Source organism: Haemophilus sp. HMSC068C11 (assembly GCF_001815355.1).
Taxonomy (GTDB): Bacteria; Pseudomonadota; Gammaproteobacteria; order Enterobacterales; family Pasteurellaceae; genus Haemophilus_D.
Genome location: NZ_KV820361.1, coordinates 1 through 57671, shown reverse-complemented (window position 1 = coordinate 57671; position 57671 = coordinate 1). Strand labels below are relative to the sequence as shown.

Here is a 57671-nt window from a genome sequence, read left to right as displayed (position 1 = left end):
CGCCCCGTAATAGTTTGATAACGGCGATTTTGCCAAGATAACCGTAAGCGAGGCCAAAGCAATTTAGGAATATTAAAATATTGTAATAACTTATCGTCTTTTAAGACTTTATCTGTGGCATGCAAATACATTAAATGCAATTCATTGGTTGCACGAATTAACTCATGTTGTGCTGTTTCAGATATCGTAAAATAGCGATATTGATCCGAATGGCTGACTTTATGCCCACCCATTGCTTTCACATATGCCGCTTCAAATTCGTTTTGCTCATTCAGCCATTTATGCTCAAACTGACCATTGTTTTCTATATGTTCAGCATGAATCTCAAGTTTCTCTTTTTCTGGTGTTGGCCGCGGCAGACTGTATTCGGTATCTTCTGTTTGGATCATCCAACCTAAAATTTCTGTATCATCAAAGGTATCATGCAGAAAATAACCACTTTCGGAAACCGTCATCGGTAATTCGCGAGTCCATTGCTGCCCACTTGGTAAGCGAGAGTGAATCACGTTTTGCTCGGCAATGCGAATTTTATCTTCTAATACCTCGGTAATGATCGCCACATGCCCCGTATGCTTAAATTCACCGCCCTCCTGCCAAATTAACAATGCACCTGCTTCAGGCTTACGTTTACAACCATTTGCAAAGGCTTGTAAAGGTAATAAGGCATCATTCACCACTTGACGTAAAAATCGTAAAGAAAAGATCTCGTAAGCCATTCCTACATCAGTAAATACCATGCCATGGTTGAGATAGAGATAGCGACGTGCAAACTCCACACACTGCCATTTATATCCCATATACTCTCGCCCTAAATAACTGCGAAAGGCGGCATCATCGGGATACTCTTTCTCATCTGCTGTATGATAATCGGATGAATAAATTGCAATGCCACCCGGCGCATAGCCTAATAAGCTCCCGAAAGGATCGTGTGTACTGATGTTTGCTGAACGTTCAGGCATAAAAACTCCCTATTAAATAACAACTAGAAGTAGTATAGATCTTTTGTCTGATTCCCCCCAAAGGCTTTTACAAGAAATATCAAAATTTGAAGCTCACACAATTTTGAAAAAGAAAAAGGGCTGATAGATGTCAGCCCCCAAAACAAACCTCAAAATAACCGCACTTAAGGTTATTTCACATACCAATGTGCTAATAAAATCCCTGTGTTTACTGCAATATTTAATCCGGTTTTTAATGGATTGCTTAAAGAAAGACGCACATTTACATCTTGTTTCTCACGAATATCATCCGTACTACCTTCGCTCAATACCAATGCGACTTTCTCTGCAAATTTGAGTTGTTCCAACGCCACACCTTGTTTATTGGTTGATACATGAATAATCTGATAGCCAGCTTTGCGTAAGGCCTCTAAAGCGATTTCAGTACTTTCTGTTTCTAAAATACGAATATGCTCCATTCCGCCTTCAGCCACACGCATAGCAGCGGGCGCATAAAGCTGTTCAACTTGATTTGTCACCACATTTTTAATGCCGTAGAAAGCGCAAGTACGCACAACGCCACCTAGGTTTTGCGCATTATTGACTTGATCAAGCACGACTAAGCAGTCTTCTTGACGCGGCACATCTAAATAACCTTGCAAAGAAAAAGTTCGTTGTTTTTTCACTAACATACAAATGCCGCCATGATGCTCGGTACCACTCACTAAGCTCAACTCATCGTTATCTACCACGTGATACACTTTTTTATTTGCGGCTAAATAACTGAAAATCTCGCCAATTCGATGTGCCATTTGCACCGTTGCCCATACGCGAACAATGCTCTCCGGACGCTCAGCAAACAATTCTAAACACGCATTTTCACCATACACTTTCATTTCTTCAGCGCGGTTCTTTTTAATTTTCTCAGGTGCTCGTGGTGATAATGCGCCCGTTTTCTTTTCTTTCGGTTTATAACTCACGCCCGTACTTTTCACCGTTACTTTTACCGAGCCACTTTCTCCATTCGCTTTATTTAATGAAAGTTCAGCAATTTTCGGTTCTCTCACTTCTTGCTGTTGGAAGCCACGAGAAGGTTTACGATCATCCCGTTTTTTATCAAAGTGCGGTCGATTTCCCTCACGTTTTTCATTATTACGACGATCATCAAAGCGACGCTCTTTATCATTAAATGTTCGTTTTGGGCTACGCTCTTGAAAAGATTTGGTGGGGTTTGTTTGGAATGATGGTTTGCGTGAATTGCTCATAATTTGCTTCTCGAAGGAAAAATTGGATAATAATTCGCCAAAAAATGCGAAAATTTGTGAGCATTATAACGAAAAAAAACCTTTTTTCTATCAATCCACAAAGGAAATATTGTAAACTAGAGCATTAATTTTTAGTGTAGAGATAGATTATGTTAATCAATAAAGCTAAACGAGCAGAACAAAATTTAAAAAATTTACCTTTTCTTCCTTTACAGGCAGAGCAGGTTGAGTTTCTGTTTAGTCCGCTTGAATTCAAAGCACAAATTATAGAATTAATTCGCCAAGCTAAAAAACGTATTTACGTGACCGCGCTTTATTGGCAAAAAGATGAAGCAGGACAAGAAATTCTCAATGAGATTTATCGCGTAAAACAAGATCATCCAGAATTGGATGTGAAAATTTTAGTAGATTGGCATCGCGGACAACGCAATTTACTCGGTGCAGAAAAATCTGCCACTAACGCTGATTGGTATTGTGAACAACGCCAAACCTATCAACTTCCCGATGAACCCAATATGTTCTTCGGTGTGCCAATTAATACTCGCGAAGTCTTTGGTGTATTACATATTAAAGGCTTTGTGTTTGATGATACCGTGCTTTATAGCGGCGCAAGTATCAATAACGTGTATTTACAACAACAAGATAAATACCGCTACGACCGCTATCAAAAAATCCATAATGCTGCACTGGCAGACTCTATGGTTAATTTTATTAATGATTATTTATTGGATTTCAGTGCGGTACATCCATTAGATGTGGCTAATCGCCCTCGCACCAAAGAAATTCGTAGTGCAATAAAAGCTTATCGTAAAAACTTATCTGCCCATGCGGAATATCAATTGGAAAGTGCGGTTGGTTTTTCAGATGTTTTAACCATTTCACCTCTTTTTGGTTTAGGTGCATCAGGCAATGAATTAAACCAAGTTATTGAAGATTTATTCTTACAAGTTCAGGAAAAATTGGTGATTTGCACGCCTTATTTCAACTTCCCTCGCACGCTAAGAAGTAAACTTGCCCGCTTATTAGAACAAGGAAAACGTGTCGAAATTATCGTAGGTGATAAAGTTGCGAACGATTTCTATATCCCACCAGAGCAGCCATTTAAAATGGCAGGCGCATTGCCTTATTTATATGAAAGTAATCTTCGTCGTTTCTGCGAGAAATTTGATGCTTACATTAAAAACGGTCATTTAACGGTGCGTTTATGGAAAGATGGAGATAACACCTATCACCTCAAAGGTGTTTGGGTGGACAATCAGTATATTCTTTTAACAGGGAACAACCTAAATCCTCGCGCATGGCGTTTAGATGCGGAAAATGGATTATTAATCCACGATCCAAAACAAGAACTTCTGCCACAAGCGGAAAAAGAATTGTCGCACATCCGCCAACATACCAAAGTATTGCAAGATTATTCTGAATTAGAAGAATTAACGCAATATCCTGAACCGGTGCAAAAACTGTTGAAAAAATTTGCACGAATTCAAGCAGACAAATTAGTCAAAATGATTTTATAAACGTAAAAGAGGCCGACAAATGTCGGCTTCTTGCTTGTATCTTACGCAAAAACATCGACTAACATTGCACAAGTGAAATAAGTTGTTATAATCGCCCAACTTTTTAATCTTATCGGAGAAATCAATGAACCCAATTTCTTATTGGCAACGCCTAAAAGTTGCATTTCAATATGTGATGCCGCAAATCTATATGACACAAGCAGCAGGTTGGTTAGCTAAACAAAAATGGGGCGCCGTGACACATTTTGTGATTAAAGCGTTTGCAAAAAAATACAACATTGATATGAGCATTGCTGAAAAAGAAAAATTCAGTGATTACGCCAGTTTTAATGAATTCTTTATCCGTCCATTAAAGGAAAATGCACGACCAATTAACCAAAATCCAACCGCACTTTGTTGCCCTGCGGATGGCCGTGTAAGTGAATGTGGACACATTGAAGATGACTGCCTATTACAAGCAAAAGGTCACTTCTTCAGCTTAAATGATTTATTAGCGGAAGATAAAGATTTAACCGAGACCTTTAAAAATGGGGAATTCGTCACCACTTATTTATCACCACGTGATTATCACCGTGTACATATGCCATGTGATGGTACACTTCGCAAAATGATTTACGTGCCGGGTGATTTATTCTCCGTCAATCCGTTTTTAGCGAAACATGTGCCGAACCTCTTTGCACGTAATGAGCGTGTGATTTGTGTCTTTGATACTGAATTCGGTACTATGGTACAAATCTTAGTAGGTGCGACAATCACCGCAAGTATTGGCACTGTTTGGGCTGGCGTTATTAACCCACCACGTCATAACGAAGTGAAAGTCTGGACTTATGAAGGCGAAAGTGCGGTTAAATTAAGCAAAGGTCAAGAAATGGGTTGGTTCCAACTTGGTTCTACCGTGATTAATCTATTCCAAGCCGGCCAAGTGAAAATTGCCGATCATTTAAGTGTTGATGAACCTGTTCGCATGGGTGAAATCTTGGCATTGAAAAAATAGTTTTACAACAAAGGAAAAAACATGACAGCTCAAATTTTTGAACAAGTAAAATTAGAAAGTATTTCTGAAAAAGGCAGCTACGGTATCGGTTTACAAATCGGTCAGCAATTAGCTGATAGCCAAATGGATATTTCTGTTGAAGCGGTAGCAAAAGGTATTTTCGATGCGTTAAACCGTAATCAACCTGCATTAGAAATTAATGATTTAATGCATTCTGTTCAAGCACTTCAACAACAAGCGGCTGAAGCACAACAAGCGCAATTCAAAGCGATTGAAGAAGAAGGTAAAAAATTCTTAGAAGAAAACGCGAAAAAAGCAGGTGTAAACGTGACTGACAGCGGTTTACAATACGAAATTTTAACCGAAGGTAACGGAAACAAACCATCTGCAACTGATAAAGTACGTGTTCACTACACTGGTACATTACCAGATGGTACTGTATTCGATAGCTCTGTTGCTCGTGGTGCACCAGCTGAATTCCCAGTAAATGGCGTAATTCGTGGTTGGGTTGAAGCATTACAAATGATGCCTGTTGGTTCTAAATGGAAACTCACTATTCCACACGAACTTGCTTACGGTGAACGTGGTGCAGGTGCATCTATCCCACCATTCTCAACCTTAGTATTTGAAGTTGAATTACTCGATATCCTTTAAAAAGAAAAAGTGCGGTTAATTTTAACCGCACTTTTTTTATTCTTCTTCGTCTTCGCTATAACGATCATCATCGTCATAATCATAGGTTAAGAGAGCATCCTCATCATAACCCTCTATATCAATCTGAACGCCATTTGAGCCTGCATCAAAACCATTAAACCATGCGGTTCTCAGCTCTTCAGGTACACGTCGGCCACAATAATTAATTCGTTTATTCAATTGAGATTGGCTTTGCGCTTGGAAATCTTTTCCTACACGATAACCATCTAAATACCAGTCATCTTTATCATGACAAACCGTCGTATTTAAACGTTTTACGTGTTTGCTCACTGAAATTGGGCTACGATGTTTTACATAATAGCCCTGCGTACAAGCACTTAATAGCCCAACAGCTAAAACGGTCGCTATTAATCTCATGTTGTCTCCTTTTACTACTTAATATCGGGTTATTGCCCTTTTTATGGTTTTATAGACCAACAAAATAAAAGGAAGGTTCAGAAAATATAAGAGATCCGATTTCTATTTTAAGCTATAGCACAATCATGTCATCACGATGTAACGCAACTGCACCATACTCATAGCCAAGAATTTGTTCAATTTCTTGGGATTTTTTCCCTTTGATTAATTCCAACGCATCGCTGTTATAACGCGGCATACCGAGTGCAATCACTTTACCTGAGGTATTCTTAATTTTGACGACTTCACCACGTGAGAAACGCCCTTCCACAGCCGTAATCCCTGCAGGCAACAACGATTTATTCTGTACTAACATGGCATTTTCAGCACCCTCATCAATCGTCAGCATACCCGCTGATGGAGCTGCAAATAACCACTGTTTACGACTTTCGAGACGATCTGAATGATGTGCAATAAATTTCGTACCAATTGGTTTATCGTAGGCTAAATCCACAATCACATCAGGTCGGCTACCTGGTGCAATTATCGTTTCAATACCTGAACGCGTTGCCACATCTGCTGCAATAATTTTTGTACTCATCCCGCCAGTACCAAGGTTTGTACCACTACCGCCTGCAATCGAACGAATATGATCAGTAATTTGCTCAACCACTGGAATCAATTTCGCATCTGGATTTTTACGAGGATCGCTTTCGTATAAGCCTTGTTGATCCGTTAATAAGTAAAGTTGTTCTGCTTGCACTAAAATCGCAACTAACGCCGATAAGTTATCGTTATCCCCTACTTTAATCTCAGCCGTTGCTACCGCATCATTCTCGTTAATCACAGGAATAATCTGATTGTCTAACAGAGCATGTAATGTATCGCGCGCATTTAAAAAACGTTCACGATCTTCAATATCGGCACGAGTTAATAAAATTTGTCCAATATGAATATCATAAATCGCAAATAATTTTTCCCAGGCTTGAATCAGTTGACTCTGCCCTACTGCAGCTAAAAGCTGCTTTGAGGCAATAGTTGGAGGAAGTTGAGGATGATTTAAATAATGTCGTCCAGCGGCAATCGCACCTGATGTCACAATCACGACACGAAAACCCGCTTGATGAAGCTGGGCAATCTGGCGAACAATATCGACCATGTGAGGCGCATTCAATTTTGGAGAACCATGTGTTAATGTGCTAGTACCAAATTTTACGACGATTGTTTTGCGATTTGCCGACATAGTTTGTCCTCAATAAAAAAATAGTAAATTGGCGTTAAATTAGCACTAAAATAAATAAAAATCACGAAAAATCCCATCTCGAATTCAGATTTTGTGAATACCTATGATATAGTGCAAAAAAAGAAAAATGGGATAGAAAATATGACATTAAGTTTGATCGTTGCGACAACAAAAAATAACGTCATCGGAAAAGATAATCAAATGCCTTGGCACTTACCTGCCGATTTAGCCTGGTTTCGTAAAAATACTACGGGCAAACCGGTAATTATGGGCCGTAAAACCTTTGAAAGCATTGGTCGTCCACTGCCGAAACGTACCAATATTGTCCTTTCACGTACACCTTACGAACATGAAGGTGTCATCTGGAAAGAGAATTTTGAAAGTGCGGTCGATTTTGTTAAAGAATTTGATGAAATTATGCTGATTGGCGGGGGGGAGTTATTTAAACAATATTTACCTAAAGCTGATAAATTGTATCTCACGCAAATTCAAGCTGACATTGACGGCGATACGTTCTTTCCTGAAATTAATTGGGCAGAATGGAACATCGAGTTTGAAGAATATCGTCAAGCGGATGCAGATAATCCCTATGATTGTCGTTTTTTAATTTTACAGCGTAAAGCATAAAACATATCAAAACCATCCTAAAAAAAAGTGCGGTCAAAACCCTAAAATGTTGACCGCACTTTTTTCCATCATAATCAAATCAACGATTCATCAAGCCATTTTTTCCTATAAATTCCCTATTTTTTGATCTGAGTCCCCTTTTGAAAACCGGCTTTGTAATATACTGGAATGAATTATTATCATTAGAGGAGAAATATTATGGGTATCTTCAGTGTACCACCGGATCTACCGGTTACTAAAAGCAAAGAGGAGATCGACAAAACTTATCGTTACTGGCGATTACATTTGATGATTACCAGTTATATCGGCTATGCCGTATTCTATTTTACTCGTAAAAGTTTTAACTTCGTTATGCCAGCCATGCTAACGGACTTAGGGCTACAAAAAGCCGATATCGGTATCATGGGTACTGCGTTTTATCTCACCTACGGTGTATCCAAGTTCTTATCAGGTGTCCTTGGTGACCGTTCTAACCCTCGTTACTTTATGGGGATTGGTTTAATGATGACGGGTATCGTCAACATTCTATTCGGCATGAGTTCATCTGTCTTTATGTTTATCACCCTTTGGATGATCAACGCCTTTTTCCAAGGTTGGGGTTGGCCTCCATGTTCAAAAATCCTGAATACTTGGTACTCACGTAATGAACGTGGTTTATGGTGGGCTATTTGGAATACCTCACATAACTTAGGTGGTGCACTCATTCCAATTTTATCTGGTGCCGTTGCCCTTTATTGGGGATGGCGTTACGGTATGATCGTGCCAGGGATTATTGCCTGTGTCATCGGTTTTGCCCTTTGTTTCTTATTACGCGATCGCCCAACATCTATGGGACTTCCAACAGTCGGTGAATGGCGTAATGATATTGCTGAAAAAGAACATGAAAGTGAAGGTTTAGGTTTATCTAACTGGGAAATTCTTAAAATTTATGTGTTTAAAAACAGCATTATCTGGGCATTAGCATTTTCTTGGTGTTTTATTTATATCATCCGTACCGGTATCAATGACTGGGGTAACTTATATTTAACAGAAACCCACGGTTATGACTTACTTAAAGCGAACTCTGCGGTCTCTTTCTTTGAAATCGGTGGATTCTTAGGCGCACTTTTTGCGGGATGGGGTTCTGATAAATTCTTCAACGGAAACCGTACCCAAATGAACATCATTTATGTGTTAGGTATTATTTCAACATCCTTAGCATTATGGTTCATCCCAAGCGATAACTATTTTGTGATGTGTGGCTTATTCTTCCTGATGGGATTCTTTATCTTTGGTCCGCAATTCCTTATCGCAATGGCTGCGGCTGAAAACTCTCATAAACATGCTTCAGGTTCTTCTACCGGTTTCGTTAGTCTCTTCGCCTATATTGGTGCGGCAGCGGCAGGTGCCCCATTAGCGTGGATTATTCAATCTCTCCACTGGAATGGATTCTTTGGTAGCTTGTTTATTGTGTCTCTTGCTTGTGCATTATTACTCGTTTTCGTGTACTTCTTGCAACGTAAGAAAAACAAACTAAAAGCCTAATCTAAGCATATAAAAATCGGGCTAAAACAATGATTGCTTTAGCCCGATTTTTTTAAATAACCTTACAAAGATTATTCTAAGCGTTTAGCCATTTCTAACCAATCTGCTTTAAATTCACGACGCATATTGTTGATTGCATCAATAATATCGTGGTGAACTAATTTTTCATTTTGAATACCCACACAGTAGCCACCTTTACCTTGTAGCAATATATCTACCGCATATACGCCCATACGTGAGCCCAAAATACGGTCGAAGGCACAAGGTGAACCACCACGTTGAATATGGCCTAATACGGTTGCACGGGTTTCATGGCCTACGCGCGCTTCAATCTCACGCGCAAGAGAATGTACATCTGTGATTAATTCAGTAATCGCAATAATAGCATGACGTTTTCCGCGAATAATACTGCGTTCAATTTGGCGAATTAATTCTTCACGATTAAATTCCATTTCAGATGCCACGATATATTCACAACCACCTGCAATACCTGCCGAAATGGTTAAGTCACTACAGTGACGCCCCATGATTTCCACAATAGAAATACGTTGGTGAGAACTTGAGGTATCACGTAAACGGTCAATGGCATCCACTGCTGTTTGTAGTGCGGTTTCATAACCGATTGTGTAATCTGTTCCAGCCACATCGTTATCAATTGTGCCAGGGATACCTACGCAAGGGAAACCATGTTCTTCAGTAAGCAATTTAGCCCCCATGTAAGAACCGTCACCACCGATAACAACTAAAGCATCAATACCGTGAGAACGTAAAATTTCTGCACATTTTTCACGTACTGCTGGATCTTTAAATTCAGGGAAACGCGCAGAGCCTAAGAATGTACCACCACGGTTAATAATATCGGATACACTATAGCGGTTTAACTGTTTGATTTTATTGTTGTATAAACCTTGATAACCGTCATAAATCCCAAATACTTCAAGCCCTTCTGCAAGAGCTGCACGAACAACGCCACGAATGGCAGCATTCATACCTGGTGCATCACCACCACTGGTTAATACAGCAATTTTTTTAATCATATTTACCTACTTTGAACTCTAAGAATAATTGGCGTCAAGATTACACCATCCATTATTTCTGCTCTAGAAAAATTTTTAAAATTTACGTGGAATTTGATCTAGTATAAGTTTTAGTGATGGAAATAACTTTCACATTTCCAAGAAAGATCGGCTTTTTGTAATGTTTTGCTTTCCTTCGCCACCAAATACTTTTGTAAGTTTTTCACAATTTTTACTGTGTTTAAACGCTGAAATTTCTTACCTTGTTCCACTTTTTGGGAATATTGATATTGCACAAAACCACAACGTGGCACATTTTTACCCTTAGCTATGTCCACTTGCCAAGATGGATTTTGTTCTGTCGGAGCATAAATGACATAAGCATTTAACTCAGTGGCAGGCTTTTTCTGATTCGTTGAATTCGCAAGGATTTTGAAATCTTTCACCCCTAAATTACGGTATACCTTCTCACGTAATGCTACGCGCTGCTCAATAGAACGGGATAAATCACGATCAAGCAACACTTCAATTTGAGATTGCCAATTTTCTAAGGTATCTGGCTCTGCAAGATAAACATAACGCGCAATCGTATCCAAATCTTGGCTTGCAGTAAGTTTATAAGTTTTGCCGTTGTACTCAATTTTTTCAGGAGTTTGAAGCTGACTCACTTTTGCCGCACAACCTGAGAGTAAAAGCGCGGTCAATATAACCAGGATTTTATTCATTGATATCTCGCTTAAATACAAATTCTTTTTCAGTTGAGGATGTCGCATCAAACCAATAACCACCTAGGTCAAACTCTTTCAGTTGTTCAACACGTTCCAAACGATTTTGAATGATAAAACGACACATTAAACCACGGGCTTTTTTCGCATAAAAGCTGACCACTTTGTATTTACCATTCTTATTATCTAAGAAAACAGGCTTCACAATCTGTGCCTCTAATTGGCTTTCTTTCACGGATTTATAGTATTCATCGGAGGCTAAATTGATCAAAATACGATCGCCTTGCTCATCAAGCGCTTGTTGCACGGATTGAGTGATGATGTTACCCCAAAAAGCATAAAGATCTTTCCCTTTTGGATTCGCTAACTTCGTGCCCATTTCCAAGCGGTAAGGTTGCATTAAATCAAGGGGTTTAAGTAAGCCATATAAGCCAGAAAGCATACGTAAATGGCGTTGTGCGAATTGCACATCTTCATCAGATAAGCTATCCGCATCCAAACCGGTGTAAACATCACCTTTGAATGCCCAAATGGCTGCGCGTGAATTTTTTTCGTTGTGAGATTTTGTCCATTCAGCAAAACGAGCGGCATTTAAGCCCGCAAGTTTATCGCTGATAGACATTAAGGAAGAAAGATCTTGGGGAGATAATTGACGACAGATTTCAATCAGTTGCTCACTATAATCCGTCAAGTGCGGTTGAGAAACAGGAAGATTTCTGACCGCACTTTCAAAATCTAAGGTTTTTGCCGGGGAAATAATGGCTAACATAGGTTCTCCTTTCTAAAACTGAACCGTATCTTAGCACAGGATTGCCTCATCGCTCTACCCCGTTTATGCTATCCGCTTATAGAGTCCATTCTCATTGACGATTAAATCTTGTAACTCCAAATCTAATAACTGCACTAAAAGCAAATCCACCGGCAAATTCAATGCTGCAGATAAATCATCAAGACTTATCGGTGTATAAGTAATATATTGATAAAGTTCAGGATGACTCGGCTCCACTGTAGGTATTTTGGCAGTAAGTGGTTGAGCCACCGACTGATTGATTGGCGTATGTACTGGCGGCTGAAAAACAACGCTGTGATTGAGGCTATCTAAAATATCTTTGACATTTTCCACCAACATCGCCCCTTGCTTAATCAGTTTATGGCAGCCTTGACTGTATTCACTTTGAATATTCCCTGGTAAGGCAAAAATATCGCGATTTTGTTCTAAAGCATAACGCGCTGTAATCAATGAACCGCTTTTCTCTGTCGCTTCAATGACTAATGTTCCTAATGAAAGCCCGCTAATAATGCGATTACGACGAGGAAAATTTTCAGCAATCGGTGCTTGCGTAGGGATAAATTCAGAAACTAATGCCCCGTTATTTTCGATAATTTGCTCGGCTAATCGGCGATGTTTAGCGGGGTAAATGTGATCTAATCCGCTGCCCAATACGGCAATGGTCTGCCCTTGAATATCCACCACCGCCTGATGGCTAAATCCATCGATACCTAAAGCCAACCCACTCGTCACCGTCAATCCTGCGAGAGAAAGCTCTGTCGCAAAATATTTTGCCCAATATTCACCATAAGCCGAACAATAACGGCTTCCAACCATGGCAATTTGCTGAGCAGAAAGTGCGGTCAAATTGCCTTTCACAAATAATAAGGGTGGAAAGCCACTAATTTGTTTAAGTAAAAAAGGATAGTCATCTGAAAAACAGTGGATTAAATGATGGCCTTCTTTTTCTGCCCAGCTCAAAGCAGGTTCAATAAATTTCATTTCCGGCTGAAACCAACGACGAATCTGCAACGCATCCCAGCCCATTTGTTTAAATGCCACTTCATCATAATTTAACAAGTCTTCTATATTCACATGGGCCAAAATTTGTTGAATCCGCACACTGCCCAATTTGGGCACTTGAGCCAATCGCAACAAAATCGACGTAAAATCGCTCATAATTCTCTCCTTTAAAAAGAAAATTATGGCGAGATTTGTCTCAAAAAATGAAAAGTTTGTCTTAATTCTGCGATTCAGATCGCAAAAAGAGAAAAAATTTTAGAAAAAATCGGCATACCAGAAACGAGGAATAAAACAGGACAAAAACAGCTTCTTAAAAGCCATTTTTAGAGATTAATTCTGATAAAAAACTTATATCAAGAGAAATAAACTTTTAAGATTGTGTAGAGATATTCATTTTAGATATAAATCACTGATAAATGATTTGACAGCAACATTTTTATCCGTAATATGGACAGCGTTTTACAGAATTTTTTACAGGATTATCTTTTTATGTACCAAGCTGTTTCTTTATCTCTCAACCTCCTGCTCTCACATTCTTTGTGCGGCTAAGTTGTGGATAAAAAACACCTTTATGTAAAAAATCTATTATCAACCCGCACTTTTAAGATTGCGGGTTTTTTCGTTTTAAAATCACGGTAAAAATGACCGCACTTTGAGTGATAAAAGAAGGAAAATACTATGACAGATCGCGTTATTATTTTTGATACCACCTTGCGTGATGGCGAACAAGCGTTAAAAGCTAGCTTAACCGTTAAAGAGAAATTACAAATTGCTTTAGCACTTGAACGTTTAGGCGTAGATGTAATGGAAGTCGGTTTTCCGGTTTCTTCTCAAGGCGATTTTGAATCTGTTCAAACCATTGCACGCCATATCAAAAATAGTCGTGTTGCGGCACTTTCCCGTGCAGTAATTAAAGATATTGATGCTGCAGCTGAAGCCTTAAAAGTGGCAGAAGCGTTTCGTATCCATACATTTATTGCAGTTTCAGCATTACACGTTGAAGCCAAATTAAAACGTACCTTTGATGATGTGGTTGAAATGGCGGTAGCCGCAGTAAAACATGCACGTAATTATACTGACGATGTAGAATTTTCTTGCGAAGATGCAGGCCGTACAGGTATCGACAATATTTGTCGTATTGTTGAAGCGGCAATTAATGCAGGTGCAACAACTGTAAATATTCCTGACACTGTTGGTTTCTGCTTACCTAATCAATTCGGCAATATTATTGCTGAAGTACGTAACCGCGTACCAAATATCGATAAAGCTGTGATTTCCGTACATTGCCACAATGACTTGGGTATGGCAACGGCTAACTCCTTAACCGCTGTACAAAATGGTGCACGTCAAATTGAATGTACTATCAACGGCATTGGTGAACGCGCAGGCAATACCTCACTTGAAGAAGTGGTGATGGCAATGAAAGTTCGTCAAGAATTTATGGGCGTGGATACACGTATCAACACACAAGAAATTCATCGTGTCAGCCAAATGGTGAGCCAACTTTGTAATATGCCAATCCAACCGAATAAAGCGATTGTAGGTTCAAACGCTTTCGCACATTCATCCGGTATTCACCAAGATGGTATGTTAAAAAACCAAAATACCTACGAAATCATGTCACCAGAAACTATCGGCTTGAAGAAAGAGAAATTGAACTTAACCGCTCGTTCAGGTCGCGCAGCAGTAAAAGGCCATATGGCAGATATGGGCTACACCGAACAAGATTACGATTTAGACAAATTGTATGAAGCATTCTTAAAATTGGCAGACAAAAAAGGCCAAGTATTCGATTATGACTTAGAAGCTTTAGCCTTTATCGATATGCAACAAGGGGATGAGGATCGTTTAGTGTTAGATAAACTTTCTGCACATTCCACTAAAGAATATCCAGCAACTGCGTTTGTTCAAGTGGAATTGGATGGTAAAAAATTAAGCACCTCTTCTATCGGTGGTAATGGTCCGGTTGATGCAGTTTACAATGCGATCTTGAATTTAACCGGCTTAGATATCAAAATGTCCCACTATAACTTAACTGCAAAAGGCGAAGGTGCTGAAGCCTTAGGTCAGGTAGATATCGTGGTTGAACACGAAGGCCGAAAATTCCATGGCGTTGGTTTAGCGACAGACATCGTTGAATCTTCCGCACTTGCTTTAGTTCATGCAATTAATGCCATTTATCGTGCACATAAAGTCGCCGATATTAAAAGCCATAAACATCATTAATTAATTGAGTCCCCCTCTTTAGCAAAGAGGGGTTAGGGGAGATTTAGCAGAAGTAACATCAACCTCAGCAGTAAATTTTATATCGTTAAAATCTCCCCCAGCCCCTCTTTACAAAAGAGGGGAGAAAATTAACCGCACTTTAGTGTGACTGAAATAGGAAAAACAATATGCAATCATACAACATCGCTGTTCTACCAGGAGACGGTATTGGTCCAGAAGTGATGGCTGAAGCCATTAAAGTATTAAACAAAGTCCAAGAAAAATTCGGTTTCAAACTTAACTTCAATGAATTTTATGTAGGTGGTGCCGCAATTGATCATTGTGGTTGCCCATTACCAGCTGAAACCTTAAAAGGCTGTGATGATGCTGATGCGATTTTGTTTGGCTCTGTAGGTGGCCCTAAATGGACAAATTTACCTCCGGATCAACAACCAGAACGCGGTGCATTATTACCATTGCGTAAACATTTCAAATTATTCTGCAATCTTCGTCCTGCTACCCTTTATAAAGGTTTAGAAAAATTCTGTCCATTACGTGCAGATATTGCAGCGAAAGGATTTGATATGGTGGTTGTGCGTGAATTAACGGGCGGGATTTATTTTGGTCAGCCTAAAGGTCGCGAAGGTGAAGGTGCTCAAACCAAAGCATTCGATACTGAAGTTTATTACAAATATGAAATCGAGCGTATTGCACGTGCTGCTTTTGATGCGGCAATGAAACGTCGTAAACATGTGACTTCTGTGGATAAGGCGAACGTATTACAAGCTTCAATCTTATGGCGTGAAACCGTGACAGAAGTAGCGAAAGACTACCCTGAAGTCACCTTAGATCATATTTATATTGACAATGCGACCATGCAGTTAATCAAAGCGCCTGAATCTTTCGATGTACTCCTCTGCTCTAACATTTTCGGTGATATTATTTCTGATGAAGCGGCGATGATCACGGGCTCTATGGGAATGTTGCCATCTGCTAGCTTAAATGAAGAAGGTTTCGGCTTATATGAGCCTGCTGGCGGTTCTGCACCAGATATCGCAGGCAAAGGCATTGCCAACCCAATCGCACAAATTCTTTCTGCCGCGATGATGTTGCGTTATAGCTTCAACTTAAACGAAGCAGCGGATGCCATTGAAAATGCCGTACAAAAAGTCTTAGCAAATGGTCACCGTACGGGTGATTTAGCCGATGATTCTGCCCCTGTTTCAACTGCGGAAATGGGTACGTTGATTGCTGAAGCAATCTAATCGTAGGGTGGGCATTTTGTCCACCATTAACAAATTTAATAAAGGGGAGTAAGCGTCCCTAGAAAAAAGGAGATTATATGTTTATTGTTTCATTAACCTATATTCAACCTTTAGAGAAAATTGAAGAATTTCTAGCTGAACACAGAACATTTTTAGATAAGTTTTATCAACAAGGTAAGTTTCTAATGTCTGGACGTAAAGAACCTAGAACTGGTGGAATCATTATTATGAATGCAAAAGATCTTGATGAAGTAAATCAAATTATTGAACAAGATCCATTTCACCAACACAAAATAGCAGATTATCAAGTGATAGAGTTCTATCCATCTAAAGTTGCGAATGGATTAGAAAAATACCAACAGACAATTTAAAACTTACTACTCTAACAAAGCTCCTAACGAATTGAGAAAAATTATGGCAAAAACTCTTTACGAAAAATTATTCGATGACCATGTGGTGTACGAAGCTGAAGGCGAAACGCCGATTTTGTATATTAACCGTCATTTAATCCATGAAGTGACCAGCCCACAAGCCTTTGATGGTTTACGAGTTGCAGGCCGCCAAGTACGTCAAGTCAGTAAAACCTTCGGTACCATGGATCACAGTATTTCTACCCAAGTACGTGATGTAAATAAACTTGAAGGCCAAGCGAAAATTCAAGTATTGGAACTTGAAAAAAACACAAAAGCGACTGGTATTCAATTATTCGACATGACCACAAAAGAACAAGGTATCGTGCATGTCATGGGGCCTGAACAAGGCTTAACCTTACCAGGTATGACAATCGTCTGCGGTGACTCCCATACCGCCACCCACGGTGCATTCGGTGCCTTGGCATTTGGTATTGGTACATCTGAAGTAGAACACGTATTAGCCACACAAACCTTAAAGCAAGCCCGCGCAAAAAATATGAAAATTGAAGTGCGTGGCAAAGTAGCACCAGGCATTACCGCAAAAGATATTATTCTTGCCATTATCGGTAAAACCACCATGGCAGGCGGTACAGGCCATGTGGTGGAGTTCTGCGGTGAAGCGATTCGTGATCTTTCCATGGAAGGCCGTATGACCGTTTGTAATATGGCAATAGAAATGGGTGCCAAAGCCGGCTTAATCGCACCAGATGAAACGACTTTCGAATACTTAAAAGGTCGTCCACATGCACCAAAAGGTAAAGATTGGGATGATGCTGTTGCTTATTGGAAAACCTTAAAATCCGATGATGATGCAAAATTTGACACAGTCATCACGTTAGAAGCCAAAGACATTGCACCACAGGTAACTTGGGGAACAAACCCAGGCCAAGTAATCGGTATCGATCAGCCTGTGCCAAATCCAGCAGAAATGACCGATCCTGTGACTCGTGCTTCAGCAGAAAAAGCATTGAATTATATCGGTTTAGAACCGAATACCGATTTAAAAGACATTCCGGTGGATCAAGTGTTTATTGGCTCTTGCACCAATGCTCGTATCGAAGATTTACGTGCCGCAGCGGCGGTCATGAAAGGTCGTAAAAAAGCCGACAATGTAAAACGTATTTTAGTGGTACCAGGCTCTGGTTTAGTGAAAGAACAAGCAGAAAAAGAAGGCTTGGATAAAATCTTTATCGAAGCAGGCGCTGAATGGCGTAACCCAGGTTGCTCAATGTGCTTAGGGATGAACGATGACCGCTTAGGCGAATGGGAACGCTGTGCTTCTACATCAAACCGTAACTTTGAAGGTCGCCAAGGCCGTAATGGTCGTACTCACTTGGTGAGTCCTGCGATGGCTGCGGCAGCGGGAATGTTCGGTAAATTCGTTGATATTCGTGACGTCACATTAAACTAAGGAGCAGAAAATGGCAGGATTTAAACAACTTTCAGGCTTAGTAGTGCCATTGGATGCGGCAAACGTGGATACGGATGCAATTATTCCAAAACAATTTTTACAAGCCATTACGCGCGTAGGTTTCGGCAAACACTTATTCCATGAATGGCGTTATTTGGATGTAGAAGGCACCAAGCCAAATCCAGATTTCGTATTGAATTATCCACAATATCAAGGCGCGACCATTTTATTAGCGCGTAAAAATCTTGGTTGTGGTTCTTCGCGTGAACATGCGCCTTGGGCATTAGCCGATTACGGTTTCAAAGTGATGATCGCACCAAGTTTTGCGGATATTTTCTATAACAACAGTTTAAACAACCACATGTTACCGATTCGTTTAAGCGAAGAAGAAGTGGAAGAAATCTTCCAATGGGTGTGGGCAAATGAGGGCAAACAAATCCATGTAGATTTGGAAGCGATGACGGTCACTGTAGGTGACAAAGTCTATCACTTTGAACTGGATGAATTCCGCCGTCATTGTTTGTTAAACGGCTTGGATAACATCGGTTTGACGTTACAACACGAAGATGCCATCAGCGAATATGAAAAAAATATTCCGGCATTTTTACGTTAATCTGTTTTTTTACTCGGACAGCAAATATTGCTAACCATTCGGCGGACAATTTGTCCGCCTTTCTTTTTGAAAACATTCCATTTTTTTACCGCACTTTCTCCCCTTTTATTTGACACTCTGTGTGCTTATACCTATCATTCTCTTCAATATTGATTGATTTTAAAAAGAGCTATCTATGTCACATAATCAAACCGAATTACTGAAAAAATCCCTCGCTGAACGCATCCTCATTTTAGATGGTGCGATGGGGACGATGATCCAAAAATATAAACTTACCGAGGCTGATTTTAGAGGCGAGCGTTTTAAAGAAAGTGCGGTTGATTTACGTGGCAATAATGACTTGCTCACCTTAACCCAACCGCTGTTAATTTCTGCGATTCATGAGAAATACTTACAAGCGGGCGCCGATATTATTGAAACCAATACCTTCAGTTCGACCACCATTGCACAAGCGGATTATGATTTACAGTCTATTGCCTACGAACTGAATTTTGCAGGCGCAAAATTAGCGCGTTTAGCCGCTGATAAATACAGCACACCAGAAAAACCTCGCTTTGTTGCAGGTGTATTAGGGCCAACTAACCGCACGGCCTCTATTTCTCCCGATGTAAACGATCCAGGTTTCCGTAACATTACCTTTATGGAGCTGGTGGATGCCTATGCCCAAGCGACTAAAGGCTTAATTGAAGGTGGTGCAGATTTAATCATGATCGAAACCATTTTCGACACATTAAACGCAAAAGCCGCCATTTTCGCGATTGAAACCGTATTTGAAGAATTAGGTGTGGAATTGCCGATTATGATTTCTGGCACCATTACCGATGCTTCTGGCCGTACCCTTTCAGGGCAAACCACTGAAGCGTTCTACAACTCGCTTCGCCACGCTAAACCACTCACGTTCGGTTTGAACTGTGCGCTCGGCCCGAAAGAACTTCGCCAATATGTCGAACAACTGTCTAAAATCAGCGAAACCTATGTGTCTGTCCACCCAAATGCAGGCTTGCCAAATGCCTTTGGTGGCTATGATTTAGGGGCTGAAGAGATGGCGGCACACCTTAAAGAATGGGCTGAAAGTGGCTTTGTGAACATTGTCGGTGGCTGTTGTGGTACCACGCCAGAGCACATCAAAGCCTTTGCAGATGCGATGCAAGGTATTACGCCGCGTAAATTACCTGAAATTAAAACCGCGATGCGTTTATCAGGCTTAGAACCACTCAATATTGATGACGAAAGCCTATTCGTGAACGTGGGTGAACGTAATAACGTGACTGGTTCGGCGAAATTCAAACGCTTAATTAAAGAAGACAAATTTGCCGAAGCCATTGAAATTGCTATCGACCAAGTGGAAAACGGCGCGCAAGTGATCGACGTCAATATGGACGAAGCCTTATTAGACGGCAAAAAATGCATGACCCGTTTTCTCAATATTATGGCGACCGAACCCGATGCGGCAAAAGTGCCCGTGATGATCGACTCATCTAAATGGGAAGTAATTGAGGCAGGTTTACAGTCGGTACAAGGTAAACCGATTGTGAACTCCATCTCGTTGAAAGAAGGCGAAGAAATCTTTATCGACCACGCTAAATTGGTGCGTAAATATGGTGCGGCCGTGGTGGTGATGGCGTTTGACGAAGTGGGGCAAGCGGATACTGAAGATCGTAAAGTGGAAATTTGTAGCCGCGCTTATGATATTTTGGTCAACCAAGTCGGCTTCCCGCCAGAAGACATTATTTTCGACCCGAATATTTTTGCCATCGGTACGGGGATTGAAGAACACAACAACTACGGTGTGGATTTCATCAATGCCACAGGTCGCATTAAACGTGCCCTACCGCATGCGAAAATCTCGGGCGGGGTGTCGAATGTGTCTTTCTCATTCCGTGGTAATAATGTGATGCGTGAAGCGATTCATGCCGTCTTCCTCTATCACGCCATCAAACAAGGCATGGATATGGGGATTGTGAATGCGGGGCAGCTCGCAATTTATGACGATCTCGATCCTGAATTACGTGAAATTGTAGAAGATGCGGTATTAAACCGTAGCCCAGATGCCACCGAAAAACTGCTCGATATTGCGGAAAAATATCGTAACCAAGGCAACGATGAAAGTGCGGTCGATTCTGTTGCAGAATGGCGCACTTGGCCAGTGGAAGAACGTTTAAAACACGCGCTGGTGAAAGGGATTACTACTCATATTGTGGAAGATACCGAAGAAGCCCGCCAAACCTTACCAAGCCCATTAGATGTGATTGAAGGCCCGTTGATGGCAGGCATGGACGTAGTCGGCGATTTATTCGGTGACGGTAAAATGTTCCTGCCACAAGTGGTGAAATCTGCGCGTGTAATGAAACAATCTGTGGCGTATTTAGAGCCATTTATCAACGCCACCAAACAAAAAGGTTCAAGCAACGGTAAAGTGGTGATTGCAACCGTAAAAGGTGACGTGCACGATATTGGTAAAAACATCGTGAGCGTGGTGATGCAATGTAATAACTTTGAAGTGATTGACTTGGGCGTCATGGTGCCGGCGGACAAAATCATTCAAACCGCTATTGATGAAAAAGCGGATATCATCGCGTTAAGTGGTTTAATTACCCCTTCTCTAGATGAGATGGAATACTTCTTGGGTGAAATGACTCGCTTAGGTTTAAACCTCCCAGTAATGATTGGTGGGGCGACCACCTCTAAAGAACATACAGCAATTAAACTTTATCCAAAATATAAAGAACACGGTGTATTTTATACCTCTAATGCCTCCCGCGCGGTGACAGTGTGTGCGACATTGATGAACCCTGAAAGCCGTGCAGAATTATGGGAACAATTCAAGAAAGATTACGAGAAAATTCAGCAATCTTTCTCTAACCGTAAACCACTGCGTAAACAGCTTAGCATTGAAGAAGCACGCGCAAACCGCTTTGATGGCTTTAGTGGTGAATGGGCAGATTACGTGCCACCAAAACCAAACCAAACTGGTATTGTGGAATTTAAAAACGTACCGATTGCCACATTACGTAAATTTATCGACTGGTCACCATTCTTCCGCATTTGGGGCTTAATGGGCGGCTACCCTGACGCCTTTGATTATCCAGAAGGTGGCGAAGAAGCACGTAAAGTATGGAACGATGCGCAAGTGGTATTAGATGAATTAGAGCAAAACCACAAACTCAACCCAAGCGGTATTTTAGGCATCTTCCCTGCGGAACGTGTGGGCGATGATGTGGTGCTTTTCGCTGATGAAGAACGCACACAACCAATCGGCACCGCTTACGGCTTACGACAACAAACCGAACGAGGCAAAAACAGCAAAAGTCCGTTTAACTTTGCCTTAAGTGACTTTATTGCTGATCGCGAAAGCAGCAAAAAAGACTGGATGGGTATGTTTGCCGTCTGTGCAGGAATTGAAGAAATGGAATTAGTAGAAGGCTATAAAGCAGCAGGCGATGACTACAACGCTATCTTGCTACAAGCTGTGGGCGACCGCTTAGCGGAAGCGATGGCTGAATACTTGCACTTTGAGCTCCGCACCCGCATTTGGGGCTACACGCAAGAAGAGTTCGACAATCAAGGTTTAATCAATGAAAACTATGTTGGCATTCGCCCTGCACCGGGTTATCCAAGCTGCCCAGAACATACGGAAAAAGCCTTGATTTGGGATTTATTAGAAGTAGAACAACGCATCGGCATGAAACTTACTGAAAGCTACGCTATGTGGCCGGCGGCTTCCGTCTGCGGTTGGTACTTCACCCATCCTGCAAGTAACTATTTCACCTTAGGTCGCATTGATGAAGACCAAGCTCAAGATTATGCTAAACGTAAAGGTTGGGATGAAAGAGAGATGATGAAATGGTTGGGTGTGGCGATGAAGTAAAAACTTACATTAGTTTTATTGTATTTAAAGATAACCCTTAAGGAGAAATTATATTATGACAGATCCTCTATCTACAGCTGCTGTAGCAGTCGGAAAAGATATTGCTACTGGAGCATCAAAAGGTATTATCCAAACATTAAATGATATTTGGTATTGTGCGTATGGCCATAAATGGGATGAAAAAGTCCAAGAATTAAGATTACGACAAACAATCAAACTAGAAAAGTTAAAAAAAGATCTTGAACAAAAAATTCAAGTAATTCCAAATGAGAATTTACAGGAACCTAAACTAAGTGTAGTTGGTCCTGCATTAGAGTCCGCTAAATTTTATATGGATGAAAATGAAATTAGAGAGATGTTTGCTAATTTAATTGCTGCATCAATGAATAAATCTCAAGCCGATAATATTCACCCGTCTTTTGTCGAAATGATAAAAATGCTAAGTCCACTAGATGCGAAAAATCTATATTTTCTTTCTTCATTACAAGATGAAACCATATCTAAAATTCGTGTTGAGTATGAAAATGGTGGTTATAACGATATCTATAATCACATATATTTGGGTAATCCAGAATGTCAGGATAATCAGTTGATGGAGCCCTCTATTGATAATTTAATTCGTCTAAAACTAATAGATGTTTCATATGATGAATATAAAAATAATGATGAACTTTATGAAAAACATAGAACCAATCCCTTATACTTATCTTATAAGAAACAAGAAAAAGAAATTGAAGAGCAAATTAGAAATATACTAGATCTTTTAAATGTAGTTGACCAAAATACTGGAAATCCTTCATCTGATGCAATAAATTCTATTAAAGAAAAATTAGAAAACAATCTAAAAAAGAAAGACATTGTTGTAAAAAAAGGGAAAATTCAGTTAACTGCTTTAGGGAGAAACTTTTGTAAAGTATGTTTATAAAACTCTTCCACGATTATTCACTTTAGAAGACAAATACTAGCATTAGGGCTAGGAGAAGACATAAAAAAAGTAGAAGAAAGTAGACCATCCAATCTATGTAAAAAACTGTCATTTCAACTGGGTTTTATCGTTAATGTCTTTGATAATGGAACCGTAAATTTTCAAGGAAAACCTGATTCAGATATTCAAAGCAATATTGAAAGCAATATTAAAACTATCAATAATGTATAGATACCTCCTATGATGGCACACGCTTCCTAGCGTGTGTCTAACGTCAATAAAAAAACGCCTCAAAACTCACCGCACTTTACCCTTTGTATATTGCACAATTTCCGCTATCATACTCCCTTTCTCATTCACTCTACTCTCGGAACTTTATCGATGAATAAATTTAAATTAGCATTACTCACGGCCGCATTCGTAGGTTTGTTTGCTTGTACAACAACACAACAACCAAAGAAAAGCGTTAAAACACGATACCTTAAAAATAACATTAGCCAAGCGGAATTGAACAATCCGAAAGACTACAAACGTTATTATTATTCTTGCCATAATTCAGAAACAGGGTCTAGTTCGTATTTAACCACTTACTTCCCGCTTTCAAGAGAAAGCCGCATGAAAGATAACTTTGGTATTTATTTCCAATTAGATGGTGGAAAAGCGGTGCCGTTTGATCATGTGGAAAATCGCACCTTAAATGCACGAGGAAATCGCTTTGAAGTGATTTATCGCTCTTATGAGCCGATTGATGGCAGTTATGTTGATTTAATCGCTCGTGAAAATAATTCCGTGTATTACAAGAATAATCAAGGCATGAAAAGCACTTGGTTAAACTGTCGAGAAGGCTAATTTTCACTGAAAGTGCGGTCATTTTTAGACGCATTTTTCCAAACAAAAAAGCACGAGCTTAAACTCGTGCTTTTTCTTTTTTATCTCAATTAGGCTTTTGCTTGTGCGCGTTTCACAAAAATGACTGAAAGCGTGAATGCCACCACAAATGAAATCACCATACCAATGCTGTACATCGCAAGGCTATCTGGTTTAATTGATGGAATACCTAAGAAACCTGCTGCGCCTAATGCAATGGCTTTTACATTGAAGAATGCGATAAAGGCACTCGCTAAGCCTGAGCCAATCATCGCCGCAAAGAAAGCCTGACGATAACGTAAGTTCACCCCGAACATTGCCGGTTCAGTAATCCCTAATAATGCAGAGATACCCGATGGCACCGCTAAACCGCGTACTTTTGGATCTTTTAATGCCACTGCCACACCTAAACAGGCCGCACCTTGTGCGATGTTTGACATTGCGGCGATTGGGAAAATAAAGGTACCGCCTGTATTTGCCATTTCAGCTAATAATTGTGTTTCAACCGCAATGAAGGTTTGGTGCATACCGGTGATAACGATTGGTGCATAGAATGCCCCGAAGATTGCACCACCAACGAACCCTAAAGTGTCATATAACCAAGTTAAGCCTGAAGCAATTAATGAACCCGCTTCACGACCGATTGGACCGATTACGGTAAACGCTAAGAAGCCCGCAATAAAGAGTGAGAATAATGGGGTAATGAGGTTATCTAAGTAAGAAGGCACAAACTTACGGAAGGTTTTTTCTAAGGTTGCTAATATCCAAGCAGAAACTAATGTTGGGATAACGGTACCTTGATAGCCGACTTTTTCAATTTCAAGACCGAATACATTCCAGTATTGGATTTTGCCTTGCGCAAGGGTTAAAGCATAGTTCCAACCATCTGCTAATGCAGGGTGAACTAATAACATTCCAAGAGCCGCCCCTAAGAATGGGTTACCGCCGAATTTACGGGTCGCAGAGAAACCAAGTAATACCGGTAAGAACACAAACGGTGCATTCGCAATGGTATTAATGAAGTCCACCAAATCCGCAAGACCTGGGTGCATATCAATCACGCTTAATTCGTCAACGAAGAAACCTTTCGCTGTCAGCATGGAGTGAATACCCATTAACAAACCACCTGCGACAATTGCCGGAATGATTGGCACGAAAATATCCGCTAAGCCTTTCACCAAACGTTGCAATAAGTTTTGATTACCTGACGCTGCTTCTGCCACTTCGGCTTTGCTCACATCGCCGATACCAAGCAATTTGGTGAGTTCAGCATGGACTTTATTTACCGTGCCAGAACCGAAGATAATTTGATATTGACCAGCGACAGCAAACTGCCCTTTCACGCCGTCAATATTATCAATACCTTCTTTGTCCACTTTGCTTTCATCGTTTAGCACAATACGTAAACGCGTTGCACAATGTGCTGCTGTGGCGATGTTGTCTTTGCCGCCAAGCTTATCAATCACTTGCTGGGCGATTTGAGGGAAGTTCATAGTGCTCTCCTAATGGGTTTCTAGAAAAAGAAAATCGACAGATTGTAACCAAAACAGGGGATAATAACTAGCTATTCAAGCAAATTTTAGGCGAAAAAAAACCGACTTAATTAAGTCGGTTTATATTTGGTGCTCTGGGCGAGACTTGAACTCGCACGGCCTGCGGCCACTACCCCCTCAAGATAGCGTGTCTACCAATTCCACCACCAGAGCGTTTATTCTGTTTTTATTCCTTATTGCGGAATATCGTTATTTTTGTTTTCAACTGCTGGAGCAGCTTGTTGTTGCTGTTGTTGAACTTGTTCAGCAGTTTGAGATAAATCGTCAAATGAACCTTTTTGTACGTTACCACGGTGAGAGTTGATATTACCCAATACTAAAGCAATCACAAAAAAGCCAGTTGCTAAGATTGCGCTGGTACGGGTTAAAAAGTTACCTGCACCTGCAGAACCAAACATAGTACCTGATGCACCGCCACCAAATGACGCACCTGCGTTCGCACCTTTACCTTGTTGAACAAGGATAAAGCCGATTAAGGCGATACAAACTAATACATAAATAAATAATAAAATATTGTACATTATTCTTTCTTCTCTAAATTGCGATTTCGCAAGAAAACTGGGAGCAAATGTTATATAAAATTCATACTTTTCGCAAGCGCTTTCCCATTTTTTTTACTTAATTGTATTAAGTTTAATCAATTTTCAGCGTTTAAATCTTCCGATTTTTTGACCGCTCTTTTTCGTTTCGTTGCTGGTGTGCTTAAACCTTTTGAAATCTGACTTAGACGATGTAATGCGGTGAAATCAACAAAACGTACTAAATCCGGCAACATTTGATTAAGCGTAAACATAAATTGCTGATAACTCGCCTGTTTTTGACTGATATCCGTTAATTGTGCTTCCCAATGTGCCGTCATATCAGGTTGTGTAGCAATATCAGGTAAAGCAGAAATCAGGATCCGTCCCGTTTCTGTGCTGTGAATATTGCGTCCTTTTTTGGTCAAAAAGCCTCGTTTAAACAGCAATTCAATAATGCCTGCGCGTGTTGCCTCTGTGCCAAGTCCATCCGTTTCGCGCAGAATTTTTTTCAATTCTTTATCTTGCACAAAGCGCGCAATCCCTGTCATTGCCGAAAGCAATGTCGCATCGGTAAAAGGTTTCGGTGGTTGCGTTTTTTTACTCACCACTTCACCTCGTTCGCAGTACAGGATCTGTCCTTTCTTCACGATCGGCAATAGCGGCTCTTGATTTTCATCTTCGTCTTCTTTACCAAGCAATTCTTTCCAACCCGCGGTTTGCAAGTTGCGCGCTTGAGCCACAAAAGTACCGCCCGCAATACTTAAGGTAATTTTACTTTTACGATATTCCGCATCTGGACAGAATTGCAATAAATACTGGCGTGCAATCAATTCATAAATACGCTGTTCATCAATACTTAAATTTATCGAGCGGGTATTAGCCGTCGGAATAATTGCATGGTGCGCTTCCACTTTTTTATCATTCCAACAACGATTACGTTGCTCGCTATCCACCACTGATGGCAAAGTTTGATAAGTCTGACAATGCTGTGAAATCGCATTCATCACTTTATGTCGTTCAGCAAAATGCTCTTCCGGCAAATAACGACAATCAGAACGTGGATAAGTAATCAAACGATGGGTTTCATATAAACGTTGACAGGTATTCAACACACTTTGCGCTGACATGCCAAACCGTTTTGCCGCATCAATCTGCAATGCTGACAACGAATAAGGCAAAGGGGCCGTTTCTTTCTCGCGTTTGTCCACATATTCGGTCACTTCAGCAGGTTGATTGGTAATACGCTTCACTACATTTTCGGCTAAGCCTAAAGACAGCACGCGTCCATCTTCATCTTGGAAGTCTTCGCAAGCTTTACTTGGTTGCCAAAGTGCAGAAAAAAGTGCGGTCGGATTTTCAGACGTTTTTTCGTCTTTTACCCACGCCAACACTTCATAGAAATCTTTTGGTTGGAAATTTTCAATTTCCAAATCACGTCGCACAATCAAGCCTAATACGGGGGTTTGCACTCGTCCAACAGAAAGCACGCCATCATAACCCGCTTGGCGACCGCGAATGGTATAAGCGCGAGTCATATTGATACCATAAAGCCAATCGGCTCGAGCGCGTGCCAGCGCAGAGGTAGCCAATGGAATAAAATGACGATTAGGTTGGAGTTTTTGTACCGCTTTTTCGACCGCACTTGGGTTAAGATCGCTAATCAAACAACGCAAAATCCCATCACGTTTTTCCGCTGATAAATTGGCATAGCTGAACACTTCATCCACCAGCAACTGCCCTTCTCTATCTGGGTCGCCTGCATTAACTAAAACATCGGCTTGATGAATGAGTTTTTCTACCACAGAAAGTTGTTTTTTGACTTCTTTTCGCGGTAACAGAATCCACTTTTCAGGAATGATGGGTAAATGCTCTAAACGCCATTGTTTGAATTTAGGATCATAGGCATCGGGTTCAGCCTGTTCGAGCAAATGCCCCACGCACCAAGTCACAACATCATCATTGCCACATTTAATAAAACCATCACCCCGTTGATGAGGTTTTGGCAATACATCGGCAATGGCTCGCCCAAGACTGGGTTTCTCGGCAATAAACAGGCGCATAAGATTAGTCGATCTGACGACGACCTAAGAAAGAATGGGTTAAGGTAGTGCCGTCCACGGTTTCTAATTCCCCACCGACAGGGATCCCATGAGCAATACGGCTCACTTTAATATTATGTTGATGGCAAATTTCAGCAATATAATTAGCTGTAGCATCGCCTTCCACCGTTGGATTGGTCGCTAAAATCACTTCATGGAAAGATTCTTCTACCAGACGTTTTTGCAATAAATCTAAACCAATTTCTTTCGGACCAATACCATCTAAAGGCGATAAATGCCCCATTAAGACAAAATAACGCCCAGAAAATTGGCCGGTTTGCTCAATGGCTTGAATATCCGCTGGCATTTCCACCACACAAAGCAAGCCTGAATTTTGGCGACGAGGATTGTTACAAATATTGCACGTTTCCTCTTCGGTAAAATCACGGCACTGTGAACAATGTCCAATTTTAGACATCGCTTCCGTTAACGCGCGTGCTAGGTTCATCCCACCGCTACGATTTCGCTGTAAAAGATGATAAGCCATACGCTGCGCTGATTTCGGACCGACACCCGGCAAGCAACGAAGATTTTCAATAAGATGTTCTAAAAGTGGACTGCTTTGCATAGTATTTATGATGGGAGAAAATGGATGGTGTGTGAATCGATAAACTCACACACCCGATGAATTAAAATGGAAGTTTCATTCCTGGAGGTAATGGCATGCCTGCAGTTACAGAAGCCATTTTTTCTTTTTGCAATTCTTCTGCACGACGGACTGCATCGTTGAATGCGGCAGCGATTAAATCTTCCAACATTTCTTTGTCATCTTCCATTAAAGAAGGATCGATCTCAATACGACGGCAGTTGTGCGCACCATTAATCGTGATTTTTACTAAACCCGCACCGCTTTCGCCAGTTACTTCTAATTGGGCAATTTCTTCCTGCATTTTTTGCATTTTTTCTTGCATTTGTTGGGCTTGTTTCATTAAGCCGCCTAAACCGCCTTTTCCGAACATTGGATTTTCCTTCTTAAGTAAACTAAAACGAGCCGCATTTTAACGAAAAAATTTGCCTTTGGGAACAGAGAAATTTATTATTCCACACTTCAAAACTGGGTCAAAAACAACCGCACTTTTATTTAGGAATTGCAGATGGAAACTCGTTATTACTTTATATTTACGGCAGCTATTATTTTGTTACAACTGCTGATTTATATTTTTAATAAAACGCTGATTTGGTGGCTGAACAAACCACTCTCTCAAAAGGCAAGACGAACTATCACTTTTACCAGTTTTTTGCTTCCTAATGTCTTAGTTATTTGTCATTTTTTAAAGCTTTTTACGGCATTTCGACTTATTGCTTTAGTGCTCGCGCTGCTTCTTTTTTCAGCCTTTGCGAGCATTGCCGTCGGAGGTATTCATTTTCTTTTCCTAAAATCTAAATCCATCCCCAAAATCGACCGCACTTTACGCATTGCTTACCCCGTTTTATTTATTGGCATCATTACTTTAAGTGTGTATAACGCCTATGTTACCCGTGTTATTCATTATGAAATCACGCTAGATAAGCCCATTAAACCATTGCGAATTGGCATGGCAAGCGATCTCCATTTAGGTAAATTATTTGGCGGGAAAGAATTGGATAAACTGGCTGATATTATGCAGCAGGAAAAGGTCGATATCATTTTACTGCCTGGCGATATTATGGACGATAACGTTAATGCCTATTTAGCAGAAAAAATGCAACCTCATCTGGCAAAACTCAAGGCTCCAATGGGGGTTTATGCCACACTAGGCAATCACGATTTATTTGAAGACCAAGATCGAATTGATCAAGAAATTCGCAAAGCAGGTATCACCGTGTTAAGAGATGAAACATTAACGTTAAATAATGAATTGGTACTGATTGGACGAAATGACAATCTTGCTCACGATAGACCAAATACTGAGGCGTTATTAAAACAAGTGAATACTGACTTACCGGTTATTCTATTAGATCACCGTCCAACGGATATTGAAAAACACGCTTCACTCCCGCTTGATATTCAAGTTTCAGGGCATGCGCATAAAGGGCAAGTATTCCCCGCTAGTTTAATCACGAAAATGATATATCGTCTGGATTATGGTCATGAAAAAATTGGCAATCCACATGTTTTTGTCACTTCGGGTTACGGCTTTTGGGGCATCCCAATGCGCTTAGGTTCACAGTCTGAAGTAATTATTATTGACGTGAAAGGGAAATAAAAAAGAGAGGTCAAAAATGACCCTCTTTTATTATCAATGAAATCTTAAGAACACACCACTTTCACCGCTAAGCCACCTTTCGATGTTTCGCGATATTTAGCATTCATGTCTTTACCTGTTTCATACATGGTTTCAATCACTTTATCCAAGGTTACGCGAGGGTTTGTGGTACGACGTAATGCCATACGGCTTGCATTAATTGCTTTCACTGAAGCAATCGCGTTACGTTCAATACAAGGCACCTGTACTTGGCCTCCAACAGGGTCGCAAGTTAAGCCCAGATTGTGTTCCATCGCAATTTCAGCTGCAATACACACTTGTACTGGTGTACCGCCTAAGATTTCAGTTAAACCTGCGGCAGCCATTGAACATGCCACGCCCACTTCACCTTGGCAGCCAACTTCTGCACCAGAAATAGACGCATTCATCTTATAAAGTGAACCAATCATACCAGCAGCTAATAAATAGCGCTCAATCACATCTTGTGTTAAAGGGCCTACGAATTTTTCATAATAAGAAAGCACAGCCGGCACAATACCACAAGCACCATTTGTTGGTGCGGTCACGACACGTCCACCGGCAGCATTTTCTTCGTTTACCGCAAGGGCAAACATATTCACCCAGTCGATAACATGCATTGGATCATTTGCAAGACGATTACTATTGGCTTTCAATAACCGATAAAGTGACGGCGCACGACGCACAACTTTTAATGGGCCAGGTAACACGCCTTCTGTATTGACACCATGCTCAATACAATCTTTCATGGTTTTCCAGACATTATGTAAATGTGCTTCAACCTCTTTTTTATCACGTAATGCTAACTCATTTCTCATCATCACCGTAGATAGCATTAAGCCATTTTCCTGACAATGTTTCAAAATATCTTCAGCATATTGATAAGGATACGGCACGGCCATAGGATTCTCTTTCTCTTGACCAAAATGCGCTTCATCTACGATAAAACCACCACCGATAGAATAATAGGTTTGACGATAAAGCACATTACGTTCAGCATCTAATGCGGTAATTGTCATGCCGTTTTCATGCAATGATAAAAAGGAATTATGGAATACCATATTGGCATCCCAATCGAAATTAACCGTTTTTTTACCCTGTGCAATCGACAGTTTTTTGGTTTGTTTAACCTGGTCGATAAAGGTTGGGATTAAATCAATGTCTACATCGTGCGGTAGATAACCGGCTAATCCCATGATGATCGCAATATCGGTATTATGACCAAGCCCTGTCATTGAGAGAGAGCCATACACATCCACATGCAAGGTCGCGACCGAATCAAATTTACCTTGTTCGATTAAATCGTCAATAAACTGCTTGCCTGCTTTCATTGGGCCGACAGTGTGGGAGCTGGATGGCCCAACCCCCACTTTAAACATATCAAATACACTAATCATATTATTTCAATCCTAAGCTAAACTAAAAAGCCGCTTATAATAATCCATATACAACTGCAGAGATAGCAATTAATCCCATTACGGTAACAAATACATTGCTGAAACGACCTTGATAGCGTTTCATCGCTGGAACATTGCGGATAGCATACATTGGCATAATGAAAAGGATCATCGCAATAATTGGGCCGCCAAGCGATTCAATTAAGCCTAAAATACTTGGGTTAATGATTGCTACGCCCCATAAAGTGAGTAAGAAGAATACTGCGGTACCGTAATTTAATTTTTTACGATTTACACTTTCACCTTTCATTTTTAGGTATAAACCTTCTAAACCTTCACGAGCCCCTAAATAATGGCCAAAGAATGAACTGGTAATCGCTAAGAAAGCCACTAATGGTGCAAAATAAGAAATGTATGGATTATCAAATTTGTTCGCAAGATAAGACAAGATACTGATATTCTGTGCTTTTGCCTCTAATAACTCTGCTGGTGTTAAGGTTAATACACAGCTAAACACAAAGAACATCACGAAGAAAAGTAATACGGTTGAAGTCCCTTTTTCTGTACGACCAATGTGATATTCCGTTGTATCAAAATCTTTATATTCACGTTGTTGAGAAAGCGTGAAAGAAGAAATTGCCGGAGAATGGTTAAAAGAGAAGACTAATACTGGGATAGTTAACCACAATGTAGTGACAAAACCACCAGCAGTAGGAAGCTCATAAAGCATTGATGCATTCCATTGAGGAATGAGGTAAATAGATAATACGAATAGAATTAATACCAATGGATAAACCAATAATTCAGTGATTTTCAACATTACTTTTTCACTGAATAACATTACCGAAATCAATATCGCAATTAATACAAAAGAAAGAATCACACGGTTTGGTGAAGCCATGCCTAATTGGTTGACGATAAAAGAATCAACCGTATTAGTGATCCCGTTTCCATAAATCAATAAAATTGGGAAGATCGCAAAGAAATATAATAAGGTAATTAATTTCCCTGCGGTCGGGCCGAAATGTTCTTCAACTACTTCGGTAATATCACTGCCTGGCTTAGAAGAAGACAAGACGAAATAAGCCAAGCCACGATGTGCAAAATATGTCATCGGTCCGACTAAAATCGCCATCACAACCAAAGGCCAAAAACCGCCCATCCCTGCATTGATTGGTAAAAATAATACCCCTGCGCCCACCGCAGTTCCAAATAAGTTTAATACCCAAGCTGTATCAAATTTATTCCATTTTTTATTAGTTGTAGTGTCCATACATCACCTTCTAAAGTTAAAATTATAAAATCGTTTATTTAATGACTATTCATTCATTAAATTAGTGGCTGCATTATGATGAGATTAGGGATTGATTGCAAAGTGCAAAATAATAAAGTGTGATCTCGCTAACAATTTTATGTAACTTTTTTACATAAATATTTATCTAGATCAAAAAACTGCGGTGAGAAATTTGAGCAAATTTTAAAGAGAGGAAAACAACAGAATAATGCTGAATTCTAAAAAGCAAAAAGCCGCTAAATTACTTTAGCGGCTTCTTAGAATTTGGCTCCTCCTGCGGGACTCGAACCTGCGACATATGGATTAACAGTCCACCGTTCTACCGACTGAACTAAGGAGGAAATGGTGCCTCGAGGCGGAATCGAACCACCGACACGGGGATTTTCAATCCCCTGCTCTACCGACTGAGCTATCGAGGCGTTATCGTTATTGGCTACTGCCTGACAACGGAGCGTATTAAACTATTTTTTCGGGTATCGGTCAACAATTAAATTCAAAAAAAGTGAAAAATTTAGTGTATTTGAATGGTTAATAACCAAAACGTCTATAAAAAGAACGTATTTTGAAAAACTCAACTAAAAATAACCGCACTTTATAGAAAAAATAATGCCCGAGAGAAAAGTCTTTCGGGCATGGTATTTAATTTCTGAAATTATCGTCTTACACGGAATTTCTTCTGAGCTGCATCCACTTTCAACAAGTAGTTTCTTGCTTGTGACGATGGATGTGCTGTAGTTAAGATGCGATATACTTGTTCAGGATACATCTGATTGATCTTATAGATCGCCTCATCTTTATCCTCATCGAATACACGTAATACTGCACCTGCACCACTGTTGTAGGCAGAAATCATTGCAAAACGTTTAGAGGTAGGGTTTGTAATACCATCTAAATATTGATTTTGCAGAATCCATAAGTAAGAAACCCCCGCATCAATGTTATTTGCAGGATCATAAAGGTAACGCGCAGATGGTTGTCCACCTTTACCTTTCATCGCAAATACATCACGACCTGCTGTGCTTGGTACCACTTGCATTAAGCCGATTGCATTCGCATAACTTATCGCATACGGGTTGAAGCTAGATTCTGTTTGCATAATACCTAAAATCAAGCTCTCATCAATGCCATAGCGCTCTGCGGCTTTACGGACTAATGGAATATATTTTTGTGCACGCACTTCAACGTGGTTTGCAATCATTGAGATCACCACAAATTGCACGGTGTTACCATTTTGTAAACGGCGAGTTTGTAATTTATTTTGGATTAAATAAGTCGCAAAGTTACTTGCAATCACTTGGTTAGCAATTTGCTGACCATTATTATCCACAACCTGACCTAATAAGAAAGGACGCGTACTAATCGGTACATCACCAGAAGCGAATAAGTCGATACCTTTCGCATCGGAACCCATCAATAAAGTATGAACAATCGCATTGTGTAAGCGATTAAGGTCTTGTTGAGTTTCAACAATAATTGTACCTTCGTCAAAGCTTACGTGGCTACGCGTATAGAAAGAGTCCGTGTATTTCACGTAGTCTTTACGGCTCGCCACTAAAAGCTCATTCACCCCCCAAATACGATCGATATTATGGGAGAATTGACCCGTTAAAATATCTAACCCTTGTGTGTCTTTCGAAAACACTTCGTCATAATTAATGCCACGTCGATGGGTTGGCGAGTCGCTACACGCATATAAAAGCGGAAGTAGCGCCAATAATAAATACTTTTTCATAATCTTTTGTTATTTAGATGGGGGAACGTAACCTTCAATATGCACATCTTTGCCTTCAAATAAGAAATTCACCATTTCTTCTTCTAATAATTTACGATGTTCGGCATTCATCATATTGAGTTTTTTCTCGTTCACTAACATGGTTTGCTTTTTGATCCATTCGCCCCATGCTTGTTTACTAATTGAATTAAAAATACGTTTACCTAATTCACCGGGATACAGTTGAAAATCCAACCCTTCTGCATCTTGTTTCAAATATTCGCAAAAAACGGTTCTAGCCATAATAATTCCTTACAAATTGCATTAATAAATTTTTCACAGGCTGAGCTAACCCGATCTGTTCAGGTGACGTTGGATCATACCAATATTTGACCGCACTTAATAGACCAGATTGAGATTCTTTTCCTTTTTCTGACAATTTTTTCCAATCTGAACGATCGCCATCTTTAGATTTTCGATCGACTTCAACATAAATAGGATGGATATCTAAATGAAAATGACTAAACGTATGACGGAAAGTCACCCATTCTTGATACTCGGTAATCCCTTGTTCTTTCAGAAAATTCAGCAATGTTTGTTTATCATCAAACTGAGGGAAACAATACAATCCACCCCATAAGCCTTTGCTTTCGCGCTGTTCCAGCCAAACTTTTCCTTGATGAGATAAAATCAAAAAATAGCTTTGTTTTTCCGGCAACGATTTTTTGGGTTTCTTTTCTGGAAATGCCATCCACTTTTCGAGTTTATTGGCTAAACAATCGTTACTTAGAGGGCAAAGATCGCATTTAGGTTTTGTTCGGGTACAAATCGCCGAACCGATATCCATCATTGCTTGATTAAATTCTGCGACTCTCGTTGTTGGTGTAACCTGTTCGCTCAACTGCCATAATTGATTTTCGACTTTCTTCTCGCCAGGCCAACCTTCTACTGCAAAATAACGAGAAAGCACACGTTTCACATTACCGTCTAAAATCGGGTAAGGCTGATTTTGCACCGAAGATAAAATTGCGCCAGCTGTCGATCGCCCCACGCCCGTTAATGCCCAAACTTGCTCAAATTGCGTAGGAAATTCGCCTTGATATTCATCTCTGATGGTTTGAGCGGCTTTATGCAAATTTCTCGCACGGGCGTAATAACCTAGTCCCGTCCATAAATGCAATACTTCATCTTGCGACGCATTAGCAAGCGCGGTCACATTAGGAAAGGTTTTGATAAAGCGTTCAAAATAAGGAATAACAGTAGAAACTTGGGTTTGTTGTAACATTACTTCGGAAAGCCAAACACCATAAAGGGTTTTATTTTGCTGCCAAGGCAAATTTTTACGCCCAAACTTTTCATACCATTGTAAAATAGAATGGGCAAAAGGGGCATCAACAGAGGATTGGGCTAACATAACTTTCCTAAAGTGCGGTCAAAAATAAGCAAAAATTTTACGATGATTTTATCACTAAAGCACACCTCTTGATCAATTTGATTTTTTCAGTATAATTCGCAGTCTATTTGGTGCCGGATTGTCGGCGATTATTAACTCACGCGGTGTAAGTGGAAAGCATTTATAGCGGCGTGGCTTCAATTTGAGGTTTTCTATGAAACAAGGTATTCATCCAGAATATAAAGAGATCACTGCAACTTGTTCTTGCGGTAACGTGATCAAAACTCGTTCAACTTTAGGCAAAGACATCAACCTTGATGTGTGCGGTAGCTGCCACCCATTCTACACTGGTAAACAACGTGTTGTTGATACTGGTGGTCGTGTTGAACGCTTTAACAGCCGTTTCAAAATCCCAGGTACAAAATAATTTGAATCTGTGTGAAGAACCCTGTCAATGCAGGGTTTTTTATTATCTGAAATTCACTATTTTCCAATATTCAATCAATAAAAAAGTGCGGTCAAAATCGACCGCACTTTTTCTATCAGTTCTAAATGCTCAATTAAAATGAATATTTCACTGTTGCGTAATAAGCACGACCAGGTTCGTTATAAGTATGAGCATTGTAATTTGTACTGCTTGATGAACGATAAATGCGTTTATCAAATAAGTTACTTACGCCGACACGAATGCTGATTGTGTCTTTCCAATTATAACCTGCACTTAATCCCCAAACTGCATAGCCACCAATATCTTCTGAGCCAGCAAGTTGATTAACGTATGTATTGTTACCATTTTCCATACGGTTTTCCGGATTTTTACGGGATTTTTGTTTACCGTATTGCGTATAAGTTAACATTGCATCCAAACTATCGGTAATTTTATAACTTAAGCTTGAATTCAAGGTATATTTCGGCACGATAGAAAGCGGGTTACCTGTATCTTTATTTTTGGTTTTATGCATATAAGTGAAGTTATTCACCCAATTTAATTTATCTTGGATTAGTGGTAATGTCAGATTGCCTTCAAAACCTTCAATCACTGCGCGGTTTGCATTACCCCATTTATACACATAGTTACCTAAGTTAGTTAAACCGATAAATTCACCATCAGACACGATTTTGTTACGATAGTCATTACGGAAGTAAGCCACAGAAGCAAGAACTCCATTTTTATCATATTCAATTCCGATTTCTTTATTCCAGCTGGTTTCCGGTTTAATGTCGCTATTACCTTGGAAATAACAAGTTTTATTATTTGGTACATTCGTTGGACAACCTTGACCTAAGGTAAATAGCAAGTAATTTGGGTTAGTTTGATAAAGGTTCGGTGCTTTATAAGCTCTTGCAATCCCACCTTTAATTCTCCAATCATCGTTGAGGCTTTGTAAGAAGTTTAATCCACCGCTTACATTAGAACCAGAATAACTGTTGTAATCATAACGTAAAGATGGCGTTAGGATAGTAGATTGGGTTGCTGAAATATTATCTTCAATAAATACTGCCCATTCCGTTTGGCTACTATGACCTCCTCGTACATTTGAGATGCCGGTTGGTAGGCGTTCTTTCAAATCATAAAGCACCTTCCCTGTTTTTTTATCTCGTCGTCCACCAAGTAACTGTGTCATAGAAGCGTCATCATCTAAACTGCTATGTGCACCTTCAAAACCAACTGTCAGCATATGATCTACGCCCAAGGTAAATGGGATATAGAATTCAGAACTAAAGCGTGTATTTTTAAGAATGGAATCGCTAAAAGCTGATGTACTCGAATAACTGCCCTCTGGACCACCCGCTAAGTATTCTGGTAAACGGCTGTTTTTAGTTTTATCAAAAGTAATATAAGTTTTATTGTCAAAATGATCGAATTTACCTTCATAGGTTAAAGCATAGTTCTGACGATATAAACGAGCAGTTTCAGCTTTACTTCCTGCCAACGTTTTGGTTTCAGGATAGTTTTTATTATTGTAAAGCCCTGCTGAGCTATTTTGTGTATCACCATTATAAATATTACCTTGACGGCTAAAACCGGAATCCAAGGTTAATTTATTTTTCTCATTGATATTCCACACTAAACGGCCATTAATATCTTTATTACGTACACCTTCACGACCGGCAATTGCAGGATCGCCATTAATACCGACTTCATCCGCTTGTGTTTTGTTCCAGTTACCATATAAACGGAATTGCAATACATCTTTAATTAACGCACCACTTAGATTAAAACCGACACGGTTCGTTGCACCTTCATCGCTGTCTTCTGGTTGATTGGTGTAATAGCTTAAGCTACCGTGTAAATCATTGGTAACAGGTTTAGTGATGATATTCACCACCCCACCCATTGCACCTGAACCATAGCGTGCTGCTGAAGGACCACGTAATACTTCAATTTTTTCAATCGCTTCAACCGGCACCCAGTTGCTGTCACCACGAGAGTTACGTTCACCACGCACACCATAACGTTCTGCATTACGAGAGGTGACTGGTTTACCGTCCACTAAAATCAATGTATTTTCAGGTCCCATACCGCGAATATCAATTTGACGTTTATTTCCGCGTTGTCCTGTGGATGAGTTACCCGTCAAATTCACACCTGGCATAGTACGTAATACTTCAGAAATATCATTTGTCGCAGGGCGTTTTTCTAAATCTTTTGCCGTCACAAGAGAAGAACCAAGCGATTGTTTTACCTGATCTTCCGCAGTAACTTTAATTTCCTCAAGTTTCTCTTCTGCATGAGAATAGTTTGAAAAAAGTGCGATTGTTAACGCACTAAATGCGAAGAATGATGTTGTTTTTAAATGATTGGATTTATACATTGAAATGCTCTCCTGGCATATGTGGAATAAATAATGCCCGAGAATTCTAGTACAATATAATTTTGGTGTAAATAACAATTCTTATCATTTTTATTGAATTTAAATAAAATACCTAAATTTTTGACCGCACTTTCTTGCAATCCCAATAAATTCTAGTATTATTCACGGCTCGCCAATTTGGCGGATTTATTTCTCATGTCGGGTTCCCTACCCCCGATTAACCAACTAAAAAGGTCTTAAAATGAAAATTAATACTCCAATCTTCAATGATCAACAAAAACGTTTTGCTTTAATTTTATTAAGCTTATTTCACATCTTCATCATCACAGCCAGTAACTATTTCGTTCAAATTCCATTTGAAATCAATTTAAAATTGACCGCACTTGGTTTTGCTGATGATTTCTCATTCCACAGCACATGGGGCACACTCACTTTCCCATTCATTTTCTTAGCCACCGATTTAACGGTACGTGTATTTGGGGCGAAAGAAGCGCGTTGGATCATCTTTATCGTGATGATTCCAGCGCTTATCGTGAGTTATATTGTTTCGGTTGTTTTCTCTAATGGGCAATATCAAGGCTTAAGTGCATTAAGTGAATTCAATATGTTTGTTTTCCGTATTGCATTTGCGAGTTTCTGTGCTTATGTTTTCGGACAATTATTAGATGTGTTAGTATTCAACCGTTTACGTCAACTAAAAACGTGGTGGATTGCCCCGAGTAGTTCCATGACATTTGGCTCTCTTGCCGATACTTTCATGTTTTTTGGTGTAGCGTTCTATCAAAGTAGCGATCCATTTATGGCAGAACATTGGTTTAGCCTTGGATTCGTCGATTATTTATTTAAATTATTTGTCGGCATCGTCTTGTTTGTTCCCGCTTATGGCGTGGTGCTCAGCATGATTTTGCGTAAACTCCAATCTCTCGCAAGCTCTCGCCAGTTTGCTTAACTTAAGGAAATAAAATGACTGAAACCCTTTCTCTTAGAGCCAAAATAGAACAAAGCCCAATGGGGGCTTATCAATGGATGATTGTGGTCATGGCTGCCATCATGAATTTACTTGATGGCTTTGATGTATTAGCCCTGGCCTTCACCGCAACAGCCATTCGTAGCGAATTTGGTCTCACGGGGATTGAGTTAGGTTATTTATTAAGTGCCGGCTTATTTGGTATGACTGCCGGCTCACTTTTCCTTGCACCACTTGCGGATAAAATTGGTCGCCGCCCATTGTTATTAATGGCGGTATCACTCTCCGCTATTGGGATGTTAGGTTCAGCGTTTATTTCACAATATCAATGGCTCGGTTTCTGGCGCGTTATCACCGGACTTGGTGTCGGCGGTATTTTAGTGGGCACAAACGTGATCACCAGTGAATACTCCTCTCGTAAATGGCGCAGTTTTGCGATCAGCGTCTATGCAGCAGGATTTGGTATCGGTGCGGTATTAGGTGGTATGTTTGCCGTGATGCTACAAGGTGAGTATGGGTGGCGTTCTGTGTTCCTAGCAGGCGCTATCTTAACCGGTTTACTTTTAGTGGTGTTATTTATTTGGTTACCGGAATCCATTGATTTTCTCACCTCCAAACAACCTAAAAATGCAGAAGTGCGGTTAAATTTAATCGCAAAAAAAATTGGTTTAGCCGGTGATTGGAAACTTCCTGCAAAAGTAGAAAAAGTTAAAAGTAAATTACCTATTAGCCAATTATTCAGCGAAAAATACTTACATTCTACCCTGTTAATTTGGACGGCTTTCTTTGCGATCATGTTCAGCTTCTATTTTATTAGCTCATGGACACCAGCCTTATTAAAAGAAGCGGGCATGACGACAGAGCAAAGTGTAAGCGTAGGGATGATGATCTCATTAGGTGGCACTTGCGGCGCCCTAATCTATGGCTTACTGGCTAGCCGTTGGACAGCACGAGGCGTGTTAATTTTATTCACTGTCTTATCTTCTGTAGCAATCATTACCTTTATCTTATCCTCGTCCGTTTTATGGATTGCGATGGTATTCGGTATTTTAGTTGGGGCACTCATGAATGGCTGTATCAGCGGTCTTTATACCTTAAACCCACTTACTTATGATGCCGATATTCGTAGCACCGGTGTAGGCTGGTCGATTGGTATCGGTCGTATTGGTGCAATTCTTGCTCCAACGATTGCGGGTCAATTATTAGATATGGGCTGGGACAAACAGAGTTTATATGTGGGCGTGGGCTTTGTGATGTTGATCTCAACAATAGCACTCTTTTTCTTAAAAAGCCGCTCCGAAATTAAAGCATAATCTAAAAAAATATAGCAAAAGGCGTGATAAACACGCCTTTTTTATTGACTTAATAAAGTGCTCATCCCTAGCCATCAGATCAGAAAGATTTTCAGGTTATTTTATGTAACATTTTCTTCTAAAAATCCTTTGTTATCCATCTTGAATTTCAACGTATTATGGTGTTACATCAGCACACATTATAAGGTTATAAAAATATAAAAATAAGTTGTAGGAATTTATGTGCCAATTACTCGGAATGAACTGTAATACACCGACGGATATTGTCTTTTCTTTTGAAGGTTTCCGTCGTCGTGCTGGTCTTACCGACTGCCATTCAGATGGCTTCGGTATCGCTTTTTTTGAAGGTCGTGGTGTGCGTATTTTTCGCGATAATCACGCGGCATCACAATCCCCTATTGCGGATTGTGTAAAACAATACAAAATTAAATCGCTCAATGTAATTGCTCACATTCGTAAAGCAACGCAAGGCGGTGTCACCATTGAAAACACCCACCCCTTTATTCGTGAAATTTGGGGACAAAACTGGGTATTTGCTCATAACGGTAATTTAAAAGACTTGCCGGATATGTCTGAAAGTTTCTGCCAGCCTATTGGCTCAACTGATTCAGAAACGGCATTTTGTTATATGGCGGAATATTTGAAAAATCGCTTCCGTCGTAAACCGTCTGAAATGGAAATTTTTGAAGCCATTCAGGACATTACCAAAGAGCTCTCACAAAAAGGCACCTTTAACTTCATTCTTTCAAACGGAGAATGGATGATTGCCCACTGTTCAACCAATTTGCATTACTTAACACGTAAAGCCCCTTTTGGTAAAGCACATCGAATTGATGATGATGGTGTCATCGATTTTAATGATTACGCCAAAGATGGCGACAAAGTCACCATCATTACGACGTTCCCTCTCACCAAAGATGAACCTTGGGTCAAAATGGAACATGGTGGTTTCGTATTCTTCAAAGAAGGTGACAAAATTGCTGAGGTCGTCGGTGTGGCTAAAGAAATGGAAGATGATGGTACATTAGGCAATCGTGCAGCAGCCTAATAACAAATCACAATAAAAAGTGCGGTCAAAAACATCGGTATTATGTAGCAGTTGCACAAAGACCTAACCGCTTGAAAATACTAGAATATCCATTGAAAGTTTAACTCAATGGAGATTTTTATTATGGCAGAATCCCACCTTATTTCTCAACTTACCAAATTAATCGAAAGTAACTATAAAGAAAAAGCAATTCTTGAACATCAACTTGATCAATTAAAACAACAGAAATCAGATTTAGAGGATAAAATACTTTGTTTTGAGAATACCTTGATATACATTGAACCAAATTTCGATTTAAGGCAAATCAAAACACAATTCAATGTTTCAAGGCTAATAAAACCTCGATTGTTTAAGCAAAATCTTCAATTGTTGGTTGCAAGAGTATTAAAGCAAAGTGATAGTTGGAAAACATTATACTTTATTACAGAGGCGGCGTTGGAATTAGACACTGGCAAAGATTATCCTCTACCCCAAATAGAACATGAATTAGCTGTTGCTCGCGTATTGAAAGAACTGTATAAGAAAGGAATTATTGAACGGAAAGAAGTTGAATTACATAAACGGACACTAAAGCGAAGATTTTTCAGGCGTTCTGAATGGCGATTAAAACCTTTAGTGCAGGAATAAGAAATAGCGGTAGAGATACCGCTATTTAGATTTATAACGATTGATAAGTATAACCTTTTTCCTGTTGTAGCCCTAAAAGAAATACTTCCTGTGGTGTTGCAATATCATAACTAGAGTCAGTAAAAGAAAATTTAGAGTTTAATTCATTACTCATTTTATCCTGTTCTAAATCAATCGTTTTAGAAAGTAAATATTCTAAGTCTTGTTGTGTATAGCTCATTCTTCCCCCTTTTCCTCAATGGATTTAGGTCTTCTGTAACCAAAAACTATAAGAATTTCTTGGGAAAACATTCTCATAAATTCTCTTAAACTATCTCTTAATTGCTCACAATCATTGCACATTTCTATGTTATCACTAAAGTCATCAATTTTTATATTTAACTCTTCTGTAAGAGTTTTTATACCAATATAACGACCATGAGAATGCCATCGCTTGTTATCACCAAGTTTTTCTGCTATCTCGCTAGCTCGAACCTCTTTATCGTCTTGCGTTACATCCTTCCCAGATGTTTCTTTTTTGAGCCAATCTTTAAATTTATACTTAACTAACCAAGTTTTTAATAGTGCTTTAGATAGCTCAGCAGCTTGCTCGTATGATCTAATAGTACCTAAGTTTTGATTTTTTAACAACATTAACTCTGCTTGTGTTAGAGTGCCTTCTTTAGATTTACGGACAAATTCATCTATTTTATCTAAAAAACCCAAAGCTGGAACCCATCTTCCTTCAGGAGTTGCTACTTGTGGATCTATAGGACCTAGAGATGAAGCATAGTTCATGTAAATCTTATCACCAGACATTGCCCAAATAGTTCCAGCAGACATTGCTTGATCTAAAATAACGAAATAAACTTCGTTATAGAAATATCTAGTAATTTCAACCATTTTTTCGACAGCACTTGCACTACCACCATTTGTAGATAAAAATACTACTAGAGTTGATATTCCATTACTTCTAGCTGTTCTACCATTTTCCTGAACTCTTGTTTTCCAATAATCTATACTAGATTCGTTAATGTTTCCCATGTAAGAGATTATATCGCACTCTTTAAAGTATTTTTCGGCGAAACTGCCTAGTTGCCAAGCTATAAAGTTAACAGATTGATTGCTTAGTGTACTCATTGTAAACATATCTTTATAAAAATTGATTGAATAATAATAGAGAAAACAAAGATAATCAATTTAAATACAATATTTACTAAATAAAGATATGAGTACATCTGCTATTTTTGTTTCCATTGCCAGTGAACCTCATTTCGGCTGATTTGAATTCTATCAATCCATTCTCTTTTATAAAACTCATTCAGTTGTTTACGAACGGAATCAAGATGTTTTTCTGACGGTATATCAGGATTTTGTTCAATCTCAAAAATGCGTTGCGTGAGTTCGGCAATTGTAAAGGTTTTATCTGGTGCTTCTCGCATCATTTGTACGATGTATTTACGAATTTTCCCTTTAAAGAGCTTATATTTGGAACGGTACACAAAGTTGTCCGTATTATAAAGGACTACATCACTTTCCTGTTGAGTAAGCTCAATAGCACGTTTTAGTGTGGCAATGTTCGCATCAAGCAAGGCAAGATGATGTAATACCTGTTTACGTTCAAACTCAAATTCTTTGAGCTTCTTATCTAAGTTATATGCCATCTATCTACTGCCAAATCACTTCTTGATGAATAATTTTACGTTGCCAATAACCGCACCATTCATTGTTATCGTTGGTGGTTTTCAAACATCGGCTTAATACATCAATAAACTGCGCTTTATTTGAGGTACGGCGATTGTCCTCACGGTACGCAATTTCATTAGCATAGTTAAGTAAATATTCATTGCTGATACGATGAACTTGTCCGTAATACATCCGCTTAAAACGGCTGAACAAACTTTCTGCCTGATTGTTCGTTACGCCTAAGTCACTGCGATATTCTTCTTTATGGTTTACAGTTCTCAAGTTATAGTAAGGCAACAATACATCATAAGCCGTGCTTTCATCGGTATTGATTTGTGTATTAGGTTTAATGAATTTTTCAGCAAAACTTTTCACTACCGATTGCGATTCAGTATGCGCTACAAAAACGTGAGAGCGTTTTGCCCCACAATGCAACGCATTACTGGCTTTTTCTTCTGGCGAATAATGCTCACGTGCAACCATGACACAACGTTTATCAGGATTCTGATTTTCCTTTAAACGATAGTCAATGCGGTCAGATTTCTTATTTGCTTTACGTGGTGCAGGATGAACATAAGTACCGTCCATATCCACTACACCTGAAAGTGGTTTCATATCACGACTTTCCAGTAATGCCTTGCGGAATTTATGCGATAAAACAAATGCCGTGCGAGGATTAAGTTTTGCATTACGTGCTAATTGAAGGGAAGATAAGCCTTTGACGGCATTTACCCATTCCATTAAAGCATAGAGATAAACCTTAATTGGTTTCTTACGATTGGAAAAAATGGTGCCAGAAGTGACACTAAAAGTGTGATTACAATGTTTGCAGCGCCATTGTTTACGTGTAGAAATATAATAAGGCTTGTGTTGTACCCCACATTTAGGGCAAGCGATAAACTCTCTGCCACCCCATCTTAATTCACAAAGCAAATCGTGCGCTTCCCCTTCCGAGAGTTGTGCAATCTCGTAAGAAGAAAGCGAGCGAGCTTTGCTAGAAAGAAGAAAATGTTGGGTCATAGTATTGAGATCACACCTTGATTAAACTAAAATATGAAACACTATTCATAGTGATTGTGCATAATATATCACAATCATTCGCTTTTTTCAATAGGAATGTGAAATAATGTGCATATCAGAGCGCTTAAAGCTGGTCTTAGATGCGAAAAATATGACCGTCACTGAATTTTCTAATGTAACGGGAATCTCATATCGTTCGGCAATGAATTACTTGAATGAGGGGCGCGATCCAAGTGTGGATGCGTTGGTGAAGATCTATAAAGGATTAGGAATTAATATTACTTGGTTATTAACAGGTAGTGGTTCAATGCACTACGTTTTATCACAAGAAAACTCAAAATCTAGTGAAGATGAGTTTATAAATATTTACAAAACTATGCCTCAAAACTTAAAAAGCATTTTTTTAACTCTATTTAAAGAGATTGCATAATAGCAATTTCTATTAAATACAAAGCTCTTATATTGGATAAATGTAGGAGCTTTTTTATTGTGATAAACCTTGACAACTCTAAATTCATAAGTTATGCTGATTTTGTAAAAAAATCAGCATAACTTATGCTTCGATGGTAAATTAAAATTTTCGGAATGAGAAATTGTCATTATGAGTAACTCTAAAGTATCTATTCTTGATGTCGCTAGTTGGTTTCTTTCTAAAGAAGCAATGACACATAAGAAACTACAAAAATTATGCTACTATGTTCAAGCTTGGGGATTGGCTCTATACAATAAAGAGCTAATTGATAGCGAGTTCCAAGCATGGGTACATGGTCCTGTATCTCGAGAACTTTATAACAAATATAAAAGTAATGGTTGGGAGGATATTCCTAAATTAGAATCTTTTCAGCCTTCTAACACTCAATTCTTTTCAGATGAAAAAAATTTACATTTATTGGATTCTGTATGGTTTACTTATGGTAATAAATCAGGGAATGAACTAGAAGCTTTAACTCACCAAGAGGATCCTTGGATAAATGCACGAAAGAAAGCCGAAGTTAAAGAAAATGAACCATGTAATGAAATTATTTTAAGTGATGATATGAAAGTGTTTTATAAAAGCATTTATATTGGGGATTAGATGTTATCTCCGGCTAAATTAACTGATAGAACGGATGAAGAAAACTCAGAACCATCGCTATTATTAACAAATAGAAATTCTATTTTATTTAGAATGAGTATTGAGCATTCTTTAGAGAATGGATATGATTTTAAAAAATTGAATAGTAGTTCTTTGAAAAACCTACATAGTTTTATTGAAAATACAATTGGTAAGAATCTTACAATTTCTGAGGTTGAGAAGCTTTTCTTAAGAACTAAAGGAGATGTATTTTCCAATGAAGTTATTAATGGCTTAGAAAGGAAAATTATCCATTTTGGTAAGGATAGGCATTCTTTTAGAATACATGGTTATTATAATGAGAAAAATAATTTCTATTTTGTTATATGTAAAATAGATCCTAATCATAAGGTGAATAAGTAAAATAGCTACATTCTTGTGTAGCTATTTTATTTTTTACTCTCTGAATAAATCTAAAGATTTTTTAAGTGTAGCAATCTCGCTATCCTTCTGTTCAAGTAACTTCTTCAATAATTCTTCTTTGTCATTGGCATGAGACAAAGCCATCTTCAAACGCTCAACCTCAATCAACAACTGAGTTTCCCCAACACCTTGATACACGGAACCTAGCGGTGATTCAATTTGAAAACAAATATTCTTACCATCTGATTGCATTAGCTCAATTACATCAATATCAAAGACTTGGGCAATTTGCTCAAGTTTATCTAAGTAGATTTTACTTTCACCACGCTCAATTTTAGCATAGCCATTTAATGACATATTCAGCTTTTCTGCCATCTGTTCTTGCGACCAATCCTTTGCTTCTCGGAACTTCCGAATCTTCTCATTGACACTCATTTTGTACCTGTAAAATTTCTTGAATACCCACTGCTAGTGGTAGTTGATAGAGATTGCCAGTTGCTACAGCGAAACAACCAAATTATGTATTATAGCTAGGTTTAATGCGGGTTCTTACTGAAAATTTCCCTAAATTTCTTATATTAATCATTATAGGTTTTTTATTATGAATAAGCTACTTCTATCTTTATCTACAATATTCGTATCTACAAACGTTTTCGCTTTGTCACCTTTAGAGCAAGCTAAAGTAGATATCGTTGCAAAGGTCTATCAAACCAATGATTTAGAACGCTACTCAACAAAAGAGTTTGCAGATTTGCAAATGAGAGCAACAGATATTCATAACGAAAATGAGTATGAATACGGCGGAACATGCCTTTCCGAATTTTGGATCTATGGAATGGTGATAAATCAAGTTGAAGTAAAACCTATCATAAAAATCATTAAGGAACAGGTAAATGTCACTCTAAAAAGTAAGAAGAAAACCATTGATTTAGTCTATCAACTGGAATGTGAAAACAACCAATGCTTAGTATCGGATGTAATTACTGAACAAGGGCGTAGTTACAAGAAAAGCTTGGCTTCTTGCATCAAGAAATATCAATAAGGAAATGTTATGAGAAAAATATTTAAGGTAGTAATGCTAACCTTATCATTAACTTCTTGTGCAGAAGTTACAGAGGGACTTCGAGATATTTCACAAGGTACATTTGTGAAGAAAAGAGTTGGCAATCCATTTAGAACGGAGCAAACCACTGATTCATCTTTATATAACAGTTTGGTTAATCTATCTCAAGGTAAAGCAGTAGGTTCATCTATAAAGATGGAAACATCCGATCTTATGCTCTTTAAGGCATTAAACCATAATACTTTAATTCAAGAAAATGAAGTAAATTATGACTACGACCAAGTTGAATTATTAAGTAATGAATTAAAACGCCATAAAATCTTTGTTAAAGAGAGTAAAGCAGGTGAAAAATGTTCATCTCCTTTATCAAATAATCAAGGATACACATCATCAACTTACGAATTTATGATTAATGGTAAAAAACTATATATCCTTCAATATGGAAGTGTTTGTGGAAGTTGTTTATATAAACCCATTGTAATTACCAAGAATCAGCCTTGCAAAGTCCTCAATACTCTTTAAATTTTAGGTATAACACGAGAATGTTTAAAAATTTGCTTAAAGAATATCAAGAAGGATACGTATATCTCTTTTCTGATAGAAGTTTCTATAAGAAGCTTTGGATTATTCCTTTATTACTATTTTTCCCATTTATAAAGTATCCATTCGGCATAATATTTATTAAAGGATGGCAGGTTCAGATGGTTGAAGATATTATGCTAGATAAGCCGTTGCAATCATTACAAATAAAGAAAATAGTTCTGAAAGGGTTACAAATAACAGGAGTTACGATTATATATTGGATGGTTCCAACAGCTTTTTGTTATTTATTAGGACTAAAAGGTATTCTAGGATTGTTCTTAGATATACTAGAATTTATACAAGGCGGATTAACAGGCTATCTTACGGATTACATTGAGGATTATATTGCAACATTATTTATCTACTTTATATGGGGCATGATCTCAAATCCAATTCTTCAATGTGGAATCATTAGATATGCATTAACTGGAAAATGGTTAGAATTATTAAATATACCGAAAAACATCTTATTTCTAATGGCTAATTTACATAATTTCTTAAAGTTTTATGTTTTTTATCTAGTCACAGTATTGCTTTTAATAATCCTTGATTCGTTATTATTATTTATAGCGTTTCCTATTGAGATTTTGTTGCTACCATTTTTACTTGTTCTCTATTATGGTTCAGTTTCGCATGAGTTAGGGCATCTAGCAAAAAATGCATTTCTCAAGCAGGTTAATAGGAAAAAAGATTTAACTGCTGATAATCCAACAGATTATATTGAAAATAAACGTTCACATTAAAAGGATTAGTTATGATTGAAAAATCGTTATTTACATACTTTATTGAAGCATTTACTAAAAACTATGCAAACTTTAAAGGGCGTGCTAGACGAAAAGAGTATTGGGGATTTACTTTATTTTATGCGTTAATATTCGCTATTTTAGGTGCTTTTGCTTTTACAGGTATTGGAGTAATACTTTTTTTAGTAGTTTTTGTTGTTACCTTACCACCTTCAATATCCCTAACAGTCCGTAGATTACACGATATAAATTTATCGGGTTGGTTTACTTTATATATGTTAATTATGCTAATTCCTGTTATTGGTGAAGTGATTGCAATCATCATTTCAATCGTCATCGGAGTTGTGCAAGGTAGTGCCGAATCGAATAAATTTGGCGAAAATCCTGTAATATCGAATAAATAATTACGGACACTAGCGATAACAAATAATAGATAAAAGCAACTTCGTGAGGAATTGCTTTTTTTATTTGACGAAAAATCTTCAAAGGACTATATTTACGCTGATTTGCAGGGAAAACTTACTACAAATTATAGAATTAGCCAAAGAATGCAACTTTATTCAATCACCAATTAATACACATTAACAGGTGTGTAGCGAATGTTTAGGTGGCAGCAAATTTCATCTTGTAAATTTCCTGTTTTAACAATCGCAATTTCACTCATTTTAAATGAGCCTTCCACAAGTTCCTTGTGGGTAACGGTATTCGAGGCATAAATGCTTTGAGCCGACTTGAGATTTTCAAGTGAGCGATTTTTTATGTCTAGCGTTTAGCAAACTCGAATACCTTGTACTACACAAGGAAATTCTCAATTATTCAACATTTATGGTTTTATGTACTGGTTGATTAGCTGGTAATAATTTGCTTTAAAAGCCATATCTAAAATAGAAAGGTTTATATAGTTACTTTATCTATTGTAAATCGATCAAATTTTGATCTAGAATATCACTGCTTTTTAAAGCAAATCTTCTCGTTTGCTTTTTCGGGAAATTTCCCATTTTTTGTTCAACCAATTTAACAAGAGAAAAAGGGCTTATTTGGTAATAAGCCATTGTTTTTATGTATGTTGAACAGAAAAATGAAAAAGAATAAAAAAATATCGCCATATCTATCTGCTACACTTCGCAATTTACCTAGCGTTGCAATCTCTGATTTGTCCGAAGCCGAAATTCTCATTCTGCTTAAAAATGCCCGTTGGGGAAATTCTCATTGTTTTCATACTGTTCAATGTCCTCGTTGCCAGATTGAGCATAAAGCCTATTTTATTTCTTCTCGTAAACAATGGCAGTGCAAGCATTGCCAACATCGTTTTTCTGTAAAAAGTGGTACGATTTTTCAGCACACTAAACTTTCCCTAAAAAAGCTACTGTTATCGGTTTATTATTTCACTATCAATAGTAAAGGGATTTCTGCGCTTAACTTATCTCGTCATATTGGCGTGCAATATAAAACATCATGGGCATTACTACATAAATTCCGTGAAGCAGTCGAAAAAACGCAAGATTACACACCACTCACGGGCATTATTCATATTGATGGTTGTTATGTGAATAACTACCTTCGCCCAAAAAATTTTAAACATAAGCGAATTGATAGACGTAAGAGATGTCACCAACGTAAAGATAAATCCTGCGTTATGGTTTTCCGTCAACAAGCTGCAAATCAGGAAATAATGAAAGGAGCCGACCGCACACTCGTTGCGTTAGTTAAAGAGGAAAATGCTGATGATATGTTTGCTTTAACACATCGCTTAGTCGCGCCAAAATCTACAATTTGTGCTGATGAAAATCCTGCTTATGATGGCTTGGCATTTCACTATGACTTATGCCGCGTAAATCATTCACAAGAGTATTGTTCGATTGACGGCACTACCAATAACCTAGCTGAATCCTTCTTTGCAAGATTTAGAAGAATGATTATGGGTGTGTATCATAAGATGGGAAATAATTACATGATGCACTATGCGAATGAAACCGCATGGCGTGAGGATTTTCGTTACCAGTCAGATAAAGACAAATTTGACAACGTACTAAAACGCTGTTTGAAAGCCAGACCTTCACGAGATTTAACTGGCTACTGGCAGGGAAATAAGAAACCTACGGCAAAATTTGGATTGGAAAGTTTATGTTTGGAAGCCTCAAACGATAACCAATATTTAGCCGTAGCCTAAATAATTTAAAACAACATAAGGAGCAATGATGGAAACCATGACACACACGCCACTTAACGTGGATTTAAAAAAGATGGACTATGAAACATTCAAAACTTTTATGCGTGAACTGGCTCAGATGTATTCAAACGTAAAAGATGATGCCTATCTGTTGTTCTATCACAATTTGCGAGACCTTGCGAAAGAAGTCAGTACTTTACCCCGTAATCCATTGATATTTTACGGAGCTTATGAAATCGCCAATAATCAGGTAGTTGTAGCGATATTTGAAATGCAATTTACCGATGAAGTGTTTGAAACCGAAGATGGGAAACCTTATCAGATGCTTTCTATTATTAGTAGTTTTGCAGAAGATAAAATCTATCTACGTTGCCCGACAAAAATTAGAGAACACCTCACCCAACCTGAATACGTTGTTCTCTGCGAACAGGCTTACCCTGCAATGATGGAACAAATGCTGCTAGAGGAGCAACGAGAAAGACTGTTTAGAAGAAAACGGAAAAGTGAGTAATGGAAAAATAAGTAGAATTCTGTAAAATACATTTATAAACAATAATGCCCTTATCGAAATAAGGGCATTTTTGTATAGTTTTGTTTAAATTTTGGTCTTTGTGCAACTGCTACATAATACCGAAAAACATCAGAGATTTTGACCGCACTTTCTTTATCTGCAATTAACGCATTGTCACAAATTCTTCTGAACCTGTTGGGTGAATCGCGACTGTATTATCAAAGTCTGCTTTAGTTGCACCCATTTTAATTGCCACAGCAAAACCTTGAATCATTTCATCCACACCAAAACCAATACCGTGTAAGCCCACGATTTTCTCTTCTTTGCCGACACACACTAATTTCATGCGACAAGGTTGGCGATGATCAGTTACTGCTGTGTACATTGCCGTGAAAGAGGATTTATACACTTTTACATTTTCGTCGCCATATTGCTCAATCGCTTGTGGCTCAGTTAAACCGACTGTACCAATTGGAGGATGGCTGAATACAACGGTTGGCACAAGGTTGTAATCCAAATGTTCATTCGGTTTGTTATTGAATAAACGCTCAGATAAACGACGACCTGCTGCCACGGCAACTGGCGTTAATTCAATACCACCTTCGATAATATCACCCACAGCATAAATGCCAGGTACGTTTGTATTTTGATATTTATCAACAATAATTTGTCCACGTGAATTGGTTTTCACACCGGTTACTTCAAGATTAATCACATCAGTAGCAGGTTCACGACCAATCGCCCAAATTAACGTATCCACTGTAGTTTCTCGGCCATCTTGTAATTTCAAGGTAAGCGAACCATCCGCATTTTTAACTACTTCTTCTGGTAATGCTTTGGTATGTAATTGGATACCATCTTGTGCTAACACTTCAAGTAAAGTTTCCACAATCAATGGATCTTGATTACGCAATGGGGCATGCTGACGCACAAATAAATGGGTTTCGCTGCCTAAGCTATTTAAAACACCCGCTAATTCAACCGCAATATACCCCGCGCCTACCACTGCAACACGTTTTGGTAATTCATTTAAAGCAAATACACCATTTGAATCAATCCCGTATTCTGCACCTTTTACTGCAGGAATACTTGGGCGGCCACCTGTAGCAATTAAGATATGATCGGCTGTCACTAATTCTGTTGAACCATCTGCATAGCTCACTTCAATCGTTTTCGCATCTTTAAAACGTGCAAAACCATTTAGAACATCCACGTTATTTTTCGCTAATACATTATTGTAAGACGTATGAATACGACCGATGTAAGCTTGACGGCTCTCGACTAATTTCGCGTAATCAAACTTTTTCACTTCTACATCAAAACCATAAGCAGGTGCATAGTTATTAATGGCTTCTGCAACTTGTGCGCCATAGAACATCACTTTTTTCGGTACACAACCTACGTTTACGCAAGTACCACCGAGATGTTTTGCTTCAATAATTGCACATTTTTTGCCATAGCTTGCCGCACGGTTAATTGAAGCAATCCCACCTGAACCGCCACCGATCGCAATATAATCATAATGTTTAGTCATTGTAATGATCCTTTTTTACTCATTGGAATTGTGCTCTATTTTGCCTAAAAGTGAATAAGAAAGCTATAAATTGATGTAATTGGAATTGTCTATATGCGAGAAAAAGCGCGGTCATTTTTCACATAATTTTCAGCAAGCAAAATGTATTTTCGCTATAATGCTCTTCAACTCTAAAGAGAAATCAATTTGACTGAATAATAAATATAAGAGATAGAAAAATGCCTCAAAGAACAGATAAAAAAACAATTTGTTTAAATATGATTGTCAAAAATGAATCCGCTATCATCCTAGATACATTAGAGAACATTATTACTCATGTTCCATTAGATTATTATGTCATTAGTGATACAGGCTCGGACGACAATACTGCAGACATTATCAAACAATTCTTTGATGAAAAAGGTATTCAAGGCGAAATTCATCACGATGAATGGGTAAACTTTGCCCATAATCGAAACTGTGCTCTACAACATGCACAAGGAAAAACAGATTATGTATTAATCTTTGATGCTGATGATCGTTTTGAAGGAAACTTTGTATTACCAGAAGAACTAACGAGCGATCGCTATTATCTACGCATGGCAAATAGTGCAACGGGTGCAAATGTTTATTTCCGTACGCTTATGTTTCGTAATGATGGGTCATTCTATTGGCGTGGCGTATTGCATGAATTTGTTGAACAACGTAAAAAAACCGTTGTGGAGCAAAAAATCTTTGGTGATTATTATGTGATTAGTGGTCGATTTGGGGCGCGTAGCAACAACCCACAAAAATATTTCCAAGATGCTCAAGTATTAGAAAAAGCCTTCTATTCGCCTGAAGATGAAGATCTTAAAGATCGCTATGCGTTTTATACCGCACAATCCTATCGCGATGCAGATATGCATGAAAAAGCCATTGAATGGTATGCAATTCGAGCGAATCTCGGTGGATGGTCTGAAGAAGTTTATTATTCTCTGCTCCAAATTGCACTATTAAAAATTGAATTAAATGCGCCATTAGATGAAGTGCAAAATCTTTTACTCGCCGCTTATGAATATCGTCCGCAACGCGCTGAAAGTCTTTATCATTTGGCACGTCAATTACGCTTCCACGATAAAATTAAACTCGCTTATATTTATGCAACTGCAGCAGTAAGCATTCCTTTAAATAAAGATATTCTCTTTGTAGATCACTCTGTTTATGAATGGAAGGCAAAAGATGAGCTTGCGGTTAGTGCGTATTGGGTAGGCAACTATCAACTTTGTCATGATCTCTGCTTAGAATTATTAGCCAATCCAACTATTCCAGAACGAGATAAACAACGTTTCCAAGAAAACTTGAGATTTGCTAAAGAGCATATGTAGAAAGCCTAAGATATAAATTGAAGTAATCTCTATTCAATCAGTAAATTCAATACAACGTATATACGTCACACTTCTTCTACAATCTTCCTATAAAAATAAAAAACCCAGCCTAAGCTGGGTTTTTATCTATCTTAATGGAAAGCTAAATTACCATTGGTAACCTACACCCACAGAGCCACCTACGTCGCCTTGGGTATTTGCGTTACCTTGAAGTTTAAAGATAACTTTACCATTGTCGCTTGAGCGTGAGTAACCCACTGCTACAGCGCTTTCACCTTTGAAAGTACCTGCAGAAGCGGCAACCATTGATTTACCTGGGATGTAAACTTGTGGTAAACCTGCTGCTGCGTTAGCACCTGCGATACCGCCACGTGCTTCTTTACCTACTTTATTGATACGTTTGTGTACGTCACCAACTGATTGTTTCAATTGAGATACGTTCACTGCATCAGTATCTTTGGTACCTGCTTTCACGTTGTGAACTTGGTTGCCTCCCATATCAACGTTACCACCTTTATTAACGGTTAAGTCTTTAGTGGTTACACTGTTATGGTTTACATCATCTGTTGTTGAAACAAGGATGTCGCCACCATTTTGCTCAATTGCGATGTTTTTACCTGCAGTATAAGTGATTGTTTTACCGCTAGTAATTTTCGCTGTTGAGCTTCCGCCTTTCTTAGCAACTTTGTTTCCACCATCTTTAGTTGCAACATTAAAGTTGGTTGAACCATTTGATACTAATTGGCCTTTATCGTTCACTGTGATGGTATCGTTATCAACGTTCACATCAAAGCTAACTTTAGATGTTGTACCATCTTCATTAGGCTCTGCTGTAACAGTGATACCTTTACCATTTACAAAGTTCACAGTATTGCCATGAGTTACTGCATCAACAGCATTACCATTTGCTTGTAGGTTCCAGCCAGAGTTCAATACATCACGAACTGTTGCTGCTTCTTTTTTCACATCCTCAGAAACATTTAACACTTTGTCATCCACAACGGTTGTTGGGTTTTCAATGTGATGTTTTAAGTTAGCCACTTTACCATTTGTAATTGTGGTGTCACCAGCTTTAATGGTTGGTGCTGAGATTGTGCCTGTCGCAGTTACATTGCCAGCAGTTACGTTATTAGCTACTTTTACATTATTAACGTCTAAGTCGTTCGCTAAGCCCACAGTAATGGTATCACCTTCGACTTTAGTCATAATGTTTTTACCAGCGTCAAATTTGCTCCAATCTTTATTGTCAGTTGCACCTTTAACCTTCACTTCAGTACCAAGTGCAGCATCATGGCTACCCTCATTCCCAACGAAGGTTAAACCATCATCCATGGTTGCAACTTCACGTTTGATTGTATTACCTTTCTCATCTTTGAGAGGGTTACCATCTTTGTCTGTTGGTACGTAAATGATACGTTGTGCTTGGTCTTTTTTACCATCAGCGCCAACTTCTTTGTTAACAAGTGTTTGTTTACCGTTGTCTGTTGTGATGTTAATAGATGCACCGTCTTTACCGTCTTTACCTTTCGGTCCGGTTAAGCCGATTTGACCAACGCCATCTTTACCAAAGATAGAAACTGCATCTTTGCCGTCTTTACCGCTGATTCCAACTTTGCCGTCTAAGCCGTCTTTACCTTTAACAGGCGCGGTGATGGTCACTCCGTCTTTACCATCTTCACCATCTTCACCGTTAGGACCTTTAGGACCTTTAGGACCATTAACAACCACTTTATCTAAGTTAGTTACAGTGCTGTTTAAGGCAAATTCAACTTTCGCACCATTTTCATCGCTAGTTTGTTTAACTGTTAAGTTTTTACCAGCTGCCATATCAACGGTATTTTTATGTTTAATGGTTTTCGCTGCCTCTTCTGAGCCTTCAGCTTTGTTACCTGTAGATTTAATATCCCAGGTCATCACACCATCTTCACCTTTGTCACCTTTGTCGCCTTTGTCGCCTTTAGCGCCAGCTGCACCGGTGTCACCTTTTTCACCTTTGGCACCAGTATCACCTTTAGCACCTACTGCACCGGTGTCACCTTTTTCACCTTTCGCACCAGCTGCACCAGTGTCACCTTTTTCACCTTTGGCACCAGTATCACCTTTAGCACCTGCTGCACCGGTGTCACCTTTTTCACCTTTGGCACCAGTAGCACCGTCTTTACCATTTTTACCGTCTTTAACGATGGTAGTAGTGACTGAGCCATCACCTAGATTAGTAATAGTGATGGTATGGGTACCGTCACCGTTATTTACAACTTCACCTGTGATGCTGTCGCCTTTTTCGCCGGTATCACCTTTAGCACCTGCTGCACCAGTGTCACCTTTTTCACCAGTATCACCTTTAGCACCTGCTGCACCG

55 protein-coding genes and 3 tRNA genes (1 of these 58 running past the window's edge) are annotated in these 57671 nt (G+C 38.9%); 29 read left to right on the top strand and 29 right to left on the bottom strand.

The window, feature by feature from the left end:
- Both gss and HMPREF3020_RS04045 read right to left on the bottom strand, forming a co-directional pair.
- Positions 1 to 959 carry the 5' portion of a bifunctional glutathionylspermidine amidase/synthase gene (gene gss, locus HMPREF3020_RS04050; RefSeq protein WP_070775640.1) on the bottom strand. It extends 931 nt beyond the left edge of the window, so the window shows 959 of its 1890 coding nt (coding positions 1-959); it begins with the start codon at positions 957 to 959; its stop codon lies off the left edge, out of view.
- Positions 960 to 1129: 170 nt separating this feature from the next.
- Positions 1130 to 2203 carry a tRNA/rRNA methyltransferase gene (locus tag HMPREF3020_RS04045; RefSeq protein ID WP_070775639.1) on the bottom strand — a complete coding sequence of 358 codons (1074 nt, stop codon included), beginning with the start codon at positions 2201 to 2203 and terminating at the stop codon, positions 1130 to 1132.
- Between the two features lie 149 nt (positions 2204 to 2352).
- Here HMPREF3020_RS04045 and pssA point away from each other — a divergent pair, with 149 nt between their 5' ends.
- From pssA to HMPREF3020_RS04030, 3 genes are all read left to right on the top strand, one after another.
- Positions 2353 to 3720: a CDP-diacylglycerol--serine O-phosphatidyltransferase gene (pssA, locus tag HMPREF3020_RS04040; RefSeq protein WP_070775638.1), complete on the top strand. Its 1368-nt coding sequence runs from the start codon at positions 2353 to 2355 to the stop codon at positions 3718 to 3720.
- A gap of 124 nt (positions 3721 to 3844) precedes the next feature.
- Positions 3845 to 4714 carry an archaetidylserine decarboxylase gene (asd, locus tag HMPREF3020_RS04035; protein WP_070775637.1) on the top strand — a complete coding sequence of 290 codons (870 nt, stop codon included), beginning with the start codon at positions 3845 to 3847 and terminating at the stop codon, positions 4712 to 4714.
- A gap of 21 nt (positions 4715 to 4735) precedes the next feature.
- Positions 4736 to 5368, top strand: a complete 633-nt coding sequence (locus tag HMPREF3020_RS04030) for a BamJ family beta-barrel-assembly machinery protein (protein ID WP_054419202.1) — start codon at positions 4736 to 4738, stop codon at positions 5366 to 5368.
- A 36-nt stretch (positions 5369 to 5404) separates the two neighbouring features.
- Here the strand turns inward: HMPREF3020_RS04030 and HMPREF3020_RS04025 are convergent, their stop codons facing one another.
- Positions 5405 to 5785: a hypothetical protein gene (locus tag HMPREF3020_RS04025; protein ID WP_005696814.1), complete on the bottom strand. Its 381-nt coding sequence runs from the start codon at positions 5783 to 5785 to the stop codon at positions 5405 to 5407.
- Positions 5786 to 5897: 112 nt separating this feature from the next.
- Positions 5898 to 7007, bottom strand: a complete 1110-nt coding sequence (gene proB, locus HMPREF3020_RS04020) for a glutamate 5-kinase (protein ID WP_049365631.1) — start codon at positions 7005 to 7007, stop codon at positions 5898 to 5900.
- A 141-nt stretch (positions 7008 to 7148) separates the two neighbouring features.
- On the opposite strand from proB, the gene folA reads away from it, so the two are divergent.
- Together folA and uhpC are read left to right on the top strand one after the other, a co-directional pair.
- Positions 7149 to 7634 (top strand): type 3 dihydrofolate reductase, encoded by a 486-nt coding sequence (gene folA, locus HMPREF3020_RS04015; protein ID WP_070775636.1) that lies wholly within the window; start codon positions 7149 to 7151, stop codon positions 7632 to 7634.
- 198 nt (positions 7635 to 7832) lie between these two features.
- Positions 7833 to 9158 (top strand): MFS transporter family glucose-6-phosphate receptor UhpC, encoded by a 1326-nt coding sequence (uhpC, locus tag HMPREF3020_RS04010; RefSeq protein ID WP_070775635.1) that lies wholly within the window; start codon positions 7833 to 7835, stop codon positions 9156 to 9158.
- Positions 9159 to 9229: 71 nt separating this feature from the next.
- On the opposite strand, the gene pfkA is transcribed toward uhpC, so the two are convergent.
- The 4 genes from pfkA to dprA all read right to left on the bottom strand — a co-directional run bounded on the left by pfkA (position 9230) and on the right by dprA (position 12847).
- Positions 9230 to 10195: a 6-phosphofructokinase gene (gene pfkA / locus HMPREF3020_RS04005; protein ID WP_070582998.1), complete on the bottom strand. Its 966-nt coding sequence runs from the start codon at positions 10193 to 10195 to the stop codon at positions 9230 to 9232.
- 110 nt (positions 10196 to 10305) lie between these two features.
- A complete protein-coding gene (locus HMPREF3020_RS04000; RefSeq protein ID WP_070775634.1) occupies positions 10306 to 10899 on the bottom strand; it encodes a hypothetical protein in 594 nt (197 codons plus the stop codon).
- Positions 10892 to 11668, bottom strand: a complete 777-nt coding sequence (gene yaaA, locus HMPREF3020_RS03995; RefSeq protein WP_049375008.1) for a peroxide stress protein YaaA — start codon at positions 11666 to 11668, stop codon at positions 10892 to 10894. The genes HMPREF3020_RS04000 and yaaA overlap by 8 nt, the downstream gene beginning before the upstream one ends.
- A gap of 63 nt (positions 11669 to 11731) precedes the next feature.
- Positions 11732 to 12847: a DNA-processing protein DprA gene (gene dprA, locus HMPREF3020_RS03990; protein WP_070775633.1), complete on the bottom strand. Its 1116-nt coding sequence runs from the start codon at positions 12845 to 12847 to the stop codon at positions 11732 to 11734.
- Between the two features lie 522 nt (positions 12848 to 13369).
- Between dprA and leuA the strand changes: the two genes are divergently transcribed.
- The 8 genes from leuA (at position 13370) to HMPREF3020_RS03950 (ending at position 24240) form a co-directional block, all read left to right on the top strand.
- Positions 13370 to 14917 (top strand): 2-isopropylmalate synthase, encoded by a 1548-nt coding sequence (gene leuA / locus HMPREF3020_RS03985; RefSeq protein ID WP_005696823.1) that lies wholly within the window; start codon positions 13370 to 13372, stop codon positions 14915 to 14917.
- A gap of 167 nt (positions 14918 to 15084) precedes the next feature.
- Entirely contained in the window at positions 15085 to 16161 is a 1077-nt protein-coding gene (gene leuB, locus HMPREF3020_RS03980) for a 3-isopropylmalate dehydrogenase (protein ID WP_070775632.1), read from the top strand.
- 77 nt (positions 16162 to 16238) lie between these two features.
- Complete coding sequence (locus HMPREF3020_RS03975) at positions 16239 to 16532, top strand: YciI family protein (RefSeq protein WP_049383187.1); 294 nt, start codon at positions 16239 to 16241, stop codon at positions 16530 to 16532.
- A gap of 43 nt (positions 16533 to 16575) precedes the next feature.
- Positions 16576 to 17985 carry a 3-isopropylmalate dehydratase large subunit gene (gene leuC, locus HMPREF3020_RS03970; protein WP_070775631.1) on the top strand — a complete coding sequence of 470 codons (1410 nt, stop codon included), beginning with the start codon at positions 16576 to 16578 and terminating at the stop codon, positions 17983 to 17985.
- A 10-nt stretch (positions 17986 to 17995) separates the two neighbouring features.
- Entirely contained in the window at positions 17996 to 18598 is a 603-nt protein-coding gene (leuD, locus tag HMPREF3020_RS03965) for a 3-isopropylmalate dehydratase small subunit (protein WP_005696826.1), read from the top strand.
- Between the two features lie 175 nt (positions 18599 to 18773).
- Positions 18774 to 22466, top strand: a complete 3693-nt coding sequence (metH, locus tag HMPREF3020_RS03960) for a methionine synthase (RefSeq protein ID WP_070775630.1) — start codon at positions 18774 to 18776, stop codon at positions 22464 to 22466.
- Positions 22467 to 22521: 55 nt separating this feature from the next.
- Entirely contained in the window at positions 22522 to 23391 is an 870-nt protein-coding gene (locus tag HMPREF3020_RS03955) for a DUF4393 domain-containing protein (protein ID WP_070775629.1), read from the top strand.
- A 381-nt stretch (positions 23392 to 23772) separates the two neighbouring features.
- The gene (locus HMPREF3020_RS03950) at positions 23773 to 24240 is read left to right on the top strand and encodes a hypothetical protein (RefSeq protein WP_070775628.1); all 468 of its coding nucleotides are present in this window, start codon (positions 23773 to 23775) and stop codon (positions 24238 to 24240) included.
- A gap of 89 nt (positions 24241 to 24329) precedes the next feature.
- Here the strand turns inward: HMPREF3020_RS03950 and HMPREF3020_RS03945 are convergent, their stop codons facing one another.
- The 6 genes from HMPREF3020_RS03945 to HMPREF3020_RS03920 form a co-directional block, all read right to left on the bottom strand.
- The gene (locus HMPREF3020_RS03945) at positions 24330 to 25751 is read right to left on the bottom strand and encodes a sucrose-specific PTS transporter subunit IIBC (protein ID WP_070775627.1); all 1422 of its coding nucleotides are present in this window, start codon (positions 25749 to 25751) and stop codon (positions 24330 to 24332) included.
- A gap of 127 nt (positions 25752 to 25878) precedes the next feature.
- Positions 25879 to 25964: transfer RNA gene (locus HMPREF3020_RS03940), tRNA-Leu, on the bottom strand.
- A gap of 20 nt (positions 25965 to 25984) precedes the next feature.
- Positions 25985 to 26332, bottom strand: a complete 348-nt coding sequence (gene secG / locus HMPREF3020_RS03935; protein ID WP_005696834.1) for a preprotein translocase subunit SecG — start codon at positions 26330 to 26332, stop codon at positions 25985 to 25987.
- Positions 26333 to 26448: 116 nt separating this feature from the next.
- The gene (locus HMPREF3020_RS03930; protein WP_070775626.1) at positions 26449 to 28392 is read right to left on the bottom strand and encodes a DNA topoisomerase III; all 1944 of its coding nucleotides are present in this window, start codon (positions 28390 to 28392) and stop codon (positions 26449 to 26451) included.
- Between the two features lie 4 nt (positions 28393 to 28396).
- Entirely contained in the window at positions 28397 to 28999 is a 603-nt protein-coding gene (recR, locus tag HMPREF3020_RS03925; RefSeq protein ID WP_005696838.1) for a recombination mediator RecR, read from the bottom strand.
- 61 nt (positions 29000 to 29060) lie between these two features.
- Complete coding sequence (locus HMPREF3020_RS03920) at positions 29061 to 29390, bottom strand: YbaB/EbfC family nucleoid-associated protein (protein ID WP_005696839.1); 330 nt, start codon at positions 29388 to 29390, stop codon at positions 29061 to 29063.
- A gap of 135 nt (positions 29391 to 29525) precedes the next feature.
- On the opposite strand from HMPREF3020_RS03920, the gene HMPREF3020_RS03915 reads away from it, so the two are divergent.
- Positions 29526 to 30617 (top strand): metallophosphoesterase, encoded by a 1092-nt coding sequence (locus tag HMPREF3020_RS03915; protein ID WP_070775625.1) that lies wholly within the window; start codon positions 29526 to 29528, stop codon positions 30615 to 30617.
- Positions 30618 to 30661: 44 nt separating this feature from the next.
- Here HMPREF3020_RS03915 and HMPREF3020_RS03910 read toward each other — a convergent pair whose 3' ends face one another.
- From HMPREF3020_RS03910 to mutY, 7 genes are all read right to left on the bottom strand, one after another.
- Complete coding sequence (locus HMPREF3020_RS03910; RefSeq protein WP_070775624.1) at positions 30662 to 32032, bottom strand: L-serine ammonia-lyase; 1371 nt, start codon at positions 32030 to 32032, stop codon at positions 30662 to 30664.
- 34 nt (positions 32033 to 32066) lie between these two features.
- A complete protein-coding gene (locus HMPREF3020_RS03905) occupies positions 32067 to 33305 on the bottom strand; it encodes an HAAAP family serine/threonine permease (protein WP_070775623.1) in 1239 nt (412 codons plus the stop codon).
- A gap of 286 nt (positions 33306 to 33591) precedes the next feature.
- Positions 33592 to 33667 (bottom strand) — tRNA-Asn (locus HMPREF3020_RS03900).
- Between the two features lie 2 nt (positions 33668 to 33669).
- Positions 33670 to 33745 (bottom strand) — tRNA-Phe (locus HMPREF3020_RS03895).
- A gap of 233 nt (positions 33746 to 33978) precedes the next feature.
- Complete coding sequence (mltC, locus tag HMPREF3020_RS03890; protein WP_005696844.1) at positions 33979 to 35058, bottom strand: membrane-bound lytic murein transglycosylase MltC; 1080 nt, start codon at positions 35056 to 35058, stop codon at positions 33979 to 33981.
- A 9-nt stretch (positions 35059 to 35067) separates the two neighbouring features.
- A complete protein-coding gene (locus HMPREF3020_RS03885) occupies positions 35068 to 35340 on the bottom strand; it encodes an oxidative damage protection protein (protein WP_049365232.1) in 273 nt (90 codons plus the stop codon).
- Complete coding sequence (gene mutY, locus HMPREF3020_RS03880; RefSeq protein ID WP_070775622.1) at positions 35333 to 36451, bottom strand: A/G-specific adenine glycosylase; 1119 nt, start codon at positions 36449 to 36451, stop codon at positions 35333 to 35335. Before mutY ends, HMPREF3020_RS03885 begins: the two co-directional genes overlap by 8 nt.
- A gap of 193 nt (positions 36452 to 36644) precedes the next feature.
- Between mutY and rpmE the strand changes: the two genes are divergently transcribed.
- Positions 36645 to 36857 (top strand): 50S ribosomal protein L31, encoded by a 213-nt coding sequence (rpmE, locus tag HMPREF3020_RS03875; protein ID WP_005696847.1) that lies wholly within the window; start codon positions 36645 to 36647, stop codon positions 36855 to 36857.
- Positions 36858 to 36990: 133 nt separating this feature from the next.
- Here the strand turns inward: rpmE and HMPREF3020_RS03870 are convergent, their stop codons facing one another.
- Positions 36991 to 39246 (bottom strand): FepA family TonB-dependent siderophore receptor, encoded by a 2256-nt coding sequence (locus HMPREF3020_RS03870; RefSeq protein ID WP_070775621.1) that lies wholly within the window; start codon positions 39244 to 39246, stop codon positions 36991 to 36993.
- A 241-nt stretch (positions 39247 to 39487) separates the two neighbouring features.
- Between HMPREF3020_RS03870 and HMPREF3020_RS03865 the strand changes: the two genes are divergently transcribed.
- The 4 genes from HMPREF3020_RS03865 to HMPREF3020_RS03850 all read left to right on the top strand — a co-directional run bounded on the left by HMPREF3020_RS03865 (position 39488) and on the right by HMPREF3020_RS03850 (position 43201).
- The gene (locus HMPREF3020_RS03865; RefSeq protein ID WP_049365229.1) at positions 39488 to 40195 is read left to right on the top strand and encodes a 7-cyano-7-deazaguanine/7-aminomethyl-7-deazaguanine transporter; all 708 of its coding nucleotides are present in this window, start codon (positions 39488 to 39490) and stop codon (positions 40193 to 40195) included.
- A 14-nt stretch (positions 40196 to 40209) separates the two neighbouring features.
- Entirely contained in the window at positions 40210 to 41526 is a 1317-nt protein-coding gene (locus HMPREF3020_RS03860; RefSeq protein WP_070775620.1) for an MFS transporter, read from the top strand.
- A gap of 220 nt (positions 41527 to 41746) precedes the next feature.
- Positions 41747 to 42574: a class II glutamine amidotransferase gene (locus HMPREF3020_RS03855; RefSeq protein ID WP_070591740.1), complete on the top strand. Its 828-nt coding sequence runs from the start codon at positions 41747 to 41749 to the stop codon at positions 42572 to 42574.
- A gap of 123 nt (positions 42575 to 42697) precedes the next feature.
- The gene (locus HMPREF3020_RS03850; RefSeq protein WP_070775619.1) at positions 42698 to 43201 is read left to right on the top strand and encodes a hypothetical protein; all 504 of its coding nucleotides are present in this window, start codon (positions 42698 to 42700) and stop codon (positions 43199 to 43201) included.
- A 31-nt stretch (positions 43202 to 43232) separates the two neighbouring features.
- On the opposite strand, the gene HMPREF3020_RS03845 is transcribed toward HMPREF3020_RS03850, so the two are convergent.
- The 4 genes from HMPREF3020_RS03845 to HMPREF3020_RS03830 all read right to left on the bottom strand — a co-directional run bounded on the left by HMPREF3020_RS03845 (position 43233) and on the right by HMPREF3020_RS03830 (position 45886).
- Positions 43233 to 43421 (bottom strand): hypothetical protein, encoded by a 189-nt coding sequence (locus HMPREF3020_RS03845; RefSeq protein WP_049366893.1) that lies wholly within the window; start codon positions 43419 to 43421, stop codon positions 43233 to 43235.
- Positions 43418 to 44320: a S49 family peptidase domain-containing protein gene (locus tag HMPREF3020_RS03840; RefSeq protein WP_070775618.1), complete on the bottom strand. Its 903-nt coding sequence runs from the start codon at positions 44318 to 44320 to the stop codon at positions 43418 to 43420. Before HMPREF3020_RS03840 ends, HMPREF3020_RS03845 begins: the two co-directional genes overlap by 4 nt.
- Before the next feature lie 101 nt (positions 44321 to 44421).
- Positions 44422 to 44844, bottom strand: coding sequence for a hypothetical protein (locus HMPREF3020_RS03835; protein ID WP_070775617.1), 423 nt, complete (start codon positions 44842 to 44844; stop codon positions 44422 to 44424).
- 4 nt (positions 44845 to 44848) lie between these two features.
- Positions 44849 to 45886: an IS1595 family transposase gene (locus tag HMPREF3020_RS03830; RefSeq protein WP_070775616.1), complete on the bottom strand. Its 1038-nt coding sequence runs from the start codon at positions 45884 to 45886 to the stop codon at positions 44849 to 44851.
- Positions 45887 to 45992: 106 nt separating this feature from the next.
- On the opposite strand from HMPREF3020_RS03830, the gene HMPREF3020_RS03825 reads away from it, so the two are divergent.
- The 3 genes from HMPREF3020_RS03825 to HMPREF3020_RS03815 all read left to right on the top strand — a co-directional run bounded on the left by HMPREF3020_RS03825 (position 45993) and on the right by HMPREF3020_RS03815 (position 47363).
- On the top strand, positions 45993 to 46316 hold the full coding sequence (locus HMPREF3020_RS03825) for a helix-turn-helix domain-containing protein (RefSeq protein ID WP_070775615.1): 324 nt from the start codon (positions 45993 to 45995) through the stop codon (positions 46314 to 46316).
- A gap of 171 nt (positions 46317 to 46487) precedes the next feature.
- On the top strand, positions 46488 to 46961 hold the full coding sequence (locus tag HMPREF3020_RS03820; protein ID WP_070775614.1) for a Panacea domain-containing protein: 474 nt from the start codon (positions 46488 to 46490) through the stop codon (positions 46959 to 46961).
- The gene (locus tag HMPREF3020_RS03815) at positions 46962 to 47363 is read left to right on the top strand and encodes an MAG6450 family protein (RefSeq protein WP_070775613.1); all 402 of its coding nucleotides are present in this window, start codon (positions 46962 to 46964) and stop codon (positions 47361 to 47363) included.
- A gap of 33 nt (positions 47364 to 47396) precedes the next feature.
- Here the strand turns inward: HMPREF3020_RS03815 and HMPREF3020_RS03810 are convergent, their stop codons facing one another.
- Complete coding sequence (locus tag HMPREF3020_RS03810; protein ID WP_070775612.1) at positions 47397 to 47798, bottom strand: helix-turn-helix domain-containing protein; 402 nt, start codon at positions 47796 to 47798, stop codon at positions 47397 to 47399.
- Between the two features lie 166 nt (positions 47799 to 47964).
- Here HMPREF3020_RS03810 and HMPREF3020_RS03805 point away from each other — a divergent pair, with 166 nt between their 5' ends.
- From HMPREF3020_RS03805 to HMPREF3020_RS03780, 6 genes are all read left to right on the top strand, one after another.
- Positions 47965 to 48405, top strand: a complete 441-nt coding sequence (locus tag HMPREF3020_RS03805; RefSeq protein WP_070775611.1) for a hypothetical protein — start codon at positions 47965 to 47967, stop codon at positions 48403 to 48405.
- A gap of 9 nt (positions 48406 to 48414) precedes the next feature.
- Positions 48415 to 48948: a hypothetical protein gene (locus tag HMPREF3020_RS03800; RefSeq protein ID WP_070775610.1), complete on the top strand. Its 534-nt coding sequence runs from the start codon at positions 48415 to 48417 to the stop codon at positions 48946 to 48948.
- Between the two features lie 20 nt (positions 48949 to 48968).
- Positions 48969 to 49751 (top strand): DUF4013 domain-containing protein, encoded by a 783-nt coding sequence (locus tag HMPREF3020_RS03795; protein WP_070592556.1) that lies wholly within the window; start codon positions 48969 to 48971, stop codon positions 49749 to 49751.
- An 11-nt stretch (positions 49752 to 49762) separates the two neighbouring features.
- Positions 49763 to 50155 (top strand): DUF805 domain-containing protein, encoded by a 393-nt coding sequence (locus HMPREF3020_RS03790; RefSeq protein WP_070775609.1) that lies wholly within the window; start codon positions 49763 to 49765, stop codon positions 50153 to 50155.
- Between the two features lie 674 nt (positions 50156 to 50829).
- Positions 50830 to 51921: an IS1595 family transposase gene (locus HMPREF3020_RS03785; RefSeq protein ID WP_070775822.1), complete on the top strand. Its 1092-nt coding sequence runs from the start codon at positions 50830 to 50832 to the stop codon at positions 51919 to 51921.
- 28 nt (positions 51922 to 51949) lie between these two features.
- Positions 51950 to 52432: a hypothetical protein gene (locus HMPREF3020_RS03780; protein ID WP_070775608.1), complete on the top strand. Its 483-nt coding sequence runs from the start codon at positions 51950 to 51952 to the stop codon at positions 52430 to 52432.
- Between the two features lie 163 nt (positions 52433 to 52595).
- Here the strand turns inward: HMPREF3020_RS03780 and gorA are convergent, their stop codons facing one another.
- Positions 52596 to 53966: a glutathione-disulfide reductase gene (gene gorA, locus HMPREF3020_RS03775; RefSeq protein WP_070775607.1), complete on the bottom strand. Its 1371-nt coding sequence runs from the start codon at positions 53964 to 53966 to the stop codon at positions 52596 to 52598.
- Positions 53967 to 54184: 218 nt separating this feature from the next.
- Between gorA and HMPREF3020_RS03770 the strand changes: the two genes are divergently transcribed.
- Complete coding sequence (locus HMPREF3020_RS03770; protein ID WP_070775606.1) at positions 54185 to 55312, top strand: glycosyltransferase; 1128 nt, start codon at positions 54185 to 54187, stop codon at positions 55310 to 55312.
- Positions 55313 to 55459: 147 nt separating this feature from the next.
- Here the strand turns inward: HMPREF3020_RS03770 and HMPREF3020_RS03765 are convergent, their stop codons facing one another.
- The gene (locus HMPREF3020_RS03765; protein WP_373897081.1) at positions 55460 to 57226 is read right to left on the bottom strand and encodes a YadA family autotransporter adhesin; all 1767 of its coding nucleotides are present in this window, start codon (positions 57224 to 57226) and stop codon (positions 55460 to 55462) included.
- Between the last annotated feature and the right edge of the window lie 445 nt (positions 57227 to 57671).

Bases quoted from the DNA above. Each gene is read 5' to 3' on its own strand.
- HMPREF3020_RS04045 (WP_070775639.1), bottom strand. From the start codon at position 2,203: ATGAGCAATTCACGCAAACCATCATTCCAAACAAACCCCACCAAATCT.
- pssA (WP_070775638.1), top strand. From the start codon at position 2,353: ATGTTAATCAATAAAGCTAAACGAGCAGAACAAAATTTAAAAAATTTA.
- asd (WP_070775637.1), top strand. From the start codon at position 3,845: ATGAACCCAATTTCTTATTGGCAACGCCTAAAAGTTGCATTTCAATAT.
- HMPREF3020_RS04030 (WP_054419202.1), top strand. From the start codon at position 4,736: ATGACAGCTCAAATTTTTGAACAAGTAAAATTAGAAAGTATTTCTGAA.
- HMPREF3020_RS04025 (WP_005696814.1), bottom strand. From the start codon at position 5,785: ATGAGATTAATAGCGACCGTTTTAGCTGTTGGGCTATTAAGTGCTTGT.
- proB (WP_049365631.1), bottom strand. From the start codon at position 7,007: ATGTCGGCAAATCGCAAAACAATCGTCGTAAAATTTGGTACTAGCACA.
- folA (WP_070775636.1), top strand. From the start codon at position 7,149: ATGACATTAAGTTTGATCGTTGCGACAACAAAAAATAACGTCATCGGA.
- uhpC (WP_070775635.1), top strand. From the start codon at position 7,833: ATGGGTATCTTCAGTGTACCACCGGATCTACCGGTTACTAAAAGCAAA.
- pfkA (WP_070582998.1), bottom strand. From the start codon at position 10,195: ATGATTAAAAAAATTGCTGTATTAACCAGTGGTGGTGATGCACCAGGT.
- HMPREF3020_RS04000 (WP_070775634.1), bottom strand. From the start codon at position 10,899: ATGAATAAAATCCTGGTTATATTGACCGCGCTTTTACTCTCAGGTTGT.
- yaaA (WP_049375008.1), bottom strand. From the start codon at position 11,668: ATGTTAGCCATTATTTCCCCGGCAAAAACCTTAGATTTTGAAAGTGCG.
- dprA (WP_070775633.1), bottom strand. From the start codon at position 12,847: ATGAGCGATTTTACGTCGATTTTGTTGCGATTGGCTCAAGTGCCCAAA.
- leuA (WP_005696823.1), top strand. From the start codon at position 13,370: ATGACAGATCGCGTTATTATTTTTGATACCACCTTGCGTGATGGCGAA.
- leuB (WP_070775632.1), top strand. From the start codon at position 15,085: ATGCAATCATACAACATCGCTGTTCTACCAGGAGACGGTATTGGTCCA.
- HMPREF3020_RS03975 (WP_049383187.1), top strand. From the start codon at position 16,239: ATGTTTATTGTTTCATTAACCTATATTCAACCTTTAGAGAAAATTGAA.
- leuC (WP_070775631.1), top strand. From the start codon at position 16,576: ATGGCAAAAACTCTTTACGAAAAATTATTCGATGACCATGTGGTGTAC.
- leuD (WP_005696826.1), top strand. From the start codon at position 17,996: ATGGCAGGATTTAAACAACTTTCAGGCTTAGTAGTGCCATTGGATGCG.
- metH (WP_070775630.1), top strand. From the start codon at position 18,774: ATGTCACATAATCAAACCGAATTACTGAAAAAATCCCTCGCTGAACGC.
- HMPREF3020_RS03955 (WP_070775629.1), top strand. From the start codon at position 22,522: ATGACAGATCCTCTATCTACAGCTGCTGTAGCAGTCGGAAAAGATATT.
- HMPREF3020_RS03950 (WP_070775628.1), top strand. From the start codon at position 23,773: ATGAATAAATTTAAATTAGCATTACTCACGGCCGCATTCGTAGGTTTG.
- HMPREF3020_RS03945 (WP_070775627.1), bottom strand. From the start codon at position 25,751: ATGAACTTCCCTCAAATCGCCCAGCAAGTGATTGATAAGCTTGGCGGC.
- secG (WP_005696834.1), bottom strand. From the start codon at position 26,332: ATGTACAATATTTTATTATTTATTTATGTATTAGTTTGTATCGCCTTA.
- HMPREF3020_RS03930 (WP_070775626.1), bottom strand. From the start codon at position 28,392: ATGCGCCTGTTTATTGCCGAGAAACCCAGTCTTGGGCGAGCCATTGCC.
- recR (WP_005696838.1), bottom strand. From the start codon at position 28,999: ATGCAAAGCAGTCCACTTTTAGAACATCTTATTGAAAATCTTCGTTGC.
- HMPREF3020_RS03920 (WP_005696839.1), bottom strand. From the start codon at position 29,390: ATGTTCGGAAAAGGCGGTTTAGGCGGCTTAATGAAACAAGCCCAACAA.
- HMPREF3020_RS03915 (WP_070775625.1), top strand. From the start codon at position 29,526: ATGGAAACTCGTTATTACTTTATATTTACGGCAGCTATTATTTTGTTA.
- HMPREF3020_RS03910 (WP_070775624.1), bottom strand. From the start codon at position 32,032: ATGATTAGTGTATTTGATATGTTTAAAGTGGGGGTTGGGCCATCCAGC.
- HMPREF3020_RS03905 (WP_070775623.1), bottom strand. From the start codon at position 33,305: ATGGACACTACAACTAATAAAAAATGGAATAAATTTGATACAGCTTGG.
- mltC (WP_005696844.1), bottom strand. From the start codon at position 35,058: ATGAAAAAGTATTTATTATTGGCGCTACTTCCGCTTTTATATGCGTGT.
- HMPREF3020_RS03885 (WP_049365232.1), bottom strand. From the start codon at position 35,340: ATGGCTAGAACCGTTTTTTGCGAATATTTGAAACAAGATGCAGAAGGG.
- mutY (WP_070775622.1), bottom strand. From the start codon at position 36,451: ATGTTAGCCCAATCCTCTGTTGATGCCCCTTTTGCCCATTCTATTTTA.
- rpmE (WP_005696847.1), top strand. From the start codon at position 36,645: ATGAAACAAGGTATTCATCCAGAATATAAAGAGATCACTGCAACTTGT.
- HMPREF3020_RS03870 (WP_070775621.1), bottom strand. From the start codon at position 39,246: ATGTATAAATCCAATCATTTAAAAACAACATCATTCTTCGCATTTAGT.
- HMPREF3020_RS03865 (WP_049365229.1), top strand. From the start codon at position 39,488: ATGAAAATTAATACTCCAATCTTCAATGATCAACAAAAACGTTTTGCT.
- HMPREF3020_RS03860 (WP_070775620.1), top strand. From the start codon at position 40,210: ATGACTGAAACCCTTTCTCTTAGAGCCAAAATAGAACAAAGCCCAATG.
- HMPREF3020_RS03855 (WP_070591740.1), top strand. From the start codon at position 41,747: ATGTGCCAATTACTCGGAATGAACTGTAATACACCGACGGATATTGTC.
- HMPREF3020_RS03850 (WP_070775619.1), top strand. From the start codon at position 42,698: ATGGCAGAATCCCACCTTATTTCTCAACTTACCAAATTAATCGAAAGT.
- HMPREF3020_RS03845 (WP_049366893.1), bottom strand. From the start codon at position 43,421: ATGAGCTATACACAACAAGACTTAGAATATTTACTTTCTAAAACGATT.
- HMPREF3020_RS03840 (WP_070775618.1), bottom strand. From the start codon at position 44,320: ATGAGTACACTAAGCAATCAATCTGTTAACTTTATAGCTTGGCAACTA.
- HMPREF3020_RS03835 (WP_070775617.1), bottom strand. From the start codon at position 44,844: ATGGCATATAACTTAGATAAGAAGCTCAAAGAATTTGAGTTTGAACGT.
- HMPREF3020_RS03830 (WP_070775616.1), bottom strand. From the start codon at position 45,886: ATGACCCAACATTTTCTTCTTTCTAGCAAAGCTCGCTCGCTTTCTTCT.
- HMPREF3020_RS03825 (WP_070775615.1), top strand. From the start codon at position 45,993: ATGTGCATATCAGAGCGCTTAAAGCTGGTCTTAGATGCGAAAAATATG.
- HMPREF3020_RS03820 (WP_070775614.1), top strand. From the start codon at position 46,488: ATGAGTAACTCTAAAGTATCTATTCTTGATGTCGCTAGTTGGTTTCTT.
- HMPREF3020_RS03815 (WP_070775613.1), top strand. From the start codon at position 46,962: ATGTTATCTCCGGCTAAATTAACTGATAGAACGGATGAAGAAAACTCA.
- HMPREF3020_RS03810 (WP_070775612.1), bottom strand. From the start codon at position 47,798: ATGAGTGTCAATGAGAAGATTCGGAAGTTCCGAGAAGCAAAGGATTGG.
- HMPREF3020_RS03805 (WP_070775611.1), top strand. From the start codon at position 47,965: ATGAATAAGCTACTTCTATCTTTATCTACAATATTCGTATCTACAAAC.
- HMPREF3020_RS03800 (WP_070775610.1), top strand. From the start codon at position 48,415: ATGAGAAAAATATTTAAGGTAGTAATGCTAACCTTATCATTAACTTCT.
- HMPREF3020_RS03795 (WP_070592556.1), top strand. From the start codon at position 48,969: ATGTTTAAAAATTTGCTTAAAGAATATCAAGAAGGATACGTATATCTC.
- HMPREF3020_RS03790 (WP_070775609.1), top strand. From the start codon at position 49,763: ATGATTGAAAAATCGTTATTTACATACTTTATTGAAGCATTTACTAAA.
- HMPREF3020_RS03785 (WP_070775822.1), top strand. From the start codon at position 50,830: ATGAAAAAGAATAAAAAAATATCGCCATATCTATCTGCTACACTTCGC.
- HMPREF3020_RS03780 (WP_070775608.1), top strand. From the start codon at position 51,950: ATGGAAACCATGACACACACGCCACTTAACGTGGATTTAAAAAAGATG.
- gorA (WP_070775607.1), bottom strand. From the start codon at position 53,966: ATGACTAAACATTATGATTATATTGCGATCGGTGGCGGTTCAGGTGGG.
- HMPREF3020_RS03770 (WP_070775606.1), top strand. From the start codon at position 54,185: ATGCCTCAAAGAACAGATAAAAAAACAATTTGTTTAAATATGATTGTC.
- HMPREF3020_RS03765 (WP_373897081.1), bottom strand. From the start codon at position 57,226: ATGACCTGGGATATTAAATCTACAGGTAACAAAGCTGAAGGCTCAGAA.